51 protein-coding genes, 2 pseudogenes and 1 other annotated feature (2 of these 54 cut by a window edge) are annotated in these 57,671 nt (G+C 47.6%); of the genes and pseudogenes, 42 read left to right on the plus strand and 11 right to left on the minus strand.

From position 1 onward, the window contains the following. Both ACI1P2_RS16335 and ACI1P2_RS16340 read right to left on the minus strand, forming a co-directional pair. Positions 1 to 1,153 carry the 5' portion of an ABC transporter permease gene (locus tag ACI1P2_RS16335; RefSeq protein ID WP_355320911.1) on the minus strand. It extends 356 nt beyond the left edge of the window, so 1,153 of the gene's 1,509 nt are visible here — the first part of the coding sequence; its start codon is at positions 1,151 to 1,153; its stop codon lies off the left edge, out of view. A gap of 15 nt (positions 1,154 to 1,168) precedes the next feature. Then, positions 1,169 to 2,617: an ABC transporter permease gene (locus ACI1P2_RS16340; protein ID WP_408976247.1), complete on the minus strand. Its 1,449-nt coding sequence runs from the start codon at positions 2,615 to 2,617 to the stop codon at positions 1,169 to 1,171. A 129-nt stretch (positions 2,618 to 2,746) separates the two neighbouring features. On the opposite strand from ACI1P2_RS16340, the gene ACI1P2_RS16345 reads away from it, so the two are divergent. The 5 genes from ACI1P2_RS16345 (at position 2,747) to ACI1P2_RS16365 (ending at position 9,954) form a co-directional block, all read left to right on the plus strand. Next, on the plus strand, positions 2,747 to 4,483 hold the full coding sequence (locus tag ACI1P2_RS16345) for an ABC transporter ATP-binding protein (RefSeq protein ID WP_355320912.1): 1,737 nt from the start codon (positions 2,747 to 2,749) through the stop codon (positions 4,481 to 4,483). Between the two features lie 182 nt (positions 4,484 to 4,665). Next, positions 4,666 to 6,234 carry a type 2 periplasmic-binding domain-containing protein gene (locus ACI1P2_RS16350; protein ID WP_408976248.1) on the plus strand — a complete coding sequence of 523 codons (1,569 nt, stop codon included), beginning with the start codon at positions 4,666 to 4,668 and terminating at the stop codon, positions 6,232 to 6,234. A 275-nt stretch (positions 6,235 to 6,509) separates the two neighbouring features. Next, positions 6,510 to 7,499 carry an ABC transporter permease gene (locus tag ACI1P2_RS16355; RefSeq protein WP_408976249.1) on the plus strand — a complete coding sequence of 330 codons (990 nt, stop codon included), beginning with the start codon at positions 6,510 to 6,512 and terminating at the stop codon, positions 7,497 to 7,499. 7 nt (positions 7,500 to 7,506) lie between these two features. Then, a complete protein-coding gene (locus ACI1P2_RS16360) occupies positions 7,507 to 8,382 on the plus strand; it encodes a carbohydrate ABC transporter permease (protein ID WP_408976250.1) in 876 nt (291 codons plus the stop codon). A gap of 54 nt (positions 8,383 to 8,436) precedes the next feature. Beyond that, entirely contained in the window at positions 8,437 to 9,954 is a 1,518-nt protein-coding gene (locus ACI1P2_RS16365; protein WP_355320915.1) for a sulfatase family protein, read from the plus strand. A gap of 17 nt (positions 9,955 to 9,971) precedes the next feature. On the opposite strand, the gene ACI1P2_RS16370 is transcribed toward ACI1P2_RS16365, so the two are convergent. Further along, complete coding sequence (locus ACI1P2_RS16370; RefSeq protein ID WP_355320916.1) at positions 9,972 to 10,490, minus strand: GNAT family N-acetyltransferase; 519 nt, start codon at positions 10,488 to 10,490, stop codon at positions 9,972 to 9,974. Positions 10,491 to 10,511: 21 nt separating this feature from the next. Next, positions 10,512 to 10,964, minus strand: a complete 453-nt coding sequence (locus tag ACI1P2_RS16375; RefSeq protein ID WP_355320917.1) for a MarR family winged helix-turn-helix transcriptional regulator — start codon at positions 10,962 to 10,964, stop codon at positions 10,512 to 10,514. A 259-nt stretch (positions 10,965 to 11,223) separates the two neighbouring features. Then, positions 11,224 to 11,452 (plus strand) — a binding site (T-box leader). A 162-nt stretch (positions 11,453 to 11,614) separates the two neighbouring features. Here ACI1P2_RS16375 and ACI1P2_RS16380 point away from each other — a divergent pair. The 3 genes and pseudogenes from ACI1P2_RS16380 to ACI1P2_RS16390 form a co-directional block, all read left to right on the plus strand. Beyond that, a complete protein-coding gene (locus ACI1P2_RS16380; protein ID WP_355320918.1) occupies positions 11,615 to 12,811 on the plus strand; it encodes an MFS transporter in 1,197 nt (398 codons plus the stop codon). 127 nt (positions 12,812 to 12,938) lie between these two features. Next, positions 12,939 to 13,334: pseudogene (locus ACI1P2_RS16385) on the plus strand (transposase); the annotation flags it as partial. Positions 13,335 to 13,530: 196 nt separating this feature from the next. Further along, positions 13,531 to 13,842 (plus strand): annotated as a pseudogene (locus ACI1P2_RS16390) (YitT family protein); the annotation flags it as partial. Between the two features lie 22 nt (positions 13,843 to 13,864). On the opposite strand, the gene ACI1P2_RS16395 reads toward ACI1P2_RS16390, so the two are convergent. Beyond that, complete coding sequence (locus ACI1P2_RS16395; RefSeq protein ID WP_355320919.1) at positions 13,865 to 14,749, minus strand: LysR family transcriptional regulator; 885 nt, start codon at positions 14,747 to 14,749, stop codon at positions 13,865 to 13,867. 104 nt (positions 14,750 to 14,853) lie between these two features. Between ACI1P2_RS16395 and ACI1P2_RS16400 the strand changes: the two genes are divergently transcribed. The 3 genes from ACI1P2_RS16400 to ACI1P2_RS16410 all read left to right on the plus strand — a co-directional run bounded on the left by ACI1P2_RS16400 (position 14,854) and on the right by ACI1P2_RS16410 (position 18,706). Further along, the gene (locus ACI1P2_RS16400; protein WP_355320920.1) at positions 14,854 to 15,294 is read left to right on the plus strand and encodes a DMT family transporter; all 441 of its coding nucleotides are present in this window, start codon (positions 14,854 to 14,856) and stop codon (positions 15,292 to 15,294) included. Between the two features lie 49 nt (positions 15,295 to 15,343). Then, positions 15,344 to 16,774: a glycoside hydrolase family 1 protein gene (locus ACI1P2_RS16405; RefSeq protein ID WP_355320921.1), complete on the plus strand. Its 1,431-nt coding sequence runs from the start codon at positions 15,344 to 15,346 to the stop codon at positions 16,772 to 16,774. An 87-nt stretch (positions 16,775 to 16,861) separates the two neighbouring features. Next, a complete protein-coding gene (locus ACI1P2_RS16410) occupies positions 16,862 to 18,706 on the plus strand; it encodes a beta-glucoside-specific PTS transporter subunit IIABC (protein ID WP_355320922.1) in 1,845 nt (614 codons plus the stop codon). Between the two features lie 222 nt (positions 18,707 to 18,928). Here the strand turns inward: ACI1P2_RS16410 and ACI1P2_RS16415 are convergent, their stop codons facing one another. Then, positions 18,929 to 19,804, minus strand: a complete 876-nt coding sequence (locus ACI1P2_RS16415; protein WP_355320923.1) for a carbohydrate ABC transporter permease — start codon at positions 19,802 to 19,804, stop codon at positions 18,929 to 18,931. 17 nt (positions 19,805 to 19,821) lie between these two features. After that, the gene (locus ACI1P2_RS16420) at positions 19,822 to 20,751 is read right to left on the minus strand and encodes an ABC transporter permease (RefSeq protein ID WP_355320924.1); all 930 of its coding nucleotides are present in this window, start codon (positions 20,749 to 20,751) and stop codon (positions 19,822 to 19,824) included. Between the two features lie 231 nt (positions 20,752 to 20,982). Here ACI1P2_RS16420 and ACI1P2_RS16425 point away from each other — a divergent pair, with 231 nt between their 5' ends. The 7 genes from ACI1P2_RS16425 to ACI1P2_RS16455 all read left to right on the plus strand — a co-directional run bounded on the left by ACI1P2_RS16425 (position 20,983) and on the right by ACI1P2_RS16455 (position 31,461). Next, positions 20,983 to 23,256, plus strand: a complete 2,274-nt coding sequence (locus ACI1P2_RS16425; RefSeq protein ID WP_355320925.1) for a helix-turn-helix domain-containing protein — start codon at positions 20,983 to 20,985, stop codon at positions 23,254 to 23,256. 97 nt (positions 23,257 to 23,353) lie between these two features. After that, entirely contained in the window at positions 23,354 to 24,910 is a 1,557-nt protein-coding gene (locus tag ACI1P2_RS16430) for an extracellular solute-binding protein (RefSeq protein ID WP_355320926.1), read from the plus strand. 26 nt (positions 24,911 to 24,936) lie between these two features. After that, a complete protein-coding gene (locus tag ACI1P2_RS16435) occupies positions 24,937 to 26,436 on the plus strand; it encodes an alpha-L-arabinofuranosidase C-terminal domain-containing protein (protein ID WP_355320927.1) in 1,500 nt (499 codons plus the stop codon). Between the two features lie 219 nt (positions 26,437 to 26,655). Next, positions 26,656 to 27,492, plus strand: coding sequence for a BglG family transcription antiterminator LicT (licT, locus tag ACI1P2_RS16440; RefSeq protein ID WP_355320928.1), 837 nt, complete (start codon positions 26,656 to 26,658; stop codon positions 27,490 to 27,492). Positions 27,493 to 27,703: 211 nt separating this feature from the next. Then, positions 27,704 to 29,569 (plus strand): beta-glucoside-specific PTS transporter subunit IIABC, encoded by a 1,866-nt coding sequence (locus tag ACI1P2_RS16445; RefSeq protein WP_355320929.1) that lies wholly within the window; start codon positions 27,704 to 27,706, stop codon positions 29,567 to 29,569. Between the two features lie 6 nt (positions 29,570 to 29,575). After that, entirely contained in the window at positions 29,576 to 30,346 is a 771-nt protein-coding gene (locus ACI1P2_RS16450) for a ChbG/HpnK family deacetylase (RefSeq protein WP_355320930.1), read from the plus strand. A gap of 41 nt (positions 30,347 to 30,387) precedes the next feature. Then, positions 30,388 to 31,461, plus strand: coding sequence for a hypothetical protein (locus ACI1P2_RS16455; RefSeq protein ID WP_355320931.1), 1,074 nt, complete (start codon positions 30,388 to 30,390; stop codon positions 31,459 to 31,461). A 104-nt stretch (positions 31,462 to 31,565) separates the two neighbouring features. Here ACI1P2_RS16455 and ACI1P2_RS16460 read toward each other — a convergent pair whose 3' ends face one another. Further along, positions 31,566 to 32,441 carry a LysR family transcriptional regulator gene (locus ACI1P2_RS16460; RefSeq protein WP_355320932.1) on the minus strand — a complete coding sequence of 292 codons (876 nt, stop codon included), beginning with the start codon at positions 32,439 to 32,441 and terminating at the stop codon, positions 31,566 to 31,568. A 133-nt stretch (positions 32,442 to 32,574) separates the two neighbouring features. Between ACI1P2_RS16460 and ACI1P2_RS16465 the strand changes: the two genes are divergently transcribed. The 4 genes from ACI1P2_RS16465 (at position 32,575) to ACI1P2_RS16480 (ending at position 36,005) form a co-directional block, all read left to right on the plus strand. Continuing rightward, a complete protein-coding gene (locus ACI1P2_RS16465; RefSeq protein WP_355320933.1) occupies positions 32,575 to 33,429 on the plus strand; it encodes an alpha/beta fold hydrolase in 855 nt (284 codons plus the stop codon). A gap of 43 nt (positions 33,430 to 33,472) precedes the next feature. Further along, entirely contained in the window at positions 33,473 to 34,714 is a 1,242-nt protein-coding gene (locus ACI1P2_RS16470; protein ID WP_355320934.1) for a YbfB/YjiJ family MFS transporter, read from the plus strand. Positions 34,715 to 34,787: 73 nt separating this feature from the next. After that, positions 34,788 to 35,576 (plus strand): glutamate racemase, encoded by a 789-nt coding sequence (murI, locus tag ACI1P2_RS16475; protein ID WP_355320935.1) that lies wholly within the window; start codon positions 34,788 to 34,790, stop codon positions 35,574 to 35,576. 39 nt (positions 35,577 to 35,615) lie between these two features. Beyond that, positions 35,616 to 36,005 carry a tautomerase family protein gene (locus tag ACI1P2_RS16480; RefSeq protein ID WP_355320936.1) on the plus strand — a complete coding sequence of 130 codons (390 nt, stop codon included), beginning with the start codon at positions 35,616 to 35,618 and terminating at the stop codon, positions 36,003 to 36,005. 114 nt (positions 36,006 to 36,119) lie between these two features. Here the strand turns inward: ACI1P2_RS16480 and ACI1P2_RS16485 are convergent, their stop codons facing one another. Then, on the minus strand, positions 36,120 to 36,671 hold the full coding sequence (locus ACI1P2_RS16485) for a GNAT family N-acetyltransferase (RefSeq protein WP_355320937.1): 552 nt from the start codon (positions 36,669 to 36,671) through the stop codon (positions 36,120 to 36,122). Between the two features lie 371 nt (positions 36,672 to 37,042). Between ACI1P2_RS16485 and ACI1P2_RS16490 the strand changes: the two genes are divergently transcribed. The 4 genes from ACI1P2_RS16490 (at position 37,043) to ACI1P2_RS16505 (ending at position 41,048) form a co-directional block, all read left to right on the plus strand. Next, entirely contained in the window at positions 37,043 to 37,975 is a 933-nt protein-coding gene (locus ACI1P2_RS16490; protein ID WP_355320938.1) for a tyrosine-type recombinase/integrase, read from the plus strand. A gap of 234 nt (positions 37,976 to 38,209) precedes the next feature. Then, positions 38,210 to 38,878 carry a GntR family transcriptional regulator gene (locus ACI1P2_RS16495; protein WP_355320939.1) on the plus strand — a complete coding sequence of 223 codons (669 nt, stop codon included), beginning with the start codon at positions 38,210 to 38,212 and terminating at the stop codon, positions 38,876 to 38,878. Beyond that, positions 38,875 to 39,855, plus strand: a complete 981-nt coding sequence (locus tag ACI1P2_RS16500) for a DMT family transporter (protein WP_355320940.1) — start codon at positions 38,875 to 38,877, stop codon at positions 39,853 to 39,855. Before ACI1P2_RS16495 ends, ACI1P2_RS16500 begins: the two co-directional genes overlap by 4 nt. 110 nt (positions 39,856 to 39,965) lie before the next feature. Continuing rightward, the gene (locus ACI1P2_RS16505; RefSeq protein WP_355320941.1) at positions 39,966 to 41,048 is read left to right on the plus strand and encodes a DUF3900 domain-containing protein; all 1,083 of its coding nucleotides are present in this window, start codon (positions 39,966 to 39,968) and stop codon (positions 41,046 to 41,048) included. 51 nt (positions 41,049 to 41,099) lie between these two features. Here ACI1P2_RS16505 and ACI1P2_RS16510 read toward each other — a convergent pair whose 3' ends face one another. Further along, positions 41,100 to 42,023: an L-lactate dehydrogenase gene (locus tag ACI1P2_RS16510; protein ID WP_355320942.1), complete on the minus strand. Its 924-nt coding sequence runs from the start codon at positions 42,021 to 42,023 to the stop codon at positions 41,100 to 41,102. A 124-nt stretch (positions 42,024 to 42,147) separates the two neighbouring features. On the opposite strand from ACI1P2_RS16510, the gene ACI1P2_RS16515 reads away from it, so the two are divergent. The 8 genes from ACI1P2_RS16515 (at position 42,148) to ACI1P2_RS16550 (ending at position 48,984) form a co-directional block, all read left to right on the plus strand. Further along, on the plus strand, positions 42,148 to 42,774 hold the full coding sequence (locus ACI1P2_RS16515; protein ID WP_355320943.1) for a LysE family translocator: 627 nt from the start codon (positions 42,148 to 42,150) through the stop codon (positions 42,772 to 42,774). A 139-nt stretch (positions 42,775 to 42,913) separates the two neighbouring features. Next, on the plus strand, positions 42,914 to 44,179 hold the full coding sequence (locus tag ACI1P2_RS16520) for a YCF48-related protein (RefSeq protein ID WP_355320944.1): 1,266 nt from the start codon (positions 42,914 to 42,916) through the stop codon (positions 44,177 to 44,179). 152 nt (positions 44,180 to 44,331) lie between these two features. Further along, positions 44,332 to 44,523 (plus strand): hypothetical protein, encoded by a 192-nt coding sequence (locus tag ACI1P2_RS16525; RefSeq protein ID WP_355320945.1) that lies wholly within the window; start codon positions 44,332 to 44,334, stop codon positions 44,521 to 44,523. 194 nt (positions 44,524 to 44,717) lie between these two features. Continuing rightward, positions 44,718 to 45,125 carry a DUF2500 domain-containing protein gene (locus ACI1P2_RS16530; protein ID WP_355320946.1) on the plus strand — a complete coding sequence of 136 codons (408 nt, stop codon included), beginning with the start codon at positions 44,718 to 44,720 and terminating at the stop codon, positions 45,123 to 45,125. Between the two features lie 117 nt (positions 45,126 to 45,242). After that, on the plus strand, positions 45,243 to 45,992 hold the full coding sequence (locus ACI1P2_RS16535) for an SDR family NAD(P)-dependent oxidoreductase (protein ID WP_355320947.1): 750 nt from the start codon (positions 45,243 to 45,245) through the stop codon (positions 45,990 to 45,992). A 134-nt stretch (positions 45,993 to 46,126) separates the two neighbouring features. Next, positions 46,127 to 46,549 (plus strand): cell wall hydrolase, encoded by a 423-nt coding sequence (locus ACI1P2_RS16540; protein ID WP_355320948.1) that lies wholly within the window; start codon positions 46,127 to 46,129, stop codon positions 46,547 to 46,549. Between the two features lie 289 nt (positions 46,550 to 46,838). After that, positions 46,839 to 47,330, plus strand: a complete 492-nt coding sequence (gerQ, locus tag ACI1P2_RS16545; RefSeq protein ID WP_355320949.1) for a spore coat protein GerQ — start codon at positions 46,839 to 46,841, stop codon at positions 47,328 to 47,330. 355 nt (positions 47,331 to 47,685) lie between these two features. Then, positions 47,686 to 48,984, plus strand: coding sequence for a hemolysin family protein (locus tag ACI1P2_RS16550; RefSeq protein ID WP_355320999.1), 1,299 nt, complete (start codon positions 47,686 to 47,688; stop codon positions 48,982 to 48,984). A gap of 88 nt (positions 48,985 to 49,072) precedes the next feature. On the opposite strand, the gene ACI1P2_RS16555 is transcribed toward ACI1P2_RS16550, so the two are convergent. Next, positions 49,073 to 50,305, minus strand: coding sequence for an aminopeptidase (locus ACI1P2_RS16555; RefSeq protein WP_355320950.1), 1,233 nt, complete (start codon positions 50,303 to 50,305; stop codon positions 49,073 to 49,075). Between the two features lie 157 nt (positions 50,306 to 50,462). On the opposite strand from ACI1P2_RS16555, the gene ACI1P2_RS16560 reads away from it, so the two are divergent. The 8 genes from ACI1P2_RS16560 to ACI1P2_RS16595 form a co-directional block, all read left to right on the plus strand. Then, positions 50,463 to 50,744, plus strand: coding sequence for a hypothetical protein (locus tag ACI1P2_RS16560; protein ID WP_355320951.1), 282 nt, complete (start codon positions 50,463 to 50,465; stop codon positions 50,742 to 50,744). 313 nt (positions 50,745 to 51,057) lie between these two features. Continuing rightward, a complete protein-coding gene (locus tag ACI1P2_RS16565) occupies positions 51,058 to 51,861 on the plus strand; it encodes an MBL fold metallo-hydrolase (protein ID WP_355320952.1) in 804 nt (267 codons plus the stop codon). Between the two features lie 156 nt (positions 51,862 to 52,017). Then, complete coding sequence (locus tag ACI1P2_RS16570) at positions 52,018 to 53,025, plus strand: aldose 1-epimerase (RefSeq protein WP_355320953.1); 1,008 nt, start codon at positions 52,018 to 52,020, stop codon at positions 53,023 to 53,025. A gap of 141 nt (positions 53,026 to 53,166) precedes the next feature. After that, the gene (locus ACI1P2_RS16575; protein ID WP_408976252.1) at positions 53,167 to 54,891 is read left to right on the plus strand and encodes an NAD-dependent malic enzyme; all 1,725 of its coding nucleotides are present in this window, start codon (positions 53,167 to 53,169) and stop codon (positions 54,889 to 54,891) included. A 149-nt stretch (positions 54,892 to 55,040) separates the two neighbouring features. Further along, positions 55,041 to 55,760 (plus strand): SDR family NAD(P)-dependent oxidoreductase, encoded by a 720-nt coding sequence (locus ACI1P2_RS16580; RefSeq protein ID WP_355320955.1) that lies wholly within the window; start codon positions 55,041 to 55,043, stop codon positions 55,758 to 55,760. A gap of 110 nt (positions 55,761 to 55,870) precedes the next feature. Beyond that, positions 55,871 to 57,259: a class II fumarate hydratase gene (fumC, locus tag ACI1P2_RS16585; protein WP_355320956.1), complete on the plus strand. Its 1,389-nt coding sequence runs from the start codon at positions 55,871 to 55,873 to the stop codon at positions 57,257 to 57,259. Positions 57,260 to 57,375: 116 nt separating this feature from the next. Further along, positions 57,376 to 57,534 (plus strand): hypothetical protein, encoded by a 159-nt coding sequence (locus ACI1P2_RS16590; protein ID WP_408976251.1) that lies wholly within the window; start codon positions 57,376 to 57,378, stop codon positions 57,532 to 57,534. 26 nt (positions 57,535 to 57,560) lie between these two features. Next, a protein-coding gene (locus ACI1P2_RS16595) for a 5'-deoxyadenosine deaminase (protein ID WP_355320958.1) crosses the window boundary here: on the plus strand, positions 57,561 to 57,671 show its start. The gene runs 1,212 nt beyond the window's last position; only the first 111 of its 1,323 coding nucleotides appear in the window; its start codon is at positions 57,561 to 57,563; the stop codon falls past the right edge of the window.

The raw sequence follows: 57,671 nt of genomic DNA on the forward strand, positions 1-57,671 counted from the left end.
CCCGCATCGTGCGGGCATAAGTCGGAATAGCGCCGATACTGAGGGCCAGAATCAGATTGACCGTACTGGCGCCAAAAGCGGCGATAATGGCGATGGCCAGCAGAATGCCCGGGATGGAATACAGGATGTCGAGTGTTCTCATGATGATGTTATCTGAATGCCGTCCATAATATCCGGAGATCGCCCCCAGAATGCCGCCAGCCAGGAACGGGATCAGGGTGGATATCGTTCCGACAACAAGCGAAATTCTGGCCCCGAAGATGATTCTGGAGAACAGGTCTCTGCCGAAGTTGTCGGTTCCCAGCGGATATACCAGACTTGGAGGCTGCAAAATAGCACTGTAATTGTTTACCACCGCCATACTGTAATCAAAGGTGAATATGCTGCAGATGGAAATGGAGAACAGGAAAACGATAAAAAATATACCCAGCATGGAGGCGATGTTTTGTGTGATCCGTTCTGCGATGTCCTCCCATTTGGGGGCGGCCGGATCGTTTCTGCCTCGTATTTTCGCCAGCAAAATGATGCCAAGCAGCAGGGAGAACAGATTCCCCGTCATCGCAGTAAGGATCAGCGGAACCGAAAGCCATGCCAGCCCTGGGGCAATATCATTTTTTCGTACAGCCTTCGCAATGATGAGCAGTGCTGCAAGATCAAACAGGGCAACAGCGCACAGGATGAGCATGGCGGCGGGAAAGGCATCCGCCACATACGGCTTGAACAGATTCAAGGCCGATACAGCAAACACAAAAAGCTGTGTGAGCAGCATATACACGGCGAAAGTATACTCGGCGGTTTTTTGTTTTTTCACAAGACCAAATGCTGCGGCCACGATAAAAATGTTGCCTGTGGCGATGCTCAAAAGCTGGACATAACCGAGCGTCCTTGTGCGGCGGCGGATGCCTCCGTAACGAAGGAGATCCGCGCGAACCATTGCCGTAACGGCAGCCTGCACCAGGGTGAAGAAGGCAAAGAGCATACATACCGTAAGCACCACCGGCTTTAGCGAAAGGCTGTCATAGCTGAAGCTGTTGAGCAGCAGAATCAGTGTAACCACGAGCGAGCTGATCCAGGCAAAGACGGCCTGGTTGTACTCCGTGGATGTTTTAAGCTTGAGCCCGTCTTTGTGACGGGTAAAACGTCTTTCGGACAATGGACTCCACCTGCTTTAATAATGTTTCATTTTTGTACGGATTCTTGGATCAATAAAGGCATACATCACATCCACAATGACATTGACCAGTGATATGGTAATCGCTGTGTACACCACCCCGCCCATAATGGCCGGAATATCAGGGATAAACTGCTTATCCACGATATAACTGCCGAGCCCGCTGATGTTGAATACCTTCTCTGTCACGGCCGCTCCGCCCAGCATAGCGCCGAACTGCAGGCCAACCACGGTGATGATCGGGATAAGTGCGTTGCGGACCGCATGCTTCATCAGCACCTGCGACCGGTTAAGCCCTTTGGCCCTGGCTGTCATTATATAATCCTCATGGATCACCTCCAGCGTGGAAGACCGGGTCATTCTGGCGACCGCCGCCGTCAGTCCGGTTCCGAGCACAATGACCGGCATCACGAAGGACAATGCATTTTGCGGATTATAGGTTGCGGGAAGCCAGCCCAGATGAATCGAAAAGTTCAGAATCAGCACCAGTCCCTGCCAAAAGTTCGGGATGGACAAGCCCAGCAGTGCGATGAACATAAAGCTGTGATCGAACAAGGAATTCGGTTTTACAGCCGAAAGGATGCCGATCGGCAGAGCGATTACCAGCGCCAGTAAAAGCGAGATGGTTGCGAGCATAAATGTTACCGGAAACTTTCTGGCGATTGTGGGCACGACCTCTTCATTACCAGCGAACGAGCTGCCGAGATTAAAGGTTAGTATACCTTTTATACTGCTCCATAGCTGCGTAAGATAAGGTTTATCCAGTCCATACAATGAATTAAAAGACTGAATTTGTGCAGGAGTTGCCGTTTCGCCAAGAATGTTGGCGGCCGGATCGAATGGTGACAGATACAGGATGGTGAAAACCAGCAGCGCTACGCCAAGGATGACGAAGAAAGTCATGACCAACCGTTCGAATACGAACTTCACATAAGGATTGCTGTAAATCAGCATCAGGCTGTACATCAGCAGACCGGGAATGAAGGTTAACAGAATGAACAACGGATGCTTCGCAAGCGAGCGGAATGTGTCCGTAATGCTGTACTCACTCGCTTGTTTATCCTGTGCCCGATGAGTAACCTCTTCGTTGACGATTTCCCGAAACCGAACTTCCGCCCTCTGAACCACTTCCCGGTACGTTTCACGCTTGCTGGGCTGCTGCCCGAAAAAAAGCTGTCTATGTATAAGCTGCTGCTCAAACTCAGTGACGAGTCTGTCATGATGCCCTGCAGCCCGCAGCTCTGCTTCCACCTGTGCCCGCAGACTGAGTACGGGAGAGGTTCTTTTGCGATACAGATGCACCAGCAGGACAACGAGATTCACCGGGGCGCCGCTCAACAAAAGCCAGAAGCGGTAGGCAGGATGGAGCATCATCTGCCCGTAAGCTTCGGCAATCGCTTGGGAATAGGGTGAAGAGGCTTTGGTGGCTGCTGCGGATAATTCCAACGGATTTCACCTCCTTACAAAATTAAATTGTACTAATCCGATGAATATAGTACATTTTATTTGGGCATTTGTGGATAGTCAAGACAATTCGCAAAACGGATGAAACTTTTAACTTGGCAGGTGATTCGTTTGGAACCTATTTTAAAAATAAGGGATTTACGCGTAGCCTTTGCAGCTCGCAGCCTGGAGGTTGAAGCTGTGCGTGGAGTAAGCTTTGAGCTTTTTCCGGGGGAAACGCTTGGAATTGTTGGGGAATCAGGCAGCGGTAAAAGTGTTACCGCACGCTCGATCATGCGGCTGCTGCCGTCGCCGCCAGCATCCATCAAGGGCGGTGAAATTGTTTTTCTGGGGGACGATTTGGTGCAAAAAACGCAGACGGAAATGGAGAGCATCCGCGGCAGGGATATCGGCATGATCTTTCAGGACCCGATGACCTCACTCAATCCGACGCTCCGGATCGGTGAGCAGATTGCGGAAACTTTAATCAAGCATCGAAAGCTCTCTCACAGGGAGGCGAAGGAGCAGGCCATTGAGATGCTGAAGCTTGTGGGCATCCGGGAGCCAGAAAGGAGATATGAGCAGTATCCGCATGAATTTTCGGGAGGAATGCGCCAGCGGGCGATGATCGCCATTGCGCTCGCCTGCCGTCCGGCCCTGCTGATCGCGGATGAACCGACGACCGCGCTTGATGTCACGATCCAGGCGCAAATTTTGCAGGTGATGAAGCATATGCAGCAGCAGTTTGGCACGTCCATCATCCTGATTACGCATGATCTTGGCATCGTGGCGGGAATGTGCGACCGGGTAGCGGTTATGAAGGAGGGAGAGATTGTCGAGTCGGGAACGGTTGCGGACATATTTGAAAAAGCGCGGCATCCTTACACACGCAAGCTGCTTGACGCGATTCCGCGATTGCACGAAAGCAAAAAGCCTAAGAGGCAAGCCAGTCTGAGTTTAAGCGGCAAGGGTGAACGTCCATTGATCGAGGTACGTGCGCTCAGGCAATTTTTTGATATGGGGAAAGGGCAGGTGGTACGGGCGGTTAACGATATCAGCTTTTACATCAACGAAGGGGAGACGCTCGGGCTAGTGGGGGAATCGGGCAGCGGGAAATCAACTACCGGACGCTCCATTCTGCGGCTTCATGAGCCCACTGGAGGAGATGTGCTTTATCAGGGCATGGCGCTCGGACGCCTGTCAGCCAAAGAAATGAAGCAGATGAGAAGATATATGCAAATTATTTTTCAGGACCCGTATGCCTCTTTGAATCCGCGCCGAAAAGTAAAGGATATTATTGGAGAGGCTCTGGATATACATAAGCTGTACGGCAGCAAGCTGCAGCGTGGAAAAAGAGTGGAGGAGCTGCTGGACATGGTCGGGCTCGACACCTCATTCGCCAATCGCTATCCGCATGAATTCTCCGGTGGACAGCGGCAGCGGATCGGGATTGCCCGCGCGCTGGCGGTTGAGCCGCGATTTATCGTTTGTGATGAACCGCTCTCGGCGCTCGATGTATCCATTCAGTCGCAAATTGTGAAGCTGCTTGAAGATCTTCAGCAGCGGCTGGGCCTCACTTATCTTTTCATCGCCCACGACCTTGCCATGGTCAAGCATATCAGCGACAGAGTGGCCGTGATGTATGGAGGCAAAATTGTAGAGCTCGCGGAAAGCGAAGAGCTGTATGCCAATCCGCAGCATGAATATACCAAATCTCTGCTTTCGGCCATTCCCGTACCGGACCCGAAGATGGAGTCCTTCAAAAGCAGACAGCTCACGGAAGAGGAAAGCGTGTCGGACAAATACCACTTGGGGAGCTCGCGCATGATCGAAATTAGCAAAGATCATTGGGTGGCGGTTCCCTCTTAAAGTGGTTGACAGTCGGGATGAAGTCCATTTATACTCTAAAAAAATCCAAGCGGAATGATAGGAATGCAGACTGGACGAACCAGATGCGCACAATGCAAGCATGATGGATGCTTATATTGTGCGCATTTCTTTTTTAAAGGAGTTTTGTGGCAGATGAGAGTTTACAGAAAAGGTGAGATGACATGAGGACTTTGACCAGCTTGAGAAAATCGAAGTTATTTTCCGCAGCAGCTATTTTATTGACGGCCGTCCTGTTGGTTACAGGCTGTGGAGGGTCAACGGGTTCTGGCGGAGAGGCTTCCGCCGATGGAACGTTGGAGCTGAGCATTATGACGATAACGCCGAGCGCGACGCCCGCCGGGGAAGATAATGTCATCAAGCAGGCGATCGAAAAAGCAACTTATTCCAAAATGCATATCCAGTGGGTGGCCAACAATGTCTACAAGGATAAGCTGAACCTGACTTTGGCCTCCGGCGATATTCCGGATTTGATCATGATCAATGATCCTTTCGGCAGTACGTTTACCACCATGGTGAATCAGGGGGCGTTCTGGAATCTGGCTCCTTATTACAAGGATTATCCCAACCTGGTCGATGGCATTCCTGAAGTGGCATGGGAGCATACCAAGGCAGCGGATGGCAGCAATTACGGCATTCCAAGACCGCGGGATCCGGATGACGTTTCTTTTTTCATTATCCGCAAAGACTGGCTGGATAAGCTGGGACTGCAGGTTCCGCAGACAACGGATGAGCTGTACAGCGTGATGAAGGCTTTTGTAGAACAGGACCCGGACGGCAACGGGCAGAGGGATACGGTCGGCCTGGCGGCCTACATCGCTCCCGAAGATTTGGGCGGAGGCAATGTGGGGCCGGTGCTCGGCACCATTGATGAGTCCTTCACTGGGGTTAACGGGGAATGGAAATGGGATGAGGGCAGCCAGCAGCTCATATATACGGCACTGCTGCAGGAAACGAGGGATTCTCTGGCATATTTGACCCGTGCCTATGCGGATAAGCTGATTCCCGAAGACTTGCTGTCCATGGTTCAGTCGCAGGCGCGCGACCTGTTTAAAGCGAACAAAGCCGGTATTATCGTGGACAAAAGCGGAACGATGCGCAAAATCTATGCCGATGACCTGAAAAAGGTAGACCCGGACTTCAAATATACGGATTTTTATCCATTAACGTCGATTAACGGCTACGTATCCAAGAGTGACGGGTATAACGGGATTCTTGCGATTCCTAAATCCGTTCCCGAGGAGAAAATGAAACGCATCTTGCAGTTGATTAATGACTGGATGGACCCGGATGTCTATTCCATCCAAAAATACGGAATTGAAGGAACCCATTATACAGTAGATGCCAACAGCGAAAAGGTGATCAACGCGGAGAAATTAATTGCAGATAACGCCTCCGATTTCAATCAGATCGTCAATGTAATCACACTGCCGCCGGAAAATACGGGAGAAACGGATGAGGAAAAGGCAGCCATTGATTTTTTCGATCAGGTTGAACAGGAGCGCGCTAAAGTAAGTGTGACCAATATCGCTTCCGGGCTGCAGTCTCCAACTGGCCAAAAGCTGCTCCCTGATCTGAACAAACGGATTCAGGACTTGAAGTCCAAAATCATCATTGGACGTGAGCCAATTGAAGCATGGGATACATTCGTCACAGCGCTGAAGCAGGACCCTGAATTCATTAAAATGAGCGTAGAAATGACAGAGGCCTACAAAAAAAGAAACGGCCTTTAAGTGCGAGTTCAAAAAGTCAGGTTTTCAGCACCGAAGCCTATGCTTCCGAAGTGCGTTTTTTCAAAACGCTTGAGTTGAATGAAGCTAGGGACTGAGGAGCAGAGCGTACTTGGGGTACGTGAGCACCTGAAATGTTTCCGCAGGAAACATGCTTCGGAAGCATCAACTTAGTCCCGGCTGGATTCAAGATTCGATGTCGAATCCGCTTCCTGACTTCCTTCGTGATCAAAAGATGACTTTTTGAACAACCTCTTTAAGCTGGGAGAGATTCAGCCATGAATAAACAAGAAGCGAGTATCATGCAGGGGCAGCCTGCAGTATCAGCTGCATCCGCAGGTCTCAGTGCCGGAAAATCCGGACGCTCAAGTCTGAAATCGAGCCTTCTGCGTGACCGTTCCCTGTATCTGCTGGCGCTGCCTGGCGTGCTCTTTTTTCTCATTTTCAAATATGTGCCGATGTGGGGCATCCTGATCTCCTTCCAGGACTACTCTCCGTTTCTGGGCATGGCGGGCAGCCAGTGGGTCGGGTTCAAGCATTTTGCGGACTTTTTCAGCAGTCCGGACTTTGTGCTAATGCTGCGCAATACGCTGGCCATCAGTCTGCTGAACCTGCTGCTGTATTTCCCGTTTCCCATCATTGTGGCCTTGATGCTGAACGAGCTGCGCAGCGCTACCTACAAGCGGATTGTGCAGACGGTCATTTATATGCCGCATTTTCTGTCATGGGTCATTATTGCGGGATTGACCTTTTTGCTTTTTGCCAAAGGCGAAGGATTGGTCAATGATCTGCTCGAACTGGCCGGCAGGCCGCGCACCGATATCATGACCAATCCGGATGCGTTCTGGATCATGGTCACATTGCAGTCTATCTGGAAGGAAGCCGGCTGGGGAACGATTGTGTTCCTTGCCGCCATGGCCAGTATTGATCCGCAGCTTTATGAAGCCGCAAGAATGGATGGGGCGGGGCGCTTGCGCCAGATCTGGCATGTAACGCTGCCCGCCATTCGTCCAGTCATCGTCGTGCTGCTGATTTTACGGCTTGGCGATATTATGGATGTCGGTTTTGAGCAGATTTTCCTGATGTACAACGGGGCGGTTTCGGAGGTTGCGGAGGTGTTCGATACGTATGTGTACCGGACAGGGATCACACAGGGAAACTTCAGCTACAGCACGGCCGTCGGTTTGTTCAAATCGCTTGTAGGGCTGGTGCTGGTGGTGTTGACAAACAAACTGGTGAAAAAGCGGGGCGAAGAGGGCGTATATTGAAAGGGGGATGACCGTGAAAATAAACGGCGGAGAAAGGCTGTTTCAGGTGCTGAATGTCCTCTTTCTGGCTTTGCTGGCTGTTGTCACATTTTTTCCGGTCTATTATGTTCTTGTGGTGTCCTTTACGGACCCGGGGGAGTTTTTTCAAAAAAAGGTTGTGCTCTTTCCTGAAAAATGGTCCTTTGAAGCTTACAAGTATCTGCTTTCGACCGAGACATTTCCGCGTTCTATCGGTAACAGCGCATTTTTGGCAACGGTAGGAACCGTATGCAGCCTTGTCGTATCCTCCTCCTTTGCCTACGCGCTCTCCCAGAAGCGTCTTCGCTTCAGACGAGGGCTCATGCTGATGGTGCTGCTGACCGTGCTGTTCAGTCCGGGTATTATTCCGAATTATTTGCTGATCCGTGAGCTTGGGCTGATCAATAACATTTGGGCCCTGATCATTCCCTCCCTTGCCAACGGCTGGACGGTGCTGCTTATGAAAAATTTCTTTGATGGCATTCCGGCTGAGCTCAGCGAATCCGCGGCGATGGACGGCAGCGGCGCCATCCGCACATGGGTGCGGATTATTTTGCCGTTATCTCTGCCAGCACTGGCCGCTTTCGGGCTGTTTTTTGCCGTCGGTTACTGGAACCAGTTTTTCCTCGCGCTCCTGTATCTGAACGATTCCAAGCAATGGCCGATCCAGGTGCTGCTGCAAAATATGCTGCTGAACTCATCGACCACTGACCTGGTGGGTCCTGATCAGTACGTGCAAACCCCGCCGACGGAAATGCTGAAAATGGCTTCGGTGATCATCGCCATCCTGCCGATTATGGTGGTGTATCCGTTTCTGCAAAAGCATTTTGCCAAGGGTGCCATGGTTGGCTCCGTTAAGGGGTAGGGCAGGAGTCTCTATAGCCCCATACATATATAATAGAAGAAAGGAGAATGGACAATGGCGTACGACAAACCCAATATCATATTTTTCATGACAGATCAGCAGAGATGGGATTGTATCGGGAAGTTTAATGAGCATATCCATACCCCGCATCTGGATCGTCTGTCGGCGGAAGGAATTACGTTCAGCCAGGCGGTATGCCAGGCGCCGATGTGTGTGCCCAGTCGCACCTCCATGATGTTCGGTTATTACCCTTCCCAGACAGGAGTACGAACGAACTATGGCGGGATCTTTGACGAGGAGCGCCTGCCGTCGGACCCGCTGCCCGAGCTCATGCGCAAGGCGGGGTACCAGACGGCGGGGTTTGGCAAAACGCACTGGAATCACGGAGTACATACAGAGGTTCCTTCCTCGCGTGGATTCGAGGTAAGGGCCGTAGGCTTGGCGCGCGAAAGCGGGCATTATGAAGAAAATGCCGTCATGATGGGAGATACCCATCCCGAATATCTCGCCGCCTACAGCAGGGAAACGGCTCATTTCGGCAGCGGGGAGGAAAATATTCACGGCTACATCGGTTTTACGAGCCGGATCCCGATGGAGCAGCACCGTGACGGCTGGGTTGCCGGGCAGGCTCTGCGTTTTCTGGAAGAAGGAGTGGACCCGGATCGTCCGCTGTTTTTTTATCTGTCCTTCCTGAAGCCGCATGCCGGCTTTAATGTGCCAAAGGAATTCGAGGATTTATATTCCATTGAAGATATCCCGGATATTCCGCAGCCGCCTTGGCTGGATGAAGAAGACACACACCTCGCTGCCAGTGATGAGCTGAACATTCGCAGCAGGCAGGCGTATATGGATAAAAAAACGGTGTTCCAGCAAATGTGCCCGTTGGAACGCAGACGTACCACGCTGCGCTATTGGGCCAACTGCTCATGGCTGGATCACTATTTTGGCCTGGCCCTGGATAAGCTGGAGAGGCTGGGAAGATTGAACAATGCGCTGATTGTATTTGTCTCCGATCATGGTGAGATGCTGGGGGAGCGGCAGTTCCGGTTCTCCAAATATAATCTGTATGATGCCAGTGTGCGCGTGCCCATGATTCTGGCAGGCTCCCGCATTCCTTCTGAATTGCGGGGTACCGTCGACGACAGGTCGGCGGAGCTGGTCGATCTGGTTCCAACCTTATCGGCGATGGCCGGATTGCCGCGCAATCCCATGCTGCCTGGATTTGACCTGCTGGGGGAGAGCAGAAGACACGGCACATTCTGCGAATTTCACGGTAAAGGCGTAACGTCCCCGCATTCCGCGCCAGCACTGATGTGGCGAACGAAGGAATGGAAGCTGATTTTGTATATCGAGGGCTCTGTCCGGGATGCGGCCGCGCGAGTGGATGATACGAAAGGGGAACTCTACCATTTGACGGATGATCCGGGAGAATGGGTGAACCGCTACCATGATGAGGAGCTATCCGCCATTCGTGAACGGCTAAAGACAGAGCTGTTAATGCATCTGGCTGTGGCCTGGTCCAAAGGACCGGTGTTCTATGATAAAGGCGGAATTCAGCCGTTGGAATCCTGATGCATCTCAGAGAAATGTTATACGAGTGTTTTGGTCATTATAAAATCGATCTGTTCTTCATCACCCATATAGAAAGAGTGGGCTCCTGTTTGTACAAACCCCATTTTCTTATAAAAAGCAATGGCATTTTCGTTTTTCTCCCATACGCCCAGCCAAATTTTCTTTTTATGACGTTCCATCGCAATTTCAACAGCTTTATTTAGCAGATATTTGCCCAGCCCATGTTTTTGAAATTTGCTCTTTATATATATCCTTTCTATCTCAAGTGACTCATCACCCATGTTTTCGGATTGGGCATCATTTATATTTACCTTTAAATATCCTGCGAGTTGTTCATTGGAACAGGCGAAAAAGAATTCCGAAGCACTATTGGACAATTCCTTTTCCAGCTGTTTAACGTTAAATGCTCTTTCCAAGTAAGCTTTCATATTTTCAGGTGAATTCTGATCTTTAAATGTATCGTTAAATGTTTCAATGCTTATTTCCTGAAGTATTTGTAAATCTTCATGGCTGCATTTTTTTATTGTTAGGGTCATTTGAATATGCCTCTCCTTTAATCAATAAGTTCGCTTATTTCCCTTTTTCACAAATTCCCAATCCTTTTCTATATTTTTTCTTACTCTTTGCAGAAGATTGAAAATGGTTTCTGCTTCACTTTCGGAAAATCCCGCTAATGCGACACGATTTGAATGATCATGTTCTCTTTTTATAAAAGGAAATACATGTTTCCCTTTTTCTGTTGGAAAGAGCTTGTTAATTTTTTTGTTATGCTCATCATCTTTCTTTTCAATAAAACCATTCATTTCGAGTTTTTTTATGGCACGAGCGGCGGTTGTCCGGTCTACTTTAATCATTTCAGCCAACTTTTCCTGAATGATCCCCGGGTTTTCACAGATTCGCACAAGGTACAAATACTGTCCTTTTGTAAGGTCATATTCTTTAAATTCTATATTGCTTATGGAATCCAATGCTCTTGCGATCATTCCAATTTCACGAAGAATTTCCCTCATAGTTAACTCCTTTGCACATATTTTTGTTGCAAATGCAATAAAAATGGCATACATTGAATTTAACCTAATTTTGTTGCATTTGCAATAAAAAAATAATGATAAAGAGGTCGAGTAAGGTGAAATATGTTTTATATGTATTAGGGGCCGTCCACCCTGTTACTGTTGGAATTTTTACATATTCAAGTACTTGGTGATTGCAGGTGATTAAATGTTATTGACAATCGAAAAAGATACGCTATTATATTAATTAATTCCAAATCCATATGTTATGATTAGAAATAGTAGAAGTGACTTGACCTCTCAGAGAACCGTTGTTAGGTGCGAAACGGTAGTGTCCGTCATTTTGAAGTCGTCTATGAACAGCTTGCTCGACAAAGTAGGGCAAGACGGAATTCCACCGTTAAAGGGATAGATGGTGATGGCCATCGAAGGAGATCATTTCGACGAAATGAATTAGAGTGGTACCGCGGGTCAACCCCGTCTCTATACGTAGAGGCGGGTTTTTTTGTTGCTAAAATTCGGCTTAGCCTTAAGATATATACGCTAAAAATCCGTTGTTTGGAGGCACTCCAGACCTCCTTAGAAGTATCCGTATTTGACAGGAAGTTTCGCACCAGAAACCATTTTTTTCGACAGAGGAGTTGAAATTTATGCCACATTCAGAACAACCGAAGCAACTCTCCACGACGCTCGTTCTTTTAATGGCGGTTTCATCCGGACTGGGCATTGCAAATTTGTACTACAATCAACCCTTGTTGGCTGATATTGGGCAAACATTTGGCGCGGATGACCAATATTCCGGCTTGGTCTCGATGCTGACCCAGATCGGCTTCGCCACGGGTTTGTTTATTTTTATCCCTTTTGGGGATATTCTTGAAAAGCGAAAGTTGATAACGGTACTTCTGCTCTCGGTCGGAGTGGCTCTGATCTCTCTATCGGTTGCGAAAAATCTGACATGGGTATATATAGCAAGCTTTATGGTCGGTATCACCACCGTGACACCGCAAATCATTATACCGTTTGCAGCGGAGCTTGCCCCCCAAAACGAAAGAGGCAAAGCGATCGGGAATGTAATGAGCGGTCTTTTGATTGGCATTTTGCTCGCACGAACCGTCGCGGGTTTCATCGGGGATCTATTTAGTTGGCGAGTTATGTTCGGATTCGCAGCCGCATTAATGTTTGGGCTCGCGTATGTTCTGCATCGTTATCTGCCTGTTAGCCAGCCAATCATGAAACTTTCGTACTTCGGCTTGATCCGATCCATAGGACAGTTGATTGCCAGTCAGCGCACGCTCCGAGAATCCGCGCTCATTGGGGCGTTTGTATTCGGTTCGTTCAGTGCATTTTGGACTACGCTGACTTTCTTCTTGGAAGGACCGAACTATCAGTACGGCAGCTCTGCAGCCGGATTATTTGGCCTGGTTGGTATCGTCGGAGCCGCTACGGCTTCCGTAATCGGTCGATTGGCCGACCGCGTCAGTCCCAAGCACATGATCGGATTGATGAGCACGGTCGTCATAATCGCGTATTTATCCTTCTGGCTGCTTGGAACTCGCCTCTGGGGATTGTTCATCGGGGTCGTTCTGCTGGATCTAGGTTATCAAGGCGTTCATGTATCCAATCAGGCTCGCATCTATAGCCTGTTGCCGAATGCGAGAAGCCGGCTTAACACGGTCTATATGGTCAGTTCTTTTCTTGGCGGTTCCATTGGCTCCGCTTGGGGCACGATCGCTTGGAACCGCTGGGGATGGCTCGGCGCGTGCGCCATAGGTGGAGGCATGGCAACAGCGGCCTTCTTGATTTGGCTCGGTCATCGCCTGATCCATCCGCGACGCGAATTGCCGTAACCAGCTCCAGAGACTCGGCCCACCCTGTGCTAGCGCATGAACGCCACAAAGCTGGATTTGAATCCAATTGAAGAGACGCCCGCACGAGTCTAGGGCGTCTTCAACCTTGTATTCATAGCAATGGTCCACGAATGCCGAGCTCAAGCCGCTCATGTTGCTTCGCTCGTATAACAAACGCGCCAACATCGAGAATCGCATCGACGAGTTGAAAGAAGGCTATGCAGTCGAGCAGAATAGCCAACATTTCATGCTTCGCAACTTACTATTCAGTTGGATCAAAGCTATCGCCTACAACATAATGGTCGGGTTCAAACAGACGCTGATGCCAGAGTCGCTCAAGCGATGCGAAGTCCGAACGATTCGCCGGACGGTGATCTGCGTGCCTGGCAATGTGATCGGCTCCGACCGATATCAGCATATCCGGCTTGCGCCGAATCCGATGCTCGCTGGAATTATCGAAACCATCCAACACAACTTCACATCGTTTGCTGAATGGCTCATGCCAGATCATCAAGTGGCATAAAAAATCGATCCCTCGCCTGAGCGTAGCGAAATAGTACCAGTAAAATCGGGGGCTTCTTTGGTTTTGCCAAAAAGCTGTTAGCCCTCTTGCTTGAAGCAAGAAGACTTGAAGTCCTGCACCAACACCCGTTTCGAAACAGGGATTCTGGGGCAGTGGTGGGTTATCCACAGGTTTAAGTTATTCACATTCCGATTTCATGTTAAAAAGGCAAAGGCCTGAGGTCCTGGGGGTGATAACAGCATTTATAACGGGGATTGATATTGATATGTGGCTTTTTTTATTGCACGATCTGGTAACACCTGAGCTGTCGTACAGTAAAGTGGTTTGTTTTGGAGTCGGTTTAGTTGTTACAGGATTAGGAACTGCAACATATTTACACACTAATTTTGCCCCGACTCCAGTTGATCGCTTAACATTAATATTACAGTGATTAATTGGAAAAGATATATTTATTTCGAGAACACTCATTTACCTCGTATTCTTGATCATGGCAATGATTTTAAAAGGGCTAAGGCAAACCTTCCAAATAACTACTCTTTAATAAGGTCAATGAACTTCTGTGCTGCAGAAGATAGAGGAAAGTCTTTCTTTACAGCAATACTCAAAAACCTTTTCGGTATTTTCTCCTGGATAGGTACTTCGAATAGCTGTTGCTGTTCCAATTCTGTGCGTACAAAATCTTTAATTACACAGGAAACACCCATTCCTTTTTTGGCAAACTCAATTAGCAGCTCCATGGTACTTAATTCTGCTTTAGGAGACACCTTCAGATCGTGCGAATCAAAAAAACTGTCAATATAGTTTCTTGTGTTAAGTCCTTTTTGCACCAAATTGATAGGATAATTTTCTACTAATGTTTTTAAAGATACTTGTTTATCGCAAAGCTCGCGGTATCGTTCATTTACTACAAAGCAATCTTGAATTTCAATCTTGCCTATAATAGAAAGGGAGTCTTTGTTACCGTTAAAATTAATAATGCCTATATCTATTTCGCCAGATTCCAATTGCCGCATGGTCATATCAGTAGATTGATCTTTTATAAAAATTTCGATATTGGGGTATGTTAAAGAATACGTTTCTAAATATTGCATAAAAAAGCTGCTGCATGCAGTAGTGCTTACAGCTATTCTTAGTTGTCCGGTAGTCAGATTTCTCAGCTCCAAAAATTTTCGCTCGGCTGCTTGTAATGATTCATAGACCTGTTCTACATATTGAAACAACAATTTTCCTTCAAAGGTGAGAGACACACCTTGCGCCACTCTATGAAACAATTTCCCCCCCAGCTTGCTCTCCAATAATTTTATGGATTGACTAACCGCAGGTTGTGACGTGAAAAGCTCTTTTGCTGCATTAGACATACTGCCTGTTTTGGCCGTGATATAAAAAATTTTGTAGAGTTCATAATTGATATCCATATAAGATTCCAGTATACCTCCTATACTCATTATTAATTTTACTTATCTAAGTATATAAACTATACTCGGATTGTCAAAGGCTTGGAGAAAGGAGGCACATCAAAATGGCTATTTTTTTTATGATATTTGCATTATTAGCAGGCATGGCTCTTCCTATTCAATTTAGCGTCAATTCACAATTAAGGACAGTGGTGGGTTCACCCATTACAGCTTCTGGTATTTCATTTACTGTCGGGGCCATCGTATTAATGTTTATCTCTCTTTTTGGAAATGGTTTACATGTAAAAAAAGAGTGGCTTGAAGCACCCTGGTGGATGTGGACAGGGGGACTTTTAGGAGCCTTCTATGTATCGGCAACTACTACACTAATGCCCCGGATAGGTGCGGCAGCCACTGTTGGATATGTACTTGCCGGACAGATCATAGTGTCCATAATCATTGACCATTTTGGATTAATCGGTGCGAATACGCATGCTATTAATATTCCTCGATTAGTAGGAGCGCTTTTGGTTATTGGGGGAGTGGTTATCGTTCAAAAATTTTAACCGGAATGCAATTCAAGCGGTACCCAACAGAACAATGGAGGAATTAGCAATGAAGGAAATTGGAAAAGACTTCTTATGGGGGGGCGCAATAGCTGCAAACCAAGCAGAAGGCGCATATGACAGAGATGGAAGAGGGCTAAGTACAACGGACATCCAGCCTTTTATACCTGGTGCTGATCCCGTGGATTTGCATTTCAATGATCTGGATTCATCGACATATGAAAAATATCGAAATGGGGCATACTTTTATCCGAAACGTCAAGGCGTTCATTTCTATGACCGTTACAAAGAATATATTGACGCCTTAGCTGAAATGCATGTGAAAACATTGCGCTTATCCATCTCCTGGAGCAGAATTTTTCCTAATGGGGATGATGCCGAACCCAACGAATTAGGCCTGGCCTTCTATGACCGGCTGTTTGAATATATGAAAAGCAAAAATATTGAACCGATTGTAACCATTTTCCATTACGAAATGCCTCTAAACCTGGTTGATAAATATGGCGGTTGGGCGAATCGTGAACTCATTGATTTATTCGTAAACTATGGACAAACAGTACTAAACAGATATCAACATGTCGTTAAGTATTGGATCATTATCAATCAAATTAATCTTATTCATAAGGAAGCATTCGCTTCATTGGGAATTCTGAAAGACCAAGCAGATCATTACGAGCAGGCGAAATTTCAAGCTATTCATCATCAATTTGTAGCTTCCGCGAAGATTACGGAGTTCGCCCATCAACTGAGCCCAACGCTGCAAATGGGAATGATGTTGGCGGATACATTAACTGTTCCTTATTCATGCGATCCGGCGGATGTTAAATTAAACTTCCAAAGAAATCGAATGCAGTATTTTTACAGCGACGTTCTGTTGCGGGGGGAATACCCTGAATATGCTTTGACCTATTTTGAGGATCATAACATCCGTTTGGAAATCACCGAATCCGAAAAAGAGCTGCTGCGAAATAATACAGCCGATTTCCTGGCCGTCTCCTATTATTGGTCAAACACCGTTAAAGCTGGCGAAAATACGATGGATCCCAATTCAACCGTCAAGAATCCTTATTTGAAAGAAAATCGTTGGGGCTGGTCTATCAATGCTTCCGGATTGTATTTGTGTGTGTCGAAATATTGGGACAGATATCGTGTACCGATGATGATTGCCGAAAATGGGATTGGATTCAGAGATGTTCTGACAGCTGACTGCAAAGTTCATGACAACTACCGTATCGAATACCACCAGGAGCATATCAAAGCGTTGCTGGAAGCAGTTCGTGAAGGGGCGAATGTTTTTGCTTACTGTACGTGGGCACCGTTTGATATTATCAGCGCAGGTACTGCAGAAATGACGAAAAGATATGGCTTTATTTATGTGGACTATGATGACGAGGGGAACGGAAGCGGGGAATTCCATTACAAAGACAGTTTTTACTGGTATAGGCATGTGATTGATTCAAACGGCCAGGATCTTGGCTAAATCAACATGGCCCGGATCATTTTGTTACGTTCAAATTTTGCAGTCTGTAATGAGTTGGTCCGGGTCTTTATAATGGGGGGGATAAAAATGAGTTTTCAAAAATTGGCAAATGATATTCTGGATGGCGTAGGCGGCAAAGAGAATGTAAATGCGGTCTGGCATTGTGCTACCAGATTGCGATTCAAATTAAATGATGTAAAACGCGCCGATACCGGCAAAATTGAAAAATTGGAAGGAGTAATTACTGTCGTTGATAGCGCTGGCCAATATCAGGTTGTGGTCGGGAATTCTGTCAGTCAGGTTTATGAAGCTCTAACATTGTTACCCGGAATGGCTGCACATGCTTCTGCCAGCAATGGGGACATTCAAGAAAAAAGAACTGGCAAGTTTAATCCCGTCAGTCAATTGATGGACTTTGTTTCGGCAGTGTTCACGCCGTTTCTGGGCGCTTTAGCCGGAGCAGGTATTCTTAAGGGTATTCTGGCTTTGTTTACGACAATGAATTGGATATCTCCGGATAGTGGAGCATATAAGGTATGGAGTGCAGCGGGGGATGCTATTTTTTATTTTTTGCCAATTTTCCTGGCATTTACAGCCGCCAAAAAATTGAGAGTTAATCCATTTGTTGCTGTATCGTTAGCCGGTGCGCTGATTCATCCAACTTTAGTTGAAATCGTTTCCAATTCACAAACGATTAACTTCTTTGGCATACCGATTGTACCTATAACCTATACTTCGTCTGTGTTTCCGATTTTATTAGCAGTCTGGGGCCTCTCTTATTTGGAACCGCTGTTGAACAAGTGGTTTCCTGAATCCGTTCGTAATATGCTGACTCCTCTGTTCTCTCTGGTGATCATGCTGCCGCTCACGCTGATTGTGATCGGGCCCATCGGTACAAAGATCAGCGGTTTGCTTGCGCTGGCATTGTTGGCGATCTATAGTTTCTCGCCGCTGCTTGCCGGGTTGGTTCTGGGTGCGTTCCATCAGTCCATTGTCATTTTTGGAGTTCACTGGGCGCTTATTACACTGATGATAAACAATGTCGCCAATCAGGGATACGATCAGTGGTTACCGATCGTCTGTGCAGCTGTACTTTCCCAAGCCGGCGCTGCTTTAGGCGTATTCTTAAAAAGCAAAGATGCTAAGATAAAGGGCTTATCGAGCTCGGCGGCGATCACTGCTATATTTGGAATTACTGAGCCGGCTATCTATGGGGTAACTTTAAAGTTGAAGCGTCCATTCTACTGTGCAATGATTGCCGGAGGTATTGGAGGCGCTATCATTGGATCGTTTGAAGTTCACGCGTCAACATTTACATTCCCAAGTCTTTTAGCTATCCCGACTTATTTAGGTCAAGGTTTTATTGGAGAAGTGATTGGCTTGATCGTTGCATTCTTTGGTGCTGTCATTTTAACCTATTTCTTCGGTGTCTCTACTAAGCCTCCAGGGGACAGCATCGATAGTGATGTTTCCAACCCAAATGAAATTTTGTCACCGATAGATGGAGAGGCAGTTCCGTTAAATCGCGTAAATGATGAAGTGTTTGCATCTGAAGCTATGGGTAAAGGCGCGGGAATCATTCCGGCAAATGGTATCGTTAAAGCTCCTGTGAACGGAACTGTAACGAGCGTCTATAAAACGGGCCACGCCATAGGCATTGTATCCGATTCCGGGATAGAATTATTGATTCATATCGGTGTTAACACTGTAAAATTAAAAGGGCAGCATTTTAAACCGTTAGTTAAAGAAAATGAGACGATCAAAGCTGGTGATCGATTGGTCGAATTTGATTTGGAGCAAATTAAAGCTGCCGGTTATGATCCAACCGTTATGGTTGTGGTTACCAATTCCTATAATTATGATCAAGTTATTGTCAACTTGGAGGATACCAAGTCAAAACGCTTATTACAATTGATTCCGAAAGAAGAATAAATAATATTTTATGTATGCTTGATCCTTTCCCCTTGTCTAACCAACCCATGGATAACAAAGCTGGGAAAGGGTATGGGGAGATTGGCAAGGCCTTAATGGGCCGTCTTATAATCAAATTCCCTCCGATGGTTAGAGAACTGAATTCTCTGGTTCTCTAGTTGCGGAGGGATTTTTTCATGATAGTGATCACCACAAGAATTGCTCAGTAATGCGACAGCAAGCTTATTCCTTAACTGACCCGATTAATAAGCCTTTAATGAAGTACCGTTGAAGGAATGGATAGAACAAAACGATCGGACCGATTGTGACGATCGCAGTTGCCATCTTTATGGATTCGGTCGGAAGCAGTGATGTCGACATCGAGGTTGAAGTGGATTGCATCTGCTGAATCATGCTTATTTCTGAATTGAGTTTGAATAGCAAGTACTGTAACGGGTATAGCTTCGGGTTATCGACAAGCATAATAGCATTAAACCAATTGTTCCAATAGCCGATACCATAAAACAGCGTAATGGTGGCTAATACGGGCAGGCTAAGCGGGAAGAAGATCTTGAAGGCAATAAATGCATCGTTCGCTCCGTCGATTCTGGCAGCTTCGATCAGCGATTCGGGAATTTGTTTCATATAGTTTCGGACAAGGAACAGGTTAAACGGGTTGAAAACAAGTGAAGGAATAATCAATGCCCATATGTTGTTGTGGAGACCAAGTTTTGTACTTATCATGTACCAGGGGACCAAGCCGGTGTTGAATACCATTGTCACAAAGAAAAACATGGCTAGGCCGTTACGGTACCGAACATGGCGTACCGCCAGCGTATAACCGGCCATTGATGTGATCGTAACCGCGAGCAGCGTTCCCACCACAGTGACGGTTATAGAGACCAGGTAGCTCTGTAACAACGGTGAGCTGCCTGAGAAAAGCAGGCGATAAGCATCAAATGACAACTGATTTGGGAAAAAGCTATATCCCTGACTCTGAATAGAGCGCTCATCTGTTATCGATACAATAAGCACCAGCAGCATAGGCAATGTACATACGAAGGATAAAGTTGCAATAAACGTATTGTTGACGACATCGAATAGTTTATGGTTTTTCATAAAGACTCCTTTCTCGTTTAGAAAAGGGAATTATCCGGACTGACCTTGCGTACGATCATATTTACTCCGAAAACAAGAACGAATCCAACGATGGACTGGTAGAGTCCTACGGCCATCGCCTGGGCAGGATTACCAATCGTTCTTAAAGACCGGAATACATACGTATCGATGACGTCAACTGTTGGATACAGTAAGCCGTTATCCTTGATGATCGCATAAATCATGTCAAAACTTCCGTACATGATCTTGCCCAACGCTAGCAAGGACAGAATAATTACTGTAGGCATGAGCAACGGCAACGTGATGTAGCGAATCTGCTGCCGACGGTTAGCGCCATCGATAGTTGCCGCCTCGTACAAGGAAGAGTCGATACCTGCAATAGCCGCCAGGTAGATGACAAGCGAGATGCCGACTTCTTTCCATACGTTTACGGTGACGAGAATCGGCACCCAATAACGCGGTTCAGAATACCAGTTCTCCTGAGGAAGGCCTAACCAAGCCAGAATCTGATTTAGAAGTCCGTAATTAGAAGCAAAGAAACTGTAAATCACATAGCTGATAATGACCCAGGACAAGAAATGGGGGAACAGGATTGTGGATTGCATGATCCTGGAGAAACGCCGTCCCTTTAACTCGTTAAACAAAATGGCGAGCAAAAGGGCTGCAGCTGTGCCGACGACAATAAATAGGAAGTTCAAACGAATCGTATTGAATGTCACTTGCCAGGCGCGATCTGACATGAAGAAGAATTCGAAGTTATCAAAGCCGATAAATGGCGATTTCCAAATGCCAAGCTTATAGTTGAACTTTTGGAACGAGATCAGGAGGTACGGAAGTGTCAGGTAGCCGAAAATAAACGTATAGATCATTGCGGGTAATGCGAGTAAGTAAGCAATGTGATTTCTCCTGATTTCTTTGAATGTAATTTTTATTTTACTCATGTTCATTCGGTATTCCTCTCCTTCGGATTGATTTAAAAAACAAGACCTGCACCTAAACTACCTCAGTGTCATTTCGGATTAAACTTTGATTTATTGCTTCCCCACCACTTTTCCGATACTTGATATTTCGTTTTTCTAAATTAACTTCGATTTCCGGCCTTTTAGGTATGAAGTGCACTATTTACTTGCTACAATGTTGAAACAAGAAATACTGTACGCATACCGGGGGAGTTTTTGATGCAGATCCGTAAAAAACTATTTCTTTATGCAACCTATCGCAAGCTGTTCCTAAGTTATTTTTTGCTGCTATCCATCTCGATCGGAGTAGTCTGTACGGCGCTCTATATGTTCTTTTCAGCCAACTCGGTAAGAGGGGTTGCCGGCGTCTCTCAGTCGATGCTTCGTCAGACAAGCTATGTGGCGAATATCGTCAACCAGCAAGTGTACGAGGTGGGAAACCATTTGCTGAACAATCCTGACATCGTAACTGGCATGTTTAACCCGGAAATTGACTATCTTCAGGAGTATCGTGTCGTACACGCCTTGACGGATGTGCAGGCAGGCTACCCATTCCTTAATTTCATCGGGATTTATAATGGTTACACGGAACGTTATATCAATAATAAGGGAGTGAGCCGGCAAGCTGAGGCAGAGCTTCTGGACCAGGCTTCCAGTTCTTCTGAAACCGCATACAGCAGCTTATACCCACGAACGTTCGAGGATCCGGTCACAGGTGCGCGAGAACAGGTATTCACCTTCGTGCTCAAGCCCGGGTTCAACTCTTACTTGCCCAAAAAGGGAGCCATCGTCATCAATATCAACGAAAGCTACATCCAAGAGCTTGTTCAGCAAATTCGAAGCAATCGTGGAGACTTTATTGTTATTGCTGACGATGCCGGCTCCATCCTTATGCAAAGCGACAGCGAATCTCCTCTCGTGAACGTCGACAGCGAGTCTTATCTTAATAGGATGCTGACTTCAAAATCGACAAGCGGGAGCTATACAATAAGCATGGCCCACGAGAAGTATTTAGTCAGCTATGTCAAGTCCGAAGAGTTGAACTGGTCATTTGTTAGCGTGAACCGTTACAAAGACTTGTTATCGAATCTCGGACGACTTCGTTCCATTGTGCTGACCATTGCATTAGCGATGTTTCTGGCCGGAGTTGCAGCAGCAATCTGGCTGGCAAACAATATGTACGACCCGCTCGACAAGCTGCTGCGCAAGCTGAACTCCATTCATGCGGTCGGAGGGTATGAAGCGCGCCAGAAAGTAAACGAGTATTCATTGCTCGGCGAAGCGTTTCAAGACATCGCTGATCAAATTTCCTCCATAAGCCCGGCATTGCAGATCGCAAAAAAGAGCCATCTGTTGAACTATTTTAAAGGGAGCCAGATCGACCTTGCGAATCGTTACCTAGAACCGTTAAAGGGTCCCGATTTCTTGGCAATTGTACTTAAAATCGATCGCTTCGCCGTATTCAGCCATATACATTCGGAGCAATCGCAGTCGCTAATACGATTCGCCGTCTGTAACATAGCTCAGGAGTTGACGGGAATGGAAACTATCGTTATCGCTGCAGATGAGATAGGGATACTCGGAAAGCTTGATTCTCCGATTTTTCCGAGTGAACTGCAGACTCGACTGCAGGAGGTTCAGCGGCATGTCGAGAAGCTCTTCAAAATAACGGTATCCATCGGCATTGGTACTATCGTACATACGGATATCGAGATTCGGGATTCCTATGAGAAGGCCAAGGAGGCGCTGCTAAACAGATTCTTTGCCGGAGCGGGCAGAATCTTTTACGGTGAAGATGACGAAGAACCGACAGCGGGGATCCGCTACCCATCCGCGATTGAGAAAGTGCTGGTGGAATCGATTCGGGCTTCTCGTGACGAGATCGCTGTTAAAGAGATCGAAACATTGGCGGTCTACGTATCCGAGCTTCCCTACGACCAGGCGCTGATCTGCCTGAATCAATTGGTTATAACGATGTACAGAAACTTTGCCATAGTACCCGCCTGTAAGAGCGAAGCTAACGGACTGATGGAGTTGGCTACAAGCTTGACACTTTATGAGACATTGGAGGAAGTGATCTCTGAGTTGATGCGGATTTGTATAGCCATATCAGAGGCGATCAGAGTCAATTCGAAAGGCAGACAGGCGGAGATTATCGAAGAAATCAAAGCGTATATCGATCAAAATTATTCGAGGCCGGATCTGTCGCTGGATTTTATCGCCGATCAGGTTCAATTGACGCCGGGCCACCTTGGAAAAATGTTCAAGGCGCATAGCCGATTGTCCTTCAGTGATTACTTAAAAAACATAAGGTTGGAAAAGGCGAAGGAATTGTTGCTAGAGACGGACGATTCTGTCAATACGATTAGCGAACGGATCGGCATCTTTAACACAACCTACTTCTACACCATTTTCAAAAAAAAGTATGGCGTATCTCCGGCCCAGTACCGTTCGGAAGCACTTACCAGCCGTTTGAAATCAAAAGCCCCATAAATCGAAGCAACCTCCGGATTTCGAAGTTTACGTACTTTCAGGTGCAGCCCTATGATGAACGTGCACTTCAAAAAACGATTAAAGGAGAGGGTCTCGTATGATCGAAAAGCTGTTTCGTTTCAAGCGTCTGCTGACGCTGCTGCTTGGAGTTGCACTCGTGACGTCCGCACTTGCGGCCTGCTCAAATTCGAAGAGCGAGGGCAGTTCTTCCGAGGAAAACACTGGTCCTGCTTCCACAGCTGGCGTCAATAGCAGTGCCGACGGAGAGAAGGTACCCGTTCGTTATGTCATGCCCGGCACGGCGCCGCAGGATCAAGCTATGGTGGAGGATGCCATTAATAAAAAGCTGGAGCAGGACGGACTTCATCTGACGTATAAAGCAATCTATATCCCGTGGGATGTATGGGATCAGAAGACGAATTTAATGATGTCGACAGGCGAAGAGTTCGAGTTGATCCATATTATGCATGACTTGAAGGGGCCGAATATCCTTGCGGGTAACGGCGGTATCATCCCAATTGACGATTTGTTGAATAAATACGGATCCGACTTGAAAAAATCGCTTCCTGACTGGGTCTGGGATGCAGCAAAGATTCAAGGACAGACGTACTTCGTTCCGGACTTTTGGACCGATACCGCCTATGCTGACGGGATGATCACCATTCGTACCGACCTGCTGAAGCAAAACAATCTGCAGCCGCCAAAATCGCCAGAGGAATTACTCTCGATGTCGGAGGCATTGAAGCAAAATTGGCCCGAAGACAACAAGGACGTGTACATTCGGGTACTGAAGGAAGAGACCCCGGCTTACCTGCACACGACGTACGATACGTACCCGTTTACAGTGTTCCAGGATTTGATCTATGTGGATCAACAAGGAAACGTCAGGCCGTGGATCGAGACAAATGAATTTAAAAAAGACGCTCAGTTTTTCCGGGAAGCCTATACCCGTAAGTTAATTAATCCGGATATTCTAACCATCCCGAAGGAGTTGGAATCGAAGGAAGAATCGGGCGGCAGATTCCTTTATCGCGAAGCCGAAGCACTTATCGGCGATTTGGCAAATAAAGTCCAAGGAGCTTCTGTAGATACCTTTTATCTGAATGACAAACCGAAGTTCCGATCTTACGGCGTTCGCAACTCCAATGGTGTGTCTGCTACCAGTAAACATCCTGAAGCGGCTATCGAGTTTCTGAACTGGCTGTACAGCAAGCAGGAGAACTTCGATCTCGTCATGTACGGCATCAAGGATGTCCATTGGAAAGACGATGGGCCAAACAAGATGGAGTTGCTGAAAAAAGACGACAAAAACGCCCCTGCTTATCAGCTGCAATATTGGATGTTGGGGAACATCAAGATGGGGCGCTGGACTCCGGAGACACATCCGACATACGTTAAAACCAAGACGAGGGTCGAGGAGAACGCGATCAATAGCATCACAGTAGGCTTTAACTTTGACGCAAGCAAGGTCGGGGTAGAATATTCGAACTGTCTGACAGAGCTTAAGACGAGCATCTACCCGATCAAACTCGGATTGATCGATTATGACAAGGCGTTCCCCGAAGCACTCAAAAGAATGAAGGCTGCAGGCCTGGATAAGGTCGTTGCCGAATACAAACGCCAGTTCGAGGAATGGAAGAAGAGCAACACTTGAGTACGACCAAGGAGTGTGTTTGTTATATGCAAGCTCGAATCAATGTAAACGTTACGAAGAAGCAGAATTTAATTCATCATTTTATGTATGGGCAGTTTATTGAATTTCTTGGAAGGTGCATTGATCAAGGTATCTTTCACCCCGGTTCTCCGTTGTCCGATAAAAACGGATTTCGTCAAGACGTGCTGGAGAAAGCAAAAGGGCTGCAGCCTCCGCTTCTTAGATTCCCCGGCGGCACCATGGTGAAATTGTACCACTGGATAGACGGCGTCGGGGCTAGGGAGGAGCGCAAGCGCCAGAGCAATCGGATCTGGGGCGGCGTCATCGATCACGCATTCGGCACAAACGAATTCATTCAATATTGCAGGGAAATCGGAGCCGAACCCTTCATCATCGTCAACATGACGACAGGAACAGCCGAAGAAGCAGCGAATTGGGTGGAATATTGCAACGGAACGGACGACACTTACTATGCTAATCTGCGCAGAAGCCATGGCTTCGAGGAGCCGCATAACGTCAAGTACTGGGGACTTGGAAACGAGGAGGCTGCGGTCCCTGATGTCGGCTTTCTTCATGATCCGCACGAATACATTAAAGCCTCTTGGGAGTTCGCCAAGCAGATGAAGTTGGCCGACCGTTCGATTAAGCTCGTAATGGTAGGGGAAAAACCGGAGTGGAACAAGGCGATTCTGGATGAGCTTCATCCAATATGCGACTACCTTTCGCTTCACTATTATGCACGCTCGGAAAACGATGATTATGCCAACTTGTTTGATCATGCGGTCCGAATGGAGGACATGATCGTCGATACCAAAAAGCTTCTCGATCATTATCCTGCAAGGGTTGAGTCATTCGATCGCTGGTATCGCTTCCCCCCAAGACAGCGGGAAATTCAGATTGCGCTTGATGAATGGGGCATCTGGCAGCATCAGAGTTCGGACGATTACGTAGCGGATCTGGAGGCAGTCTTCAACTGGAAGGAGGCACTGTTCGTCGCTAGTATGCTGAACGTCATCCAACGTCAGAGTCATACGGTGACGATGGCTACTTTTGCACAGCTGGTCAACATTCTGGCGCCGATCTTCACGAACGGGAACGGTTCGTTCTGTCAAACGATCTATCATCCGCTGCAACTGTATCGGGAACACAGCGGGAATTGGAAGCTGTCGTGCGAAGTAGAATCAATGATGTTATTGGATGGAGATGAAAAAGCGACAGTTAGTGCTTGTCTGGATGTATCGGCTACCTATCACGATGAAAAAGGTGAGGTTATCCTTGCTGTTGTCAACCGCCACCCGGAACAGTCTGTGACTGCGGCGGTGTCATTTATCGGCCCGGAAAGCTTGGAGATCTGCGAGGCGATTGAATTGAATTGCCCGTCGTGGGAGACGGTTAACGGTTTTGAAATCGTGGATCAAGTAACGCGCAATACAAAGACAGATGCTCGGTACGACTCGGAGCGAGGGTATGTCTTTCCTCCTCATTCAATCACTCTGCTTAAACATCGCTATCTCATAGATGGATAATCAAATCCCTTGATCTGCTCCCTTAATCATGCTATATTTATATCAAAATTAATGCGTTTCCAAAATGGGTTTCATTAATAAATCTAATTGGGGTTGTGACTGTTCGGCAGGCGATACCTAAATTGTGGCGATATAAAGCTGCTTATGTGCAGCAGTTTTTATCGTTTCAGTTTAGGTATTTTTATTATCTTACTGTGAGAAGGTGTGAAGGTGAGCTGAATGAGAATCAAAAAAATTTTCAATAACAATGTGATATTATTGGCCGATGAGCATCAGAACGAAATGATCGTGATGGGAAAAGGCATCGGGTTTAACAAACATAATGCAGAGTCCGTCGACTTTTCCAAGGTAGACAAAAGGTTTGTGTTAGACAAGGGAAACACCGATAAGTTGGTGGGACTAGTTAGCGAAATTCCGGCAGAGCATCTGGAGCTCTCTCATGAAATTATCGAATATGCGAAGCAGAATCTGTCCGAGAAACTGAGCGATAACATTTATATCACCTTGACCGACCATATCAGCTTTGCTCTCTTTAGATTGGAGGAAGGCCTGCAAATTAAGAACGTCCTGCTCTGGGAAATCAAAAAATTCTATAAAGAAGAGTTTCGCATCGCGCTGGGTGCGCTGGAACTGATTGAGCGGAAGTTAGGCATTCGTCTTCCGGAAGATGAAGCGGGGTCCATTGCCTTGCATTTCGTCAATGCACAGCATACCGGGCAGGATATGAGACATACCGTGATCGTGACCCGGATTGTAAATGACCTGGCGAATATTGTGAAATATCATTATGGAATCAAGATCGATGAGGAATCCTTGAATTATAGCCGGTTTATGACGCATTTGAAGTACTTTGCGTACCGCATGCTCCAGAATGAACTGATTCCGGAGGAACAGGATTCCCTTTATGATCAAATCAGAGAGAAATACCCCGAGGCGTATGTTTGTACGCAAAAGCTGGTAAATTATTTGGAACGTAACTACGACAAAAAGCTGACGAACGAGGAAATGTTTTATCTCGTCATTCATATTCAACGGCTGACGAGCCGGGAAATTTAACCGGCAAAGCTGGAGGCCAAAAACAATCGAATACAAAGGGATTGTGACTGTACGGCAGGCGAAACCTGAGCTGATGCTTCTTCATGGGAATGATGTACCCGTGAAGAAACATCAGTTCAGGTTTTTCTTTTTTGGCGAGTAAATGACATGTATTTGCCAAAGCTGAGCTGAGTGGATGATTGTCAAACTTATCAATGGGAGGTTATATTTCATGGATCACTCCAAATTGGCCAAAGAAATTTTGCATCTTGTCGGGGGCAAAGAAAATGTACAAAGCTTGACTCACTGCGCGACACGGCTGCGGTTCGTACTGAACAACAACGAGCGGGCTGATGCTAAAAAGCTGGAACAGACTTCAGGGGTACTTAAGGTCGTTATAGGAGGAGGACAATTTCAAGTAGTTATCGGGAACGATGTATCAGAGGTGTATAAGCACATTGATAGAGAGGGCGGTTTTGCCAACAAGGAGGCTTCACAGGGGAACGATGCGCAAAAAACAAGCCTGACCTCCAAAATCTTCAGCGTGATCTCCGGCAGCTTGTCGCCCTTGATCCCGGTGTTTGCCGGAGCGGGGCTTGTCAAAGCACTGCTTATTGTATTGGAGAGGTTGGGCTGGATTGCAGCAGACAGCAGCACGTATGCGATTCTTGCGGCTGCCGGAAACTCGGTATTTTATTTCCTTCCAATTATGCTGGGTGTAACGATTGCCAGAGTTTATAATGTGAGTTCTTTCGTCGCGGCCGCGATTGGAGCCGCTTTGCTGGAACCGAATTTTACCGCGCTGGGAACGACCGGTGGCTCGACTTCTTTCCTCGGGATACCTGTCCCGCTGTTGGATTACGCATCATCGGTGTTTCCGATGTTTATCGCGGTCAGCCTGTATGCGGTGCTCGAACGCTTCTTGAAACGAATCATTCATAAAAATCTTCAGCTTTTTGCCGTGCCGTTCATTTCCCTGGTAATTATGGTGCCCTTGACCGCCATACTTATCGGTCCGTTTGGCGTGTACGTCGGCCAGTGGATTGGCGTGGCCGTGAATTTTCTCATCAATGCAAATCCGATTATTGCCGGCGCCATCCTTGGCGGAGTTTGGTTCTTTGTCGTCCTGCTGGGGCTTCACTGGGCCGTAGTGCCGATCATTATGAGCAACCTGGCAACCGGCAATGGGGACGTGATCGTCCCGCTGCTTGCACCATCAAGCGCAGCAGCCATGGGGATTGCACTGGGCGTTTTTCTTAAAACCAGGGACAAGGATTTGAAAGCTTTAGGCGGTTCCACGTTCCTTTCCGGTATTTTGTCAGGGGTCACAGAACCCATTATGTATGGCATCATCCTTCGTTATCGGAAAACACTCATCTATTTGATTATCGCTTCGGCTGTCGGCGGGGCGGTCGAGGGAGCATTGGGAGTAAGGCTGATCGCTTTCAATTTCTTCGTGAACGTATTTACGCTTCCTGCACAGTCGCCATTATTATATTTTGTCATTGGCCTGCTTGTTTCGCTGGCGCTGGCGGCCCTTCTGCCTCTCTTGTTTGGATACGATACGGCCGATAAGAAAGCACATCCAATCGCACAGACAGAACATCCGGCAGAGACTGTGGCTTCGCAGCAAAGCGAAACGATCGTTTTAAGTCCGCTGAGCGGCCGGGTAGTTGGCCTGGAGCAGGTTGAAGACGCCGTTTTTTCTTCGGAATCGATGGGGAAAGGGATCGCGATTGAACCGGACAAAGGGGTTCTGGTCTCCCCGCTTGACGGCAAGGTTGCCGTGACCGTGGGCAGCTCGCATGCCATTGCCGTGAGAGCGGAAGATGGCGTGGAAGTCTTGATGCATATTGGCATTGATACCGTCAAACTGAAGGGACGGCATTTTTCGCAAAAAGTAAGTGAAGGCGATACGGTTCGTAAAGGGGATGTACTGATCGAATTCGATGTGGAGGGCATCAAGGCTGAAGGCTTTAAGCTGACAACGCCGATCGTCATTACAAATACCCACGAATTCCGGGAAATTCGGGTTGCGGCATCGCCAGGGCCGATTCAGCCGCTGCAAGAACTGCTAAAAATAAGCAAAAAGGACTAACGGGTAATGAGATTGATCGTAAATGCCGATGATTTCGGAATTACGACGGAGGTCAGTCGGGGGATTCTTGAGGGGATGAGGGACGGTTTCATCACCGATACCTCTGCGCTCGTCAATTCGCCCGATTTCCTAAGCTCTGTCGTACTTGCCCGTGAAGCGGGAGTTACTGAGATGGGAGTTCATCTCACGATAACTTTTTTGAAGCCGGTGCTGGATGCCGCACAGGTCAGCAGTATAGTCGACCCGCAGGGGAACTTTTACCGCAAGCCGCAGTTGATTCCGTCTTCATACAATAAACAGGAGGTCAGGGACGAACTGCGGACACAGATCGAAACTTTTCTGCGGACGGGGCTCAAAATGAATCACCTGGACACGCACCACGGATTCAGCATTATGGACGAACAGATGCTGGCGATCGTCATCGGACTGGCCCAGGAATATCAGGTGCCGATGCGAAGAGACGATGCCATGACCGCCGATGAACGCCTCAAGGAGCAGATTGTCGCGCCAGGCATGAAGGTGGCCGACAGGCTATACTTTGATCCGTCCAGCCCCTCTGTTCGTGAAGAAAAAGTGAGGTCCATACTGGAGTGCTGGCAAGACACCGAAGCTGTCGTGGAGATTGCCGGCCATCCCGGCTATGCGGATGATAAGCTGCGCACTCTGTCTTCTTTGGCCGATGAGCGGGAGATGGATTTGAAACTGTTCATGAATCAGGATCTGCTCACGTATATCAAGGATCGTCACATCGAATTGATAAGCTACAGCAAGCTGTAATCAGATCAGGCCTATTAAGATCCGGGCAGAAAGGAGAAAAAATGAAAATTTCATTCCAAAAACAACTCATAAATCCAGAGCTACCGTGCCATATGGATGGTTATGCGGATCGGATAAGTTATGAACAACACGATGATCTGGAAATCAATTCGTTGTTAATTGAAAGCAATGAGATTATTTTAATTCACGTGCTAGATCTTATTTTAATCGAAAAACAATTTGGTGAAAAAGTTAAAAGCACTTTATCTGAGAAATTTTCAATTTCAAAAGAAAACATCATTATCGAGGCTACGCATACTCATTCAGGGCCAAAGGTTTCAACGATGTTTTATCCGGAGATCACGCCATCTCAGGACTATCTCCAATTATTGCTGGATATGATCGTTAAAAATACGGAATTTTGTTTGAATCATAAAATGGAAGCACGGGCTTATTACGGAATATGTGAAATTAATGGATATTACTGTAATAGAAACGACAGATCGCTCCCTTTTAATAATAAGGGGTATATATTGCAATTTAGAAATCATTCAAATGACCCTTTGGTTAGTTTAATCAATATAGCGTGCCATCCAACGGTATTGGCAAAAGATAATCTTTTCATTTCAAGTGATTATATAGGTGAATTGAGAGAAGAATATTATCATCTAAATCAAACTCCAGCCATAATCATCAATGGGGAATGCGGCGATGTTAGCACACGGTTTACCCGACAAGGCGATGATTTCGCAGAAACACGCAGAATTGGAAAGGGGATAGCGAGAGTTCTTGCTGAAGTAAAAGACTTTAGAGAGATTACTATGGACAATTTATGCGTTTCTAGTTTTACATTGAAGATTGATAAAACCATAAAACCGACAGTACATTTATATGAATTCGATGATATTAGATTTGTAACGATACCGGGAGAAATCGTTTATAATCTTGGCCAACTAATCCGCTCCCAAGATGGAAAGCCTGCATTTATCCTTGCATACGCTAATGAATATAATGGTTATGCTGTAGATAAAGAACAATACGGTAAATACTTCGAGTCATCTATTACCAATTACCCTTATGGAAAAGCGGATGAGCTTGTTGGCGGAGTATTGAATTTGATTAAATCCAAAAGTTAAACCGAATTTAAAAACGAAAGAAGCAGTCAGCTTTCTGCTGGCTGCTTTTACTTGTTGACGCTGCTCCAAAATATAGGGTGTTGTCGATAACTTTCGATGGCAGATTAAGTATGGTTGAACCTCTGTCTTGAAATACGGATAAATTCGGACATAGCTGCAGTTTCATAAGTATCCTTACGACGTATGAATAGAGTCGGGGTTTTATAGAACTCTTCCGAGATATCTTGAGATCGCAAGTTATATTGAACCATGGCTCTTTCAACCACCGAGCGAGGTAACAGGGATACCCCGAGACCCGCATGAATACATCCAAGGATTCCTTCCAATGTTCCGAACTCCATGATCTTAGCAGGAATAATTCCTTGCAAATGCAGCCAATCCTCAAGTTTTCGCCGATATGAACACCCAACACGAAATACTAGTAAAGTTAGATTTTGCAGTTGTTCAGGCTGGTCAATCAAGGGGAATTGTCCTCCCGATATAAACGCAAGTTCCTCAATCCCTACTTCTGAAATATCGAGATCAGCATGATCAACTGGTGCAGCTACGAAAGCTCCGTCCAACTCGTATTTCAACACTAAATGGATAAGTTCTTCCGTCGTTCCCGTTTTTAATGCCAAATCCACCTCTGGATAAGATTTATGGTAATCGGTGAGAATAGACGGTAATCGAATCGCTGCTGTTGTTTCAGGCGATCCAATCCGAAGCGGCCCTCTTGGGATAGAGTTATCTGTCACGACTCGCTCCGCCTCTTGAGTAAGGAAGACAATTTTCTCAGCATAGGACTTGAGTGCCTCTCCGGATGTTGTGAGCCGAACCCCTTGCCGCCCACGACGAAATAGCGCAGTTTTCAGTTCTTTTTCAAGCTGCTGGATACGGATACTTATACTCGACTGAACATATTCCATTTTTTCGGCTGCTCTTGTAATGCTTCCTTCGTTTGCAACCGCCAGAAAAATCTGCAGGTCCCGAATGTCCACCGTCATGCCTCCATTTAATTATTGATAAATTTAATATTACAGATCGTATAAATTCATTTTACACGATATTTATGGAGAGTTACAATTAGCTTGGTAAGCGGCAGGTCTTATGGAGGAAACAGGAGGTTACAGTATGACGACTTATCGTTCATTAGAGGTAGAAGGATTAAACGTATTTTATCGGGAGGCTGGTAATCCGAATAAACCAGTCATTTTATTGCTTCATGGCTTTCCGTCCGCAAGTCATATGTTTAGAGAGCTAATACCTGTTTTGGAAAAAGACTACTATTTGATTGCTCCTGATTATCCGGGGTTCGGGAATTCCTCATCACCTGACAGAAAAGATTTTCAGTATACATTTGACCATATTACTGAAATTATCGAAACTTTCATGGATAAACTAGGGCTTGCTAAATATGCATTATATGTCTTTGACTACGGAGCCCCTATTGGCTTTCGTATAGCCATGCACCATCCAGAACGTGTTACAGCCATCATAAGCCAAAATGGCAACATTTATCGTGAAGGACTAGGGGAAAAATGGGCGGCACGAGAAGAATATTGGCTTTATCCTACGCAAGAAAAAAGAGAAAGTTATAGGACAGCATTTGCGCCTGGCACGATCAAGCACCAATATGTTGATGGAACAAAGGAAGGCCAAGTTTCCCCAGATGGCTATACTCTTGATATTGCTTATATGTCCCGGCCGGGGAATGATGAGAAACAATTGGATTTAATTTATGATTACCAAAATAATGTAAAAATGTATCCGGAGTTTCAGCAGTATCTTAGTGAATATCAGCCGCCCTTATTAGCGACGTGGGGTAAAAATGATGTTTCATTTATTCCGGCTGGCGCCGAAGCTTTTAAGAAAGACTTACCTAAAGCCGAAATTCATTTATTAGATACCGGGCATTTTGCATTGGAAACACATGCCTATGAAATTGGAGAACTAATGCTGAATTTTTTGAAAAATAATGAGATTTAAAAATAGGAGTAATTTGAATTTAGAAGGGTGACAAGTCAGTCTCATGGAGAATTCAGGAGCTAAAAAAGCGAAATTGTCTAATTCCACAAAGACCATGATTGGTGGATTAGTTATGCTCATCATTGCAATGGGAATCGGACGTTTTTCATATACTTCCATACTTCCATTGATGCAATCACAAGCTCATCTTTCCGTTACGGAGTCCGGATATCTGGCAGGAAGTAATAACATGGGTTACCTTATCGCTGCCTTTGGTGCAGGCTTCATCGCTTGGGGAACCCGGAGAGCTTACCATCTTCGAATTCAATTGGTACTTTGTATCATTTTTACGGGACTTATGGGGATCACATCATCATTTTTATGGTGGATGATTTTCCGCTTCCTGGCTGGGGTTAGCAGTGGTCTTATTTTCGTCCTATCATCAAGTTTAGTGTTGGATGCGCTGTTTTCAGATAAACGTGATAAATGGGTGGGTATATTTTACGGCGGGGTTGGTATAGGCATTGTTTTAGCTGGATTGCTTACGCCTGTCCTTGGCTCTTTCACTTGGAGGGGGACTTGGATCGGTCTTTTGATCACTAGTATCATCCTTGTCGTACCCGTTTGGTCATTTATCCGCGATAAAGAACCGAAACCTATAACTCAAAATGCTGAATCTCTAAGTTCATCGGCGGAAAATCCATCTATCTTCGGTTGGCTTCTTGTTGCTTATGGGCTCGAGGGGTTAGGTTATATCGTAAGCGCGACGTTTCTTGTAGCAATGGTTAAGCAAATGCCTCATGTGTCAAGCTTTGCAGACTATAGCTGGATTATCGTTGGGTTAGCGGCGGTGCCATCAACCGTGTTCTGGTCTTGGTCGGCGAGTAAAGCCGGTTACATCAAACCATTGATTATTGCGCTTATATTGCAAGCTGTGGGGGTCATACTGCCAATGTGGCTTCCTAATATTTTCGGCGTGACGTTAGGGTCTGTCCTTTTTGGTGGCACGTTTATGGGTATTTCCATGCTTGCTCTCGCCGCAGCTCGTATGTCTAGACCATCCAGTAGTAATAGAGCAATTGCTTTGATGACGGGCTTTTTTGGTATCGGGCAAATACTCGGTCCAATCGGAGCCGGAATCGTTTTGGAAATGGCGCATAGCTACAGCCTATCACTTCTTCTTGCCACTATGGTGCTTGTTGCTGCTGCTATAACATTGCTAATCGGTGCAGTCATTTCCAGTAAAAAAAGAGCGACAGGAAATTTGGATCATGCTCGTATTCATCCTGATCAAGAGCTTGGTTAGATCCTGGGCAATTTGCATTGCAACCAGATACAAATGGAAATGGTGAATTGATTCCTTGATTGGAGGAACAGAAATGCAAATAGGTTTTTTTGATTCTGGTATTGGAGGCATTACTGTATTGCATGATACATTAAAAGTTTTACCTAATGAAGATTATATGTATTACGCAGATACATTAAATGCTCCATATGGGCAGAAAACGAAAGATGACGTTAAAAAGCTTGCATTAAATGCTATAGAATTTATTAGCCAGCAAAAAGTAAAAGCTATAGTAATTGCTTGTAATACTGCTACAAGCGCAGCAATCGAAGAAGTAAGGGCAAAATACAGTATTCCAATCATTGGTATGGAGCCTGCCATAAAACCAGCTATTAAAACAAAAAAAAATATTGATAAACGAGTTTTAGTAACTGCTACAGCGTTGACTCTAAGGGAAGAAAGACTGCAAAATCTTATTGCTAAATTAGATAACGAACATATTGTTGATTTATTACCTCTTCCGGGATTAGTTCAATTTGCTGAAAATTTTGAGTTTAACGAGCAAATAGTACTGCCTTATCTTCAAGAACAGTTATCTATATATGATTTAAGTAATTATGGAACTATTGTTTTAGGATGTACTCACTTTTCTTACTATAAAGATATATTTAGAAAATTATTTTCATCGGATGTTCATATCATTGATGGAAATCAAGGTACTGCAAAAAATTTGAAACAAGTATTGGAAGAAATGAATTCTTTAAATGAAGGCAACGGCAGGATTTCTTTCTATTGTTCAGAGGTTAAAGTCGAGGATAAGGCTAAATTAAAAGAGTTCGATAAACTGTTCAAAAGATTGGATGCCATTAACGAATGTATTTAAAAATAGGGGAAATAATTTTATAAAAGGGAGGAAGTTAAAATGCCATTACTTCGTTTTGATCTTATTAAAGGACGAGACAAAGCAAGCCTGAAAAAACTTTTGGATGTTGCCCACCAGGTTGTTGTGGAAGCTTTTGACGTTCCTGAGCGAGATCGTTATCAAATTGTTCACGAACACCCGGCGGATCATATGATTATTGAGGATACTGGGCTAGGATTTAACCGTACCGATAATCTGGTTGTTCTCTCCATAATAAGCAAAGCCCGACCAAAAGAGAAGAAACAAAAGCTTTATTCCTTACTGGCTGAAAGGTTAGAAGCAGAATGCGGCATCGCACCAACCGATTTAATGGTATCGATTGTTGAAAATCATGATGATGATTGGAGTTTTGGATTAGGAGAGGCACAATTTTTGACCGGTAAGTTATAAAACTGATTCAACCCTAGTCGTTTTGATCTCAATCAGATAAAAATATTATTTGCCCTTAAATTGGTCCGGTAGGCTGATTTAAAGGCGATTTCCATGAGGTTTGGTATGATTCAATCATTCCGATGTGTAACGCCCCAATTCATAGTAAGTATTATGGTTGAAATCAAAGCTCTTAATCACATCAAGACCAAGTTTTTTGGTGTGGGCAGCGTATGATCTTTGATTGATGTGGTTTATAAAAGTTATCAATATCGGATATTTTTTACTCATTTGCATTCTGGAAAAATCAAAAACCTTTCGGAGTACATCCGTACCGCGGTAATCCATATCAATGCAAATTGGCCCATACTGATAAGAGTTTTCTGTAGAAAGCGTAATCCCTTTATATTCTGTATCTTTCAAATCGTCAATCATATATTGAAAAAGAGGCCACTTAGCCCAATACTTCCATGAGGCAGCCATTGCATAAGCAACAATCTTCTTGCCATGACATGCAATTGTAATTCCATTTTCGTTTTCAATTAATTCTGTAAACTGTTCTTCTGTAAATAAGGTTGTAACGAAGCCATCGGGTTTGTCATTTTCACTAATGGTTGTAATGTGATATTTTTTTTGTAATTCCACTATAGCAGATATATCATCAACAGTAGCGTTTCTATAAATCATTATGATCCTCCTATATGAAATGAGCTGAAAAACTCTATACCTCAGCATACAACATAATTGCAACTATTTTAAATAACCATTATTGAATTGTTTATTGTACGCGCCAATTTCAAGGAAAAACAACAGCAAATAATTACGTATAACATAAATTATACGCTGTTTTTGTTTATTTCGATTTTATTTGTTAAGGAAGATCACTTACCCGATAAAATCAGAGTCACCAGAGCTGCTTATTTGCTCCGGATATGTATACTTACGGACACAAAAAACATAACTATAATTATGTAAACTAAAAACTTGCATTATTATCCCGACTTCTTATACACTGTGTGGGTAGAAACAGTTTCCAATAGATGAAAGGGAGAAGAACGTTGCCGAAATCAAAAACAGACCACTCCATCATCGAAGAAATCTATGAAGAAGAGCTGCAGGCCTTCCTGATATGGATGAAGGACAGCGGCTTTACAACTCATACGCAAAAAAATTATATAAGCGATGTGTACCAGTTTCTCCATTCATTAAATGAAAAACCGTTACAGCAGGTGAAAAAGATTCAAGTCATGGCGTATCTGTCACAAGCGAGAGAAAACGGTGCAGGGGACAGCACACGCAACCGGAAGCATGCGGCCGTCAACAGCTTCTTTAAGGCTTTGCAGGAATTCGAGCTGAGCACGAACAACCCGGCGGCTGGCATCAAGAAGGCCAAGACCGAAAAGAACAGATCGCCCGTCTATTTGGATGAAAATGACATTCAGCCGTTTCTATTATCTGTAACCGGGAAATATGCGAGCCGTAATCAGGCCATATTTTTGCTGATGGTGTATATGGGGCTGCGTGTGGGTGAAGTTCATGCGCTTAATGTAGGGGATTTTAATCCGGAACGCCGGGAGCTGAGCGTATTTGGCAAAGGACGCAAATGGCGGACCCTGCCAGTTCCGGCCGAGGTGGCCCGGGTTTTGCAGGAGGCGGTGAATACCCGGCTTCAGCCATGGCGCAGCAAGGAACAAGCCTTGTTCGTCTCGCAAAAAGGCCGGCGGCTGGCGATTCGCACCATTCAGCAAATCGCCTATGAAACGTTCGAGCTGTACCAAAAGAAGAAAGGTGCTGTTCAGCGGATACCTTTTTCCAGCCATAAGCTGCGACATACGTTTGCCACCATGCTCCTGCGCAAAGGGGCCGACCTGAGAACAGTGCAAGAGCTGCTGGGGCACTCGTCGATTCAGACAACGACCATTTATACCCATGTAACCAACCGGGAGAAAGAAACGGCAATGAATCTGTTGGATGTGCAGCTCCCTTCATGAAGTTTCATAAATATTATTATGTAAACTAAAGATGTGATACAAGATGATTGGAAAGACGAACGAAGAAGCGCCGCTACCCCTGATAGGTACGCGGCGCTTTTATATATGGAACATTATCGTAGCAGCGATAAAGCTATACTTCATAGTTCAACCTCGCGTGAGAAATCCTTGTTTCTTTCCAAATTAAGTTCTTTTCATCTTGTTGGAAAAATCAATATGCGATATATTGGTTTTATGGATAAATTACATATTGCTAAAGTAAATCGTATGTCGTTAAGAGATCAGGTGTATATGGTGTTAAAAGAATCCATCGTCTCGCTTGAGCTTGCTCCGGAGGAGCGGATTCATGACGCCAAGCTGGCCGATTCCTTCGGCGTCAGCCGGACTCCTGTACGTGAAGCGCTGAAGCGGCTGGAGGATGAGGGGCTGATTCAGTCCTTTCCGGGATCGGTAACCAAAGTAGCGCCATTGCGTGAGGAGGATGCGGCCCATGCTTTCGTCGTAGTGGCTTCGTTGTTCGGGCTTGCCGCCAGATTGGGCTGCAAGCATCTGGGCCAAGAGCATCTTGAGCGTCTGGAGGCTGCCAATGAAAGGCTGCTCACGGCTTTACAGCAGCAGGACGCCGCAGCGGCATTGGAGGAGGATACACGGTTTCACTCCATTTTTATTGAAGTGGCAGCCAATCCGGAGCTGAAGGATGCGCTGAACCGGATTCTCCCGAAAGTGCGGCGCATCTCGCTGGCGAAGTTTTCCTCTGTAGACGGCTTTCATTCGGTGGAAGATCATCAAGAGATTATTTCAGCGGCCAGGGAGGGTAATGCGCAGAAGGCAGCGGAGCTGACCGAACAGAATTGGTTAACGCTCGGGGTGCTGCTGTCCGGACACAAGGAGGATAACGAATGAAGCCGCTGTGGATCGGGATTTTATCCGCTTTTTTCTTTGCATTTACCTTTATTCTGAACCGGATCATGAATCTGGAGGGAGGAAGCTGGGCCTGGAGCGCTTCATTGCGCTATGAGATGATGCTTCCGCTGCTGCTTGGGCTTGTGGCCTTGCGCGGCGGGGTTGCGCCCGTTCTCAGAGAAATCAGAAGCAACCCCGGAGCATGGATACTGTGGAGCTTTATCGGCTTCGTGTTATTCTATGCCCCTATTTGCTTTGCTTCCGTATATGGCCCCGGGTGGCTGGCGGCCACATGGCAGCTTACGATCGTCTTCGGGCTGCTGATTGCACCTGTTCTTGAGGAAAACTGGAAGAAGCAGGGGCTGGCTGCTGCCTATAAATCCTCTATTCCCGTTGCGGCTTTATGCACATCTCTGATCATCTTATTGGGTGTCGTCATTGTTCAGGCAGGTCATGCAGCAAGCATTACCGGTCGTGAATTGCTATTGGGTGTGCTGCCGATTATCGTTGCCTGTGCCGCATACCCTGCAGGGAACCGAAAGCTGATGCAAATCAGCGGCGGACGGCTTGATGCTCCCCAGCGTGTGCTGGCCATGACATTGTGCAGCCTGCCGTTCTGGCTGCTGCTGTCCCTGTATGCATGGATTACCTCCGGACCTCCAAGCGGTAGCCAGTTGTATCATTCGCTGCTCGTAGCTGTTTTCTCCGGTGTGGCGGCCACGGTGCTTTTTTTCCAGGCAACTCAAATGGTCCGCAGCAATCCGCAGCGGCTGGCCGGTGTGGAAGCGACGCAATCGCTGGAAGTAGTCTTTGCCCTGATCGCGGAGGTGATTGTACTATCTGCGCCTTTGCCCGGAATAACAGGCTGGGCCGGTCTGGTCCTTGTCGTCGGGGGCATGATCATTCACTCTTTCGCCACATTGCCTAAAGCTGCTGAGAAGGCCCGATCCGTCCGGACGGAATCGACAGGACCGTGATATGGACTTTGAATTAAGCGGCAACGATGCTACTTTGAACGCTGTTCCTTTTTCCCGGCGGGTGATATAATTACGCGGTACATGCCTGAAAAAGGAGCTTAGTTGACGCTATGAACTTTACAGTTGAATTTCTATCTTTTTTTGTTATCCAGGTTGACGGCAAGGACGGCCAGGGCGGCAAAACATACAAGCATTACGCCACGATGGACGATTATGATTACGAAGAGAGCGATGTCAAGAAATTCCTTGACGGAGAATTCGCGCGGATCAGCAAACGCAAGGTCGAGAAAAATCCGAGCACGGAGCAGGCACCGACCAAAATCGGCCGCTTTATCGTAGAGCCTGAGCATGATTTGAGCAGTAACCCGAACTTTAACATGTTTGCCCGCCTGCGCGCGGCAGGGGACAAGGAAGATTTTAAAAATGCCTGTGATGATCTGGTCCGTATGTATCTCGATACAAGTGCTGTACGGGGCGGGGCACTGATCGTCGTGCAGGCCGTCATGAACACCCATTCGGACGATCCGTTTATTTTTGTGCTGAAATGCGATTTTGAACCGAAAATTGCGCGTATTTCCGAAAGCAGCCTCATCAGTGAGGTGGAAATGGCCATTTCCGCCCGTAACATGAAATCTATTATGTATCCTTATATGTTAGAAGAGGGCATGGTGGATGAGTGGGAGCTCAAGATTCATCAGTCCTCCCATGCCCGTTACTTCGAGGACTTTCTGAAATTCGTGACCTATGAACAGTCCATGCCGGAGATTGTGAATGAGCATGTCATGAGCTTTGTGCAGGACTACGTCGAGACGAAGTGGCCGGATGCGGAGAGCGAGGAGCGGCAGCAGGAGGAACGTGACCTGGAGCTGTGGGCGTCCAGCGAGAAGCGTGATTTGCAGGAAAAATGGGAGCCTGTTCAGGTTGTCGAGGCGGCCCAGCGCATTGTGGAACTCAAGCCGGAGATTGAAATCCGCTTCAAGCTTGACGATACGACCGTGCGCGGCCTGCTGTCCGACTTCGGCGGCAAACTGCATATTGCGAAGCTGCATGACCGGTATGCGCTCATTATTGAGGGGGATTCCTTTACGTTTGACAAAGGCTTTTCCCCGGTCGAGCTGCTGCAGCCGGAGTCGTTTGCGGAAGTGGCTGAGCGGCTGCTGCAGAAGAGGGAAGAGGAAGCGGAGGTCATGTAAAAAGCTGATTGGCCCGTACACCATTTGCCGTCCGGGCCAGTTTTGTTCCATTCAGATGTTGAGCTTGACGATCTCGGATTTCAGCTTATCCGCCGACCGGTGGAAAGCTTCTCTTTCCTCCTGATTCAAAGGAAGGTCCAGCAGTTCGCGAACGCCCGAATGGTCGACAATGCACGGCACACCCAGATACACATCGCTTACTCCGTTATAACCGGTCAGAAGGGTGGATACATTTAATACAGCTCCTTCATCGCCGAGTATGGCGGCTACAACACGGTCCAATGCGAGGCCAATCGCATAGGAAGTTGCTCCTTTGGCGTCGATAATTTCATATGCGGCATTTTTGGTGCTGTTGAAAATATCCGTTTTGTCCTCCTCAGGCATCACAAGCGGTGTCCCGGCTACATTGGCAAGGCTCCAGACCGGAAGCTCGGAGTCGCCGTGTTCTCCGATAATATGGGCATGAATGCTGCGGGGATCGATGCTCTTGTACAATCCGATAAGATACCGGAATCTTGCGCTGTCCAGCAGGGTGCCGGAGCCGATCACACGGCTATGCGGCCAGCCGCTCCGTTTCCATGATATATACGACAGAATATCCACCGGGTTGGTCGCAATCAGCATAATGCCATGGTCATTGATCTTGACAATCTTGTCTATAATTTCTTCAAAGATTGCAGCGTTTTTTTTCAGCAGATCTATACGGGTTTCTCCCGGCTTCTGGGAAGCGCCTGCGGTGATAATGATGATGTCGGCTTCTTTGCAGTCCTCATAGGTGCCGGCCCACACTTTGACACCTCCCAGGAAAGGAAGCCCGTGATTCATGTCCAGCATCTCGCCTTTGGCCTTTTTCTCGTTGCTATCGATAAATACGAGCTCAGACATGCGTTGGCGCAGCAGCAGAGTATATCCGGTTGTTGTGCCTACGGCTCCCATGCCGATAATGGCCACACGGCTTCTTTTATACGGCTTCATGCTTCATCAGCTCCTTTTTCCGGTTTGCATTCCTTAGTATAATTACCCTTCTTAGGAATGTAGAATGCTTGCTTTTATTCGTTTCTGACAGACTAATTTGATATGTTTTAAAGGAGGAAACCCGTTGTTCTCATTATCTGCCATGATGCTCTTTATTGGCGCGTCGATATTATTGATTCTGGTTCCGGGTCCTGACCTGATTTTTACGGTTACGCAGGGCATAACAAACGGACGCAAGGCAGGGGTCATGACGACCATTGGCCTTAGTCTCGGCAATACGGTACATACGCTGGCAGCGGCTTTGGGCCTGTCGATTATTGTACAGACGTCGGCGACGGCTTTTACTGTATTTAAAATAGCCGGGGCATGTTATCTCTTTTATCTGGCCTATCAATCTTTCATTCACCGCAAGGATCGGAGTGTCTTGTCAGGCGCTTCCAATCAGCAGGGCTTCAGGCTGCTTCTCAAAGGAATGACCATGAATGTTCTGAATCCGAAGGTTGCCATTTTCTTTCTTGCTTTTCTGCCCCAGTTTGTCAATTACGGATATGGATATGTACCGCTGCAAATGATTGTGCTCGGCGTTGTGTTTATGGTGCTTACCGCCATCATCTTCGGATTGTTCGGGTATTTTGCCGGGGTATTTCACCGCAGGCTGCTGCGCAGCGAGCGGTTTAATGAATGGCTGGCCTGCGGCGCATCCGCTATTTTCGTGCTTCTTGGGATCAAGCTGATCACCACGAAAGCATAGCTAGGCCAATCCACGCAGCATCCTGTGCACAAGTCCGGCGGATGAGATTGCGTGCCTGATATGATATAATTGTAGATTCAGGAAGACCAATCTTGTGTTCGTAGATTTAAAACCGGCGGCAACTGGAGGGACTTATGAAATGAAAATGCGTTGGTGCAGGCCGCTTGCCGGGCTCCTGCTGACCAGCATGATGCTGATCTCCTGCACGTCCGAGCCGGCTGAAGAAAAGGACGAGCCAGCGATGACGGATGCGCAGGATGTTGAAGATGGACAGACGATTACTGTCGTACCGGCTGTACCGGCCAAGACAGGGGAAGATACGACCAAATATCAAATTCAGACAAGATTGACGGATTTTCATTTGTTTGACAGCACCAGCGGCATTGCCTGGGGCGTGACGCGCAATGCTCTGCGTATCTACTATACCCATGACCAGGGAGAAACGTGGACGAATATCTCTCCATCCGAGAATATTCCTTTTCCCGGCGAGCTGGAATACGGTAAGGAAATTTGGTTTACGGATGCAAACCACGGGTGGATTGTACGCCAAACCTGGGACCGGACTTCAACGATCGTGCTGCGTACGAATAATGGGGGGGCCACCTGGAATCTCACTGCATTGCCAAGCGGCGGAACGGTAAGCGCCTTGTTCTTTACGAACCCGTCTAGCGGATGGATTATGGCGGCCGGCACTGCCAACGAGACCAAAGAGCAGAAAATTTTGTATCACACGAAGGACAGCGGCGCAACCTGGGCTGTGTATATGCAGAATTCCGGTGATTTGGCAGAAGACAGCCGACTCCCTCGGCTCCCTCTGACCGGCAAGGTGACCGGAATGCGCTTTAAGCAAAGCGGGGAAGGGATAGTCACTTTGAATTTCGAAGGATCGCCTGCCCTGTACGTGACGAAGGATGAAGGAAAGACCTGGTCCTCCTCCTCTGATCTGGACACGCCTGCGGCGTGCAGTGCAGATGCCGGCAGCAAGCCGCAGTTTGCGGATGCGATCGATCTTTCCGGCTGGCTGCCGCTAAAATGCTCTACAACAGGGAAAACACGGTACAGCGGCTTTTTCACTGCGAATGGCGGTTTGAATTGGGACTTTTCCTTCATGCCATTGGCGGTGCCCGAGCATCCGGAGAGCGCTGCCGTCCCAACTTTTCTGAACAGTAGGGAAGGCTGGATTCTGCTGGACGGAGCGGTTCATCATACGGCGGACGGAGGCCGTTCCTGGATACGTTATGAGCCTAACAAGATTTTGTCGGACATGCTGGCCAAGTATCCTGAGCCAGTAAAAATCAGATTTGCCTCATCCAGAGTAGGTTGGCTATTGATTGAAAAAGCGGAGGACCGCAAATCGCTGCTGATGCAGACGACGGACGGCGGCAGAACCTGGAGAGTTTTATAAGCAGACATGAAGGACAAGCAAGCGGTAATGACCGTCTGCTTGTTTTTCAATTTTTAGAGCTTAAGTTTTTGTTTAATATGTGAAATTAATCACAAATATATGAAGCTTCAGTTGTTATACTTGGTACATAAAGAACCCGAGGAGTGATCCCCATGAAAGCAAATCCGAACGGCGAGCTGAACATGACCGCATACCTTCTTCAATTCTGTTACACCTGTACTGATGCAAGCGAATGTACGACCGAGGATGATTGCAGACGCTGTGCTGAATATTATGCTGAACAAAACCGGATGGAAGAAGAAATCGATGAAACTCAATGGTACCTGCGGCAGGTTCACGCTTAAGGGGTTATCGTATGAGCTGCTGTATTCCCCAATTTCAATACAAAGCCGGCTGAAGCCTCCCGAATGCTGTTTCGGAGAGGCTTTTGCTGTGTTCGGTACAAAGTATGCGGCCGGCGTGGTCAAGTATTTGCTGCTTGGGCATATAATGGGGAATGGAAGAAACAGCTCTCTACTTCGTAAAGGGGGATCATTCTGTGGGGTTCGAATCACTATGGATGTTTGATTTGATGGGAACCGTCTTTCCTGTCTTTTTTGTCATGATACTTGGGATTATCATTTTGTCGGCCGGGAAGGAAATTTTGGGCTGGAAGCGGAACCGGGCGGAGCCAGTTCTGACGGTAAGCTCCCGCATTGCCTCCAGACGTATGTATATACAGCAAAGGCAGCTTGATGATGCATCCCCTGCTACGAAGACACTTTATTATATAACTTTTGAAGTAGAGAGCGGGGACAGACTGGAATTTAAAGTGAACGGGGAACAGTACGGAATGTGCTCGGAGGGGGATTCGGGCAGGCTGACCTTCCAGGGCACCAGATATATCGGGTTTGAGCGCGACCATCGTCCTCATTCCATGGGCTCGAATGGCATGGTGTCCGGGTGAGTACAGCAGGAAAGCGCGGCCCATTCCCCATTTGTGTTTCTGCAACTGCCTGGACGGTTTCATATAATAGAAAGGAGTTGTTATACTGGGATAAATCCCTTAAGGAGGAAAATGGATATGAGGTTTGAAGAGCAGATTGTCATCGTTACGGGGGCAGCCCAGGGGATCGGCCGCACGGTCGCTGCCGCGTACGCGGGTGAAGGAGCCCGTGTCGTGCTTGCCGACCAGGATGCGGAAAAAGGGGCAGCGGCAGCGGCGGTTTTGCGCAGCGAGGGACATGAAGCCGTGTTTGTTGCATGCGATATGCGCAGCGAGGAGGATATTCTCAGACTGGTTCATACTGCCAAGGAGCAGTACGGCACCATACATATACTCATCAACAATGCGGGTAAAGGTGTCTGGAAATCTCCCTATGAGCTGACAGCCGCCGAATGGGACGATGTGATGAACACGAATGCGCGCAGCTGCTTTCTGGCCAGCCGAGAGGCGGCGAAGGTGATGAAAAACAATGCAGAGGGCGGTTCTATCGTTAACATCGCTTCCACCCGTGCTACCATGTCCGAGCCCGACACGGAAGCTTATGCCGCTTCCAAAGGTGCGATTACCGCACTGACCCATGCGCTGGCCGTTTCACTCGGACATGATGGCATTCGGGTCAACTGCATCAGTCCGGGCTGGATTGAGACAGGGGATTATGAGCAGCTTCGCCCTGAGGATCACAGCCAGCATCCTTCAGGACGTGTGGGAAGACCCGAGGACATTGCCAGAGCCTGCCTGTATTTAACGGATCCCGGCAATGATTTCATTACAGGCGAAAATCTGGTGATTGACGGCGGAATGACACGCAAGATGATCTATATTCCCTGAGCCGAGGGCTGCGAAAAATACCTTTCCGGAACGAATGTTTTGGAAAGGTATTTTTTTGTTGCCGAACAAGTCACCTAATAGGCGGATGCACAATACGATATAGTATCGAATCGGGAAGTCAAGGAGGGAATTGGGTGGCTGTTATCAGAGCAAATTCGGAGGACGTTAAGCTGCTGGGCCGGCTAATGAGAGCGGAAGCCGAGGGTGAAGGAGAGCAGGGAATGCTGATGGTTGGCAATGTCGGCGTGAACCGCATACTCGGCAACTGCCTTGATTTCAGGGATATCCGGCTGATGAAGCAGATGGTTTTTCAGAGGCCTGGCGGTTTTGAAGCAACCGTTAAGGGTTATTTTTACCAAAGAGCACGTGAACGGGATACCCGGCTTGCCCGGCGGGTAATCAACGGAGAAAAAATTTGGCCGGCTTCCAACTCCTTGTGGTTTTTCAGACCTACAGGGGGTTGTCCAGGAACATGGTATAACCAAAGCAACGCAGGCCGTTTTAAAGCCCATTGCTTCTATAACCCGTCATCGACCGACTGTCCTGCAGTCTATTAGATGTTGTTCAAAAAGTCATCTTTTGATCACGAAGGAAGTCAGGAAGCGGACTCGACATCGAATCTTGAATTCAGCCGGGCCTAAGCGGATGCTTCCGAAGTATGTTTCCTGCGGAAACATTTCAGGTGCTCACGTACCCCAAGTACGCTCCGCTCCTCAGTCCCTATCTTCATTCAACTCAAGCGTTTTGAAAAAACGCACTTCGGAAGCATAGGCTTCGGTGCTGAAAACCTGACTTTTTGAACACGCACTTTTGGGGAAGTAAGAACACATTCAGGGAGGATAATTAATGATGTCTCAATTTTATCCGTCATATGCTTATGAGGGAGGTTACCCGGAGCCACACAGGTTTGCATCCAATGTCGGACCTGTGCAGATGATGCCCAAAGGCGGGGTGATGCCGATGGGAACAAACGTGGGCATGAATGTGACTGGTCAAGGCATGGTTCCGCCGCCGGTCAACAGCGGAAGCATGATTACCCCGACGGGAACCGTCGTACAGGCGCCGCAGTTTGAACAGTCCTACATCGAGAATATTTTGCGCCTGAACCTTGGAAAAACAGGCACGTTCTACATGACTTATGAAAACAACAAGGAATGGAACGCCAAAATTTTTAAAGGCAGACTGGAAGCCGCTGGCCGCGATCACATTATTATCAGTGACCCGTCAGGCATGCGGATTGTGCTGTTGATGGTGAATCTTGACTATGCGACCTTTAACGAGCCGCTTGCCTATCAGTATCCGGGCGTAATTGGCAACCCTCCGACAACGTCGAGATAAATCGTTTTTCCTCACATATGATGTACGAACCCTCTGCTGGGCAGAGGGTTAACTGTCGTTTGGGGCCAAAATCGGGCTTTTCGGCCTCAAAATACCGGATATCAGCTAAAATCTGCAAAAAATCGGGTTATCTTCCGTGTTTGCAGTCATAGTCGGCTATTTCGTTGTGTAGTCTATAACTATATAATGTAATATAAGAATTTACTTATGTGAAGAGGAGTGAGCCCATTGGGAAGTTGAAGCTGAATCCTGGATTTAATCGCAGTACAGTACAAACCAATCGAAGGAGGTGCTCCTGTCTGTCTATTGCCAGGACGGATAGGAAAATTTATTGAGTAGTGATCCTTTACCCATAATTTTGAATTTGGTGGCAGTCATCTTTTTGGTGCTGCTTAACGGCTTTTTTGTATCCGCCGAGTTTGCCATGGTCAAGGTCAGAGGCAGCCGGATTGAGATGCTGCTGGATACCGGCGACAAGAAGGCCGCTTATGCCTCGCAAATGATTCATAATCTGGACGCTTATTTATCTGCTTGTCAGCTCGGCATCACCCTGGCTTCTCTGGGATTGGGATGGATCGGGGAACCCGCCATTGCCGGCCTGATTGAGCCGCTGTTTGCGTCCGCGGGTCTTGGACCCGTTTATGTACACGGAACCGCTGTTGTCATTGCTTTTATTCTGATTACCATTCTTCATATTGTGCTTGGTGAATTGGCACCTAAAACAATCGCCATCCGCAATTCAGAAAAGATTACATTATATTCGGCCTTCTTGATGACATGGTTTTATAAGATCATGTATCCATTTATCTGGGTACTGAATGGTCTGGCCAACCGACTGCTGCGGTTATTCCGGGTCGAGCCGGTATCCGAACACGACGGATCCGCACATACGGAAGAGGAAATCCGCATACTGATGAAGGAAAGCAATAAAAGCGGACTAATTGATAACACAGAATTGGCGCTTGTTGATAATATATTTGATTTTGCGACAACTACGGCGCGTGAGATTATGATTCCGCGAACGGAAATGATCTGCTTGTACAGTCATTTTTCGACGGAAGAGAACCTGGCCATCGCTCTGGACAGCATGCGGACCCGCTACCCCATCTGCGGGGAAGACAAGGATCATATTATCGGGTTCATTCATATTAAGGATCTGCTGCGGGGGGACACGTTGGACACCCGGACGATGATCAGGCCGATTCTCGCAGTTCCCGAGTCTACACAGATTAGCGATTTGCTGAAAAAGATGCAGCGCAGCAAAACGCAAATTGCGATCCTGATTGACGAATATGGCGGGACTTCCGGCCTCGTTACCCTTGAAGACATTATGGAAGAGATCGTGGGTGAAATTCAGGACGAATTTGACCAGGAGCGGCCGGTGCTGGAGCATATTGGCGAAGAGGAATTCTCCATCGACGGCATGATGCTGATTGATGAGTTCAACGACCGTTTCGGTCTCGAGCTGAGCAGCGAAGATTTCGATACGGTCGGAGGGTGGATGTACTCGCAAATTGAGGTCATTCCGCCCCAGCCGGGGCAATCCGTTGCCCATAACGGCTTCCTGCTTGTCATCGAAGAGACGGAGAACAAACGGATCTCACGTGTCCGGCTTATGAAAGAAGAGATTGTTATTGAGGAAGCGGGGGCATAATTTGCCCCTGCAGAAAAGGAGTATCTTGCTTCCGGATGAGAATGGAAGCAGGATACTCCTTTTTGGTGTGTCATTTTAAATTGTTAAGTCAAAACGCCCAGTTGCCCTTGCGGAATATAGGCTCACGTCTGCCGTCATAAGTGATGCCGTCGATGTCCATGTCAGCGGAACCGATCATGAAATCGACGTGGGTCAGACTGCGGTTCAGGCCGTGCTCGCCCAGCTGCTCCTGCGTCATATCCTTGCCACCCTTCAAACAAAAGGCATAAGCGCTGCCGATCGCAAGATGGTTGGATGCATTTTCATCAAACAGCGTATTGTAAAACAATATGTTGCTTTCCGAGATTGGAGAGTGATGCGGGACGAGAGCAACTTCTCCAAGATAATGGGCACCCTCATCCATTTCAATCAGATGCTGCAGCGTCTCCAGGCCGGTTTCGGCCTGAGCGTCCACGATGCGGCCATTCTCAAAGGTAAGGGTGAAATTGTCGATAATGTTACCGCCGTAGCTGAGCGGTTTGGTGCTGTGCACCTTGCCGTCGACTCCTGTTTTGAGAGGGGCCGTAAATACTTCCTCTGTCGGCATGTTGGCCACGTAAGTGTGGCCCTGCGCGTTAATGCTGTCCCCTTGAGCCCAAATATGTCCTTCAGGCAGCTCGATGGTCAGGTCGGTACCGGGAGCGGTATAATGCAGTTTGTGGTAGTTCTTGCTGTTCAACACATCCGATTTGGATTGCAGGGTTTGTAAATGTTCATTCCAGGCGGCCACCGGATCAGCTTCGTTCAGGCGCACAGTATTGAAAATGGCATCCCAAAGCTTGTCGACCTGCTCTGCGGGCGAAGCATCCGGGAATACCTTGGCAGCCCATGCGGCGGATGGAACGGCAACAATAGACCAGCTGAACTTGTCCGCCTGCTGATAGGCGCGGTATTGTGCCAAAGCGGTGGCGCGGACGCGTTGCGCCGCCTGAATGCGGCTGGATGGAATCCCTGCCAGCAGATCGGGGTCTTCTGCAAGCACATGCAGCACGGCAGCACCGTTTTCGACCAGCTCGGTCATTTCCGCGGCATACCATTTCGGCGCAATCTCGAACGTTTCATCCGGCGCCATTTCGTACTGAAGGCGAGTAACGGTCTCGTCACTCCAATTTACTTTGACCAGGTTGGATCCGGCAGTGTATGCTTCCTTCACGATAAGCCGGACGAATTCGGCCGCCGAGATCGGCGCATGGACAACAAGCGTCTGGCCCTGCTGTACATTGACTCCGATGCGGACGGCCAGCTCGGCATATTTTTGCAGCTTTTGCTGAAAGTCTGACATGTTCATTCCTCCATTTTAACAGGATGATACACTTATCGTATCGTATGTATCTTTTCTATTGTACAATGGGACGATAAGGTTCACAAATCACCTTGGCTTGGTTGACGGACAGGCTGCCGGAGAAACTGAACATTTTTACATAGAGGAGATGATTGGCATGACTGAATTGGCACAGGAGGTTCAAATTAAACAGGCAGAGATGAAAAGGGGAGAGGATGGCGCCTACTTGGGCAAGGTTGTGTTTACGCTCAAAGGCAATCAGTCCTCGTACGAGATTGTGCTCTTTAGCAAAAAAGGAAAGGAATGGGATTACAGCCTCCATTTTTCGGAAGGACCGCGCAGTGAGGAAGAAATGCTGGCTGTTGACGCGAGGCTGGAGGAAGACGACGATCTGTTCGATCTGCTGCTGGAAGCGGCTCAGGCGTCTCTACAGGAATAAAGAAGGCTTTTGCTGGGCAGGCAGATTGGTGGACTATCTTCAAACTTGACATCATATGATGACAAGGATACGGGAACACTGCTAGAGGTAGTTCAAAAAGTCATCTTTTGATCACGAAGGAAGTCAGGAAGCGGACTCGACATCGAATCTTGAATTCAGCCGGGCCTTCCGGTGCTCACGTACCCTAAGTACGCTCCGCTCCTCAGTCCCTATCTTCATTCAACCTTCTTGGTGCTGAAAACCTGACTTTTTGAACACGCACTTATAGGCGTTTAACTGAGATATTTCCGTGTATACTGGAGGTTCCTTGCATATGGCAGATTCCCTGATCTTCGATGGATTGACAGCAACGGAAGAGGCTGCGCCCGATATTCTGAAGCTGCGAACATTATTTGTAAATACGGTGTTTATAGGTGAGCCGGGCCGCCGCGGCTGGGTATTGGTGGATACCGGTATGCCCGGATTTCAAGACTCCATTATCTCGGCTGCCGAAGCCAGATACCCGGGGCCGCCGTCGGCAATCATTCTGACACACGGTCATTTTGACCATGTAGGTACAGTAATCGGCCTGATCCAGCATTGGGGCTCTCCCGTTTACGCGCACCCGCTGGAGCTTCCTTTTCTTACGGGGCGGGAGGATTATTTGCTCGCAGATCCTTCCGTGGGCGGCGGACTTCTGGCAGGAATATCCTTCCTGTATCCGAATGAAGCCATCGATCTGGACGATCGCATCGAACCGCTCCCTGCCGACGGAACCGTACCGGGAGCGCCTGAGTGGAAGTGGCTGCATACTCCTGGACATACACCGGGCCATGTATCCCTCATCCGGCAGGCGGATCGGATGCTCATTTCGGGGGATGCCATTATCAGTGTAAAACAGGAATCGGCACTGGCAGTCGTACAGCAGGAAAGCGAGATCCATGGGCCGCCGGCTTATTTCACCACCGATTGGCACGCCGCCAAGCGCTCGGTCGAGCTGCTTGCGGAGCATCGCCCCGCTGCTGCTGTAACAGGGCACGGTCCTGTCATGAAGGGGGCCGAGTTGGAGCGCCAGCTGCAGCAGCTGACAGAGCGTTTTGAGGAAATGGCGGTACCGAAGGAAGGAAAATATGTCTGAACCAAGCGGCCGGGAGGCCGTTTTCTTTTTGGCGAAACGATAGCCGTTTTTCTTATATGGAATTTTTGCACAGAGCGTGGTATAGTCTTGCCGAAAAGCATATTACCGCTTTCACAAGCTTATGAAACAGGAAACATACATATTAGGAGGTTCTACATGTCTAACGATCACGCTGTTTATAAAGAGCCGTTTCATGGATTGGACGCGATTTGGTTGAAGTTTGGAAGGTACGCGGCTGTGCTGATTCCGGAATATGGCGGAAATCTGGTGGCATTCCGGGATACGGAGCGAGGATACCGCTTTTTGCGGGAGCCGGAAGAAAATGCAGTAGGTGATTTTACCGCCAATCCTTCGGTATACGGAATTCCTTTTCTTTTTCCGCCAAACCGTTACGAGGACGGCAAATTCCCTTGGAAAGGAACCGTGTACGAGCTGCCGATCAATGAGCAAGCGACACATAACCATTTACACGGCTTTTTGCATAATGTGCCGTGGAATGTCGTCGCCTCCGGCACGACCGATGTGGAAAGCTATGTATTAATCAGCCAAAAGGTGGATCAGCAGCATCCGATGTACCGCTACCTGCCTTTCCAATTCACGGTCTATTTGCGTTACAGCCTGAACAGCACAGGCCTGCACCAGCAGTATTCCATTGTGAATGAGGGAACAGAAGCGATGCCTAATCTGTTTGCGTTCCATACCGCCATCAACGCACCCTTTGCTGCGGACAGCACGCCTGACGATTACCGGATCAAGGTAACCATCGGCGACCGTATTGAACTGAATGAACGTTCCTTGCCAACAGGCAGGCTGCAGCCATTGTCTGAAGAAGAGCAGGCCATGAAGACGAAAGGTGTTAACCCGTATTTTGCGGCTATGGACAACCATTACACGGCTGTTCCGCAAAACGGCCGCAATTATATGGAGCTTACAGATCTCCGGACAGGGGTCAAGCTAGTGTATGATGTGGGGACTTCCTATAAGCATTGGATGATCTGGAACAACAAAGCAAGCCGTTCATTCATCTGCCCTGAACCGCAAATGAACCGGGTCAACGCTCCTAACTTGCACAGCATTGAGCCGGAGGAAGCTGGCTTGATCCAACTGCTGCCAGGCGAACGGTTCGAGCAAAGCGCCAGTCTGTACTGTATTTACCCGCAATAAGATTATGCAAACCCCGCTCTGATCTCCGATGGCGGGGTTTGTTTTTGGCTTATGACTAAAAAAGGATGAAATACCGCCGCCGGGGTGAGAATAATGCAATGAAATGACAGCATGAAAGGGCGGTATCCATCCGTGATCGAAATGACTTCCAAACACCCTGTTGTACGGATCAAAGACAATGGACGAATTTTTGAAACCGATGCGCACGGGAGAGGGCTGCTGTCTCATCCCCGTTTGAATAAAGGGACCGCATTCAGCGAGGAGGAGCGGAAAGCATTGGGGCTTACCGGACTGCTGCCACCTACCGTCATCAGTCCGCAGTCGCAGGCGGACAGAATTTATGAGCAATACCGGCGGCAGCCGAACGATGAAGCGAAGCAGGTGTATTTAACGGCGCTGCAGAACCGGAATGAAACCCTCTTTTACCGTGTCGTAACTGAGCATGTGGAAGAAATGCTGCCGGTCATCTACACGCCGACCATTGCGCTTGCCATACAGCACTTCAGCCATGAATTCCGGACTCCTCAAGGGATTTACTTATCCATCGACAAGCCTGACGACATTGAGGTATCCTTCCGCAACAGCGGTTTTACCAAGGACGATATCGATATTATTGTCGTTTCCGACGGCGAACGGATTCTCGGCATTGGTGACTGGGGTGTTGGCGGGATCAATATTACGATTGGCAAAAAAACAGTGTATTCTGTCGCTGCAGGTATTTATCCACGGCGTATACTGCCTGTTGTTCTGGATGTCGGCACCAACAACAAGCAGTTGCTTGAGGACCCGCTGTATCTGGGCAACCGTCATGAACGGGTTACCGGTAAGGCGTATGATCGTTTTATTGAAATGTTTGTTTCAGCCGTTGAACGGATTTATCCCGGTGTGCTTCTGCATTGGGAAGACTTTGGGGGACAGAATGCAAGACGCCTCCTTGAAAAATACAAAAACCGGCTCTGCACCTTTAACGATGATATGCAGGGAACGGGCGCCATCACGCTGGCAGCTGTGCTTTCAGGTGTGAAAGCCTCGGGAGTGCCGCTGCAGGAGCAGAAGATCGTTATCTTCGGCGCGGGTACGGCGGGCATTGGAATTGCGGATCAAATCCGGCAAGCTATGAAGCGAAGCGGAATGAGCGCTGCGGATGCGGCAGCCCGCTTTTGGTGCATTGACCGCTATGGTCTGGTGATGCAGGGTGCCGAGGGGATTACCAAGGTACAGAAACCTTATGCGCGCCGTCCCGAAGAAGTTGAGGGCTGGGAAGGAAGAGGCAGCAAAGAAGGGATCTCACTTGTGGAAGTTATCCGCCGTGTTCAGCCGACCATGCTGATCGGAGCCTCTACCGTCGGTGGAGCTTTCACGGAAGAAGCGGTAAGAGAGATGGCCAAGGGCACAAAAACGCCTGTCATTATGCCCCTGTCCAACCCGACGGAAAAGTCTGAGGCCAAGCCTGATGATTTGCTGGAATGGACGGATGGCAAAGCGCTGATCGTAACGGGGAGTCCTTTTGCGGATGTGGAATACAAGGGGAAAACTTATAAAATCGGACAGGCGAATAACGCGCTGGTCTATCCGGGAATCGGTCTCGGGACCATCGCCGTTAAAGCATCGCGGGTAACAGACAACATGCTGACCGCCGCCGCCGAGGCTGTGGCAAGCAAGATTACGCATAACAAGCTGGAGGACCCCCTGCTGCCGGGTGTGCATGAGCTGCGCTCTTTGTCCCGCCATGTGGCCATTGCGGTCGGGCAGGCTGCGGTAAAAGAAGGCGTGGCTCCAAACGGGCTGCAGGCACAGGATGTGGAAAGAACTGTAGACAAGGCTGTGTGGCAGGCTCAATATCCGGAAATTCACCCGCTTGGCTGAATGTGAGCAATGGGCTGTCCCGAACCGTGTGCACTTGGTTTGGGGCAGCCCATTTACATATTGCCCTTCATCTGGCAGGGTCGTGGGGATTTTTGGTAAGCTAAAGGGGGAAGAACAACTGGAATGAATGTTGCCGGAGGGGAGATATCATGAGGAATTTTATAATCTTTGGAGCCAGTAAAGGGCTGGGGGAAGCTTTCGTCAAAGGATTGCCTGAGGCGGGAGACCATGTATGGATCGTTTCCAGAAGCCGTCCTGAGACGCTGCAGCTCAATGATGAAGTAAACAGATATTGGATCAAAGCGGATCTGGCGTCGGCCGAGGCGAGCCATGAGATTGCCGATACATTCAAGGACACTGCTTTAGATGTACTTATATATAACGTGGGGATATGGGAGAGCAAGGGCTTCAGGGAAAACTATAATTTTGAGCAGGATGATCCCGCCGAAATCGCCAATATCCTAAATGTCAATGTTGTTTCCGCCATTACTTGTATCCAGAAGCTGCTGCCCAATCTGAAAAAATCGGATAACGCCAAAATCATCTTGATCGGTTCGACCGCCGGGCTTGAGAACAATCATTTCACCCAGGTTTCATTTACGGCCTCGAAGTTTGGACTGCGTGGTATCGGCAATTCTTTAAGGGAGCATGTCAAGAAGTACGGTATCGGGGTAACCGTTATCAATCCTGGAGAAATTGCGACCCAGGTCCCTTATGAAGACGGGGCTGAGAAAGTTTGGTCAGCGTATCAAGGCACACAAATTCCTTTGTCGGATATCGTTTCACTGGTTAAATGTGTAATTCATCTCTCCAGGGCATCCTGTGTGAAGGAAATCAACATTCCGGCGATGCTTGATGAGGATGCCTGAAAAAGCGCTTGCAAAAAACGGTGAAGATTGATCGTATATGCGGTATAATGTGACAGGAAGTCATAAATTTTGTGAGAACATGCAGTACATACGATGAGGGAGGAATTGCAGTGGAATACCGGATTGAAAAAGATACCATTGGTGAAATCAAAGTTCCCGCGGACCGTCTTTGGGGTGCCCAAACCCAGCGCAGCAAGGAGAACTTCCCAATCGGCAATGAAAAAATGCCTATAGAGGTCATTTATGCGTTTGCGGTGCTCAAGAAGAGCGCGGCGATCAGCAACAACCAGCTGGGCAAGCTGTCGGCAGACAAGAAGGACGCGATCGTATATGCTGCGGATGAAATTTTGACCGGCAAGCTGAATGATCATTTTCCACTGGTTGTATGGCAGACCGGAAGCGGCACGCAGTCGAATATGAACGTGAACGAGGTCATTGCGCATCTTGGCAACCAGTGGCTTGAGCAGCAAGGGAAGGAAGAGCGCCTGCACCCGAATGACGATGTGAATATGTCGCAAAGTTCCAACGATACGTTCCCGACGGCCCTGCACGTTGCAGGTGTGCTTGCGGTTGAGGACCATCTGCTGCCTGCCATAACCAAGCTGAAAGAGACATTCCGCAGCAAGTCGGAGCAGTTCAAGGACATCATCAAAATCGGCCGTACGCACCTGCAGGACGCCACTCCGTTAACCCTCGGCCAGGAGATCAGCGGGTGGGAAGCGATGCTGGACAAGAGCGCCCGCATGATCACGGATACGGTTGAATATATGAAGGAGCTGGCCATTGGCGGAACGGCTGTGGGCACCGGAATTAACGCCCATCCCGAGTTCGGAGCCAAGACATCCGCCGAGATTTCCGGTTTCACAGGCAAAACGTTCACTTCGGCGCCGAACAAGTTTCATGCGCTTACCAGCCATGATGAAGTCGTAGCGGTTCATGGGGCCGTGAAGGCATTGGCGGCCGACCTGATGAAAATCGCCAACGATGTGCGCTGGCTCGCGAGTGGACCGCGCAGCGGCCTTGGCGAAATCACGATACCGGCCAATGAACCGGGAAGCTCCATTATGCCAGGCAAAGTTAACCCTACTCAAAGTGAAGCGTTGACGATGGTCGTTACCCAAGTAATGGGCAATGATGCAGCGATCGGCTTTGCGGCCAGCCAGGGCAATTTTGAGCTGAATGTGTTCAAGCCTGTCATCATTTACAATTTCCTGCAATCCGTGCATCTGCTGGCCGATTCCATCGTTGCCTTTAATGATAATTGCGCGGTTGGCATCGAGCCGAATATGGCGAAAATCGAGCATAACCTGCACAACTCTCTCATGCTTGTCACCGCACTGAATCCTTACATCGGATATGAGAATGCGGCCAAGATCGCGAAACTTGCGCACGCAGAGGGCCTGTCACTGAAAGAAGCCGCTCTCAAGACCGGATTGTTAACCGAAGAGCAGTTTGACCAATATGTTGATCCGGCAAAAATGATTCAGCCAAAAGCCTGATAGTCCTTGAATATGAAAGATTGAATTTCTCGAATGAAGCTCTGTCTCGGAAGTAAGCCAAGCTTATGATAAGCCAGCCAAAAACCGTGCACCCGTTAGGGTCGACACGGTTTTTTTTGTATGCAAAAATAAAATTGGGATTCCATGGCAGCTCAGCTCTGCCCATCATTTTCATGTCGATCCAGGAATATGATCCATCTATAGCAGCCCGGAAGCTGCAGCTGTATGGAAATCAGGCCAGCAAGCTGCCGGTCATGCGTGCCGCTCATTCCTGAAGACATTTATAAGGGGGAACAACAGCATGGCAAGTATTTTGATTAAAGGCGCGCAAATCGTCTCCATGAACGCGGATGAAGATGTTTTTGTCGGAGACCTGTATGTTGAAAACGGCCTGATCGCTGAGATCGGAACA

The organism is Paenibacillus jiangxiensis (assembly GCF_046098255.1).
In the GTDB taxonomy this organism is placed as follows: domain Bacteria; phylum Bacillota; class Bacilli; order Paenibacillales; family Paenibacillaceae; genus Paenibacillus; species Paenibacillus jiagnxiensis.

Excerpts from the sequence above, each read along its gene's own strand:
- ACI1P2_RS16350 (WP_408976248.1), top strand. The coding sequence starts at position 4,666 with ATGAGGACTTTGACCAGCTTGAGAAAATCGAAGTTATTTTCCGCAGCA.
- ACI1P2_RS16355 (WP_408976249.1), top strand. The coding sequence starts at position 6,510 with ATGAATAAACAAGAAGCGAGTATCATGCAGGGGCAGCCTGCAGTATCA.
- ACI1P2_RS16360 (WP_408976250.1), top strand. The coding sequence starts at position 7,507 with ATGACCGTGAAAATAAACGGCGGAGAAAGGCTGTTTCAGGTGCTGAAT.
- ACI1P2_RS16365 (WP_355320915.1), top strand. The coding sequence starts at position 8,437 with ATGGCGTACGACAAACCCAATATCATATTTTTCATGACAGATCAGCAG.
- ACI1P2_RS16370 (WP_355320916.1), bottom strand. The coding sequence starts at position 10,490 with ATGACCCTAACAATAAAAAAATGCAGCCATGAAGATTTACAAATACTT.
- ACI1P2_RS16375 (WP_355320917.1), bottom strand. The coding sequence starts at position 10,964 with ATGAGGGAAATTCTTCGTGAAATTGGAATGATCGCAAGAGCATTGGAT.
- ACI1P2_RS16380 (WP_355320918.1), top strand. The coding sequence starts at position 11,615 with ATGCCACATTCAGAACAACCGAAGCAACTCTCCACGACGCTCGTTCTT.
- ACI1P2_RS16395 (WP_355320919.1), bottom strand. The coding sequence starts at position 14,749 with ATGGATATCAATTATGAACTCTACAAAATTTTTTATATCACGGCCAAA.
- ACI1P2_RS16400 (WP_355320920.1), top strand. The coding sequence starts at position 14,854 with ATGGCTATTTTTTTTATGATATTTGCATTATTAGCAGGCATGGCTCTT.
- ACI1P2_RS16405 (WP_355320921.1), top strand. The coding sequence starts at position 15,344 with ATGAAGGAAATTGGAAAAGACTTCTTATGGGGGGGCGCAATAGCTGCA.
- ACI1P2_RS16410 (WP_355320922.1), top strand. The coding sequence starts at position 16,862 with ATGAGTTTTCAAAAATTGGCAAATGATATTCTGGATGGCGTAGGCGGC.
- ACI1P2_RS16415 (WP_355320923.1), bottom strand. The coding sequence starts at position 19,804 with ATGAAAAACCATAAACTATTCGATGTCGTCAACAATACGTTTATTGCA.
- ACI1P2_RS16420 (WP_355320924.1), bottom strand. The coding sequence starts at position 20,751 with ATGAACATGAGTAAAATAAAAATTACATTCAAAGAAATCAGGAGAAAT.
- ACI1P2_RS16425 (WP_355320925.1), top strand. The coding sequence starts at position 20,983 with ATGCAGATCCGTAAAAAACTATTTCTTTATGCAACCTATCGCAAGCTG.
- ACI1P2_RS16430 (WP_355320926.1), top strand. The coding sequence starts at position 23,354 with ATGATCGAAAAGCTGTTTCGTTTCAAGCGTCTGCTGACGCTGCTGCTT.
- ACI1P2_RS16435 (WP_355320927.1), top strand. The coding sequence starts at position 24,937 with ATGCAAGCTCGAATCAATGTAAACGTTACGAAGAAGCAGAATTTAATT.
- licT (WP_355320928.1), top strand. The coding sequence starts at position 26,656 with ATGAGAATCAAAAAAATTTTCAATAACAATGTGATATTATTGGCCGAT.
- ACI1P2_RS16445 (WP_355320929.1), top strand. The coding sequence starts at position 27,704 with ATGGATCACTCCAAATTGGCCAAAGAAATTTTGCATCTTGTCGGGGGC.
- ACI1P2_RS16450 (WP_355320930.1), top strand. The coding sequence starts at position 29,576 with ATGAGATTGATCGTAAATGCCGATGATTTCGGAATTACGACGGAGGTC.
- ACI1P2_RS16455 (WP_355320931.1), top strand. The coding sequence starts at position 30,388 with ATGAAAATTTCATTCCAAAAACAACTCATAAATCCAGAGCTACCGTGC.
- ACI1P2_RS16465 (WP_355320933.1), top strand. The coding sequence starts at position 32,575 with ATGACGACTTATCGTTCATTAGAGGTAGAAGGATTAAACGTATTTTAT.
- ACI1P2_RS16470 (WP_355320934.1), top strand. The coding sequence starts at position 33,473 with ATGGAGAATTCAGGAGCTAAAAAAGCGAAATTGTCTAATTCCACAAAG.
- murI (WP_355320935.1), top strand. The coding sequence starts at position 34,788 with ATGCAAATAGGTTTTTTTGATTCTGGTATTGGAGGCATTACTGTATTG.
- ACI1P2_RS16480 (WP_355320936.1), top strand. The coding sequence starts at position 35,616 with ATGCCATTACTTCGTTTTGATCTTATTAAAGGACGAGACAAAGCAAGC.
- ACI1P2_RS16485 (WP_355320937.1), bottom strand. The coding sequence starts at position 36,671 with ATGATTTATAGAAACGCTACTGTTGATGATATATCTGCTATAGTGGAA.
- ACI1P2_RS16495 (WP_355320939.1), top strand. The coding sequence starts at position 38,210 with ATGGATAAATTACATATTGCTAAAGTAAATCGTATGTCGTTAAGAGAT.
- ACI1P2_RS16500 (WP_355320940.1), top strand. The coding sequence starts at position 38,875 with ATGAAGCCGCTGTGGATCGGGATTTTATCCGCTTTTTTCTTTGCATTT.
- ACI1P2_RS16505 (WP_355320941.1), top strand. The coding sequence starts at position 39,966 with ATGAACTTTACAGTTGAATTTCTATCTTTTTTTGTTATCCAGGTTGAC.
- ACI1P2_RS16510 (WP_355320942.1), bottom strand. The coding sequence starts at position 42,023 with ATGAAGCCGTATAAAAGAAGCCGTGTGGCCATTATCGGCATGGGAGCC.
- ACI1P2_RS16520 (WP_355320944.1), top strand. The coding sequence starts at position 42,914 with ATGAAAATGCGTTGGTGCAGGCCGCTTGCCGGGCTCCTGCTGACCAGC.
- ACI1P2_RS16525 (WP_355320945.1), top strand. The coding sequence starts at position 44,332 with ATGAAAGCAAATCCGAACGGCGAGCTGAACATGACCGCATACCTTCTT.
- ACI1P2_RS16535 (WP_355320947.1), top strand. The coding sequence starts at position 45,243 with ATGAGGTTTGAAGAGCAGATTGTCATCGTTACGGGGGCAGCCCAGGGG.
- gerQ (WP_355320949.1), top strand. The coding sequence starts at position 46,839 with ATGATGTCTCAATTTTATCCGTCATATGCTTATGAGGGAGGTTACCCG.
- ACI1P2_RS16555 (WP_355320950.1), bottom strand. The coding sequence starts at position 50,305 with ATGTCAGACTTTCAGCAAAAGCTGCAAAAATATGCCGAGCTGGCCGTC.
- ACI1P2_RS16560 (WP_355320951.1), top strand. The coding sequence starts at position 50,463 with ATGACTGAATTGGCACAGGAGGTTCAAATTAAACAGGCAGAGATGAAA.
- ACI1P2_RS16565 (WP_355320952.1), top strand. The coding sequence starts at position 51,058 with ATGGCAGATTCCCTGATCTTCGATGGATTGACAGCAACGGAAGAGGCT.
- ACI1P2_RS16570 (WP_355320953.1), top strand. The coding sequence starts at position 52,018 with ATGTCTAACGATCACGCTGTTTATAAAGAGCCGTTTCATGGATTGGAC.
- ACI1P2_RS16575 (WP_408976252.1), top strand. The coding sequence starts at position 53,167 with ATGACTTCCAAACACCCTGTTGTACGGATCAAAGACAATGGACGAATT.
- ACI1P2_RS16580 (WP_355320955.1), top strand. The coding sequence starts at position 55,041 with ATGAGGAATTTTATAATCTTTGGAGCCAGTAAAGGGCTGGGGGAAGCT.